49 protein-coding genes and 2 pseudogenes (1 of these 51 cut by a window edge) are annotated in these 57,487 nt (G+C 70.9%); 17 read left to right on the plus strand and 34 right to left on the minus strand.

Going from position 1 to position 57,487, the window contains the following annotated elements:
• Window positions 1-100: 100 nt before the first annotated feature.
• From tyrS to M8C13_RS39045, 6 genes are all read right to left on the minus strand, one after another.
• Complete coding sequence (tyrS, locus tag M8C13_RS39020; RefSeq protein WP_252485851.1) at window positions 101-1,375, minus strand: tyrosine--tRNA ligase; 1,275 nt, start codon at window positions 1,373-1,375, stop codon at window positions 101-103.
• A gap of 22 nt (window positions 1,376-1,397) precedes the next feature.
• Window positions 1,398-2,405 (minus strand): 2OG-Fe(II) oxygenase, encoded by a 1,008-nt coding sequence (locus tag M8C13_RS39025; protein ID WP_252485852.1) that lies wholly within the window; start codon window positions 2,403-2,405, stop codon window positions 1,398-1,400.
• Entirely contained in the window at window positions 2,402-3,028 is a 627-nt protein-coding gene (locus M8C13_RS39030; RefSeq protein ID WP_252485853.1) for an HAD-IA family hydrolase, read from the minus strand. Before M8C13_RS39030 ends, M8C13_RS39025 begins: the two co-directional genes overlap by 4 nt.
• Entirely contained in the window at window positions 3,025-3,999 is a 975-nt protein-coding gene (locus tag M8C13_RS39035) for a class I SAM-dependent methyltransferase (RefSeq protein WP_252485854.1), read from the minus strand. The genes M8C13_RS39030 and M8C13_RS39035 overlap by 4 nt, the downstream gene beginning before the upstream one ends.
• A gap of 130 nt (window positions 4,000-4,129) precedes the next feature.
• Window positions 4,130-5,026 (minus strand): DMT family transporter, encoded by an 897-nt coding sequence (locus M8C13_RS39040; protein WP_252485855.1) that lies wholly within the window; start codon window positions 5,024-5,026, stop codon window positions 4,130-4,132.
• A gap of 323 nt (window positions 5,027-5,349) precedes the next feature.
• The gene (locus tag M8C13_RS39045) at window positions 5,350-5,937 is read right to left on the minus strand and encodes a DNA-3-methyladenine glycosylase (protein ID WP_252485856.1); all 588 of its coding nucleotides are present in this window, start codon (window positions 5,935-5,937) and stop codon (window positions 5,350-5,352) included.
• A 93-nt stretch (window positions 5,938-6,030) separates the two neighbouring features.
• On the opposite strand from M8C13_RS39045, the gene M8C13_RS39050 reads away from it, so the two are divergent.
• Complete coding sequence (locus M8C13_RS39050; RefSeq protein WP_252485857.1) at window positions 6,031-6,795, plus strand: hypothetical protein; 765 nt, start codon at window positions 6,031-6,033, stop codon at window positions 6,793-6,795.
• Between the two features lie 213 nt (window positions 6,796-7,008).
• Here M8C13_RS39050 and argH read toward each other — a convergent pair whose 3' ends face one another.
• The 8 genes from argH to argC are packed head-to-tail and all read right to left on the minus strand — an operon-like array spanning window position 7,009 to window position 15,103.
• The gene (gene argH, locus M8C13_RS39055) at window positions 7,009-8,427 is read right to left on the minus strand and encodes an argininosuccinate lyase (RefSeq protein WP_252485858.1); all 1,419 of its coding nucleotides are present in this window, start codon (window positions 8,425-8,427) and stop codon (window positions 7,009-7,011) included.
• Entirely contained in the window at window positions 8,424-9,299 is an 876-nt protein-coding gene (locus M8C13_RS39060; protein ID WP_252485859.1) for an argininosuccinate synthase domain-containing protein, read from the minus strand. Before M8C13_RS39060 ends, argH begins: the two co-directional genes overlap by 4 nt.
• On the minus strand, window positions 9,296-9,820 hold the full coding sequence (locus M8C13_RS39065; protein ID WP_252485860.1) for an arginine repressor: 525 nt from the start codon (window positions 9,818-9,820) through the stop codon (window positions 9,296-9,298). Before M8C13_RS39065 ends, M8C13_RS39060 begins: the two co-directional genes overlap by 4 nt.
• Window positions 9,821-9,824: 4 nt before the next feature.
• A complete protein-coding gene (gene argF / locus M8C13_RS39070) occupies window positions 9,825-10,754 on the minus strand; it encodes an ornithine carbamoyltransferase (RefSeq protein WP_252485861.1) in 930 nt (309 codons plus the stop codon).
• Window positions 10,751-11,968: an acetylornithine transaminase gene (locus M8C13_RS39075; RefSeq protein ID WP_252485862.1), complete on the minus strand. Its 1,218-nt coding sequence runs from the start codon at window positions 11,966-11,968 to the stop codon at window positions 10,751-10,753. The genes argF and M8C13_RS39075 overlap by 4 nt, the downstream gene beginning before the upstream one ends.
• The gene (argB, locus tag M8C13_RS39080) at window positions 11,965-12,882 is read right to left on the minus strand and encodes an acetylglutamate kinase (RefSeq protein WP_252485863.1); all 918 of its coding nucleotides are present in this window, start codon (window positions 12,880-12,882) and stop codon (window positions 11,965-11,967) included. The genes M8C13_RS39075 and argB overlap by 4 nt, the downstream gene beginning before the upstream one ends.
• Entirely contained in the window at window positions 12,879-14,075 is a 1,197-nt protein-coding gene (gene argJ / locus M8C13_RS39085) for a bifunctional glutamate N-acetyltransferase/amino-acid acetyltransferase ArgJ (protein WP_252485864.1), read from the minus strand. The genes argB and argJ overlap by 4 nt, the downstream gene beginning before the upstream one ends.
• Window positions 14,072-15,103 (minus strand): N-acetyl-gamma-glutamyl-phosphate reductase, encoded by a 1,032-nt coding sequence (gene argC, locus M8C13_RS39090; RefSeq protein ID WP_252485865.1) that lies wholly within the window; start codon window positions 15,101-15,103, stop codon window positions 14,072-14,074. The genes argJ and argC overlap by 4 nt, the downstream gene beginning before the upstream one ends.
• A gap of 86 nt (window positions 15,104-15,189) precedes the next feature.
• Between argC and M8C13_RS39095 the strand changes: the two genes are divergently transcribed.
• Together M8C13_RS39095 and M8C13_RS39100 are read left to right on the plus strand one after the other, a co-directional pair.
• A complete protein-coding gene (locus M8C13_RS39095; RefSeq protein ID WP_252485866.1) occupies window positions 15,190-16,197 on the plus strand; it encodes a phosphotransferase in 1,008 nt (335 codons plus the stop codon).
• Window positions 16,198-16,301: 104 nt separating this feature from the next.
• On the plus strand, window positions 16,302-16,826 hold the full coding sequence (locus M8C13_RS39100; RefSeq protein WP_252485867.1) for a DUF4240 domain-containing protein: 525 nt from the start codon (window positions 16,302-16,304) through the stop codon (window positions 16,824-16,826).
• 45 nt (window positions 16,827-16,871) lie between these two features.
• Here the strand turns inward: M8C13_RS39100 and M8C13_RS39105 are convergent, their stop codons facing one another.
• The 5 genes from M8C13_RS39105 to pheS form a co-directional block, all read right to left on the minus strand.
• Complete coding sequence (locus tag M8C13_RS39105; RefSeq protein ID WP_252485868.1) at window positions 16,872-18,116, minus strand: histidinol-phosphate transaminase; 1,245 nt, start codon at window positions 18,114-18,116, stop codon at window positions 16,872-16,874.
• A 746-nt stretch (window positions 18,117-18,862) separates the two neighbouring features.
• On the minus strand, window positions 18,863-19,525 hold the full coding sequence (locus M8C13_RS39110) for a DUF3558 family protein (protein ID WP_252485869.1): 663 nt from the start codon (window positions 19,523-19,525) through the stop codon (window positions 18,863-18,865).
• Window positions 19,522-20,511: a hypothetical protein gene (locus M8C13_RS39115; RefSeq protein WP_252485870.1), complete on the minus strand. Its 990-nt coding sequence runs from the start codon at window positions 20,509-20,511 to the stop codon at window positions 19,522-19,524. The genes M8C13_RS39110 and M8C13_RS39115 overlap by 4 nt, the downstream gene beginning before the upstream one ends.
• 83 nt (window positions 20,512-20,594) lie before the next feature.
• Entirely contained in the window at window positions 20,595-23,171 is a 2,577-nt protein-coding gene (gene pheT / locus M8C13_RS39120) for a phenylalanine--tRNA ligase subunit beta (RefSeq protein ID WP_252485871.1), read from the minus strand.
• Window positions 23,172-23,175: 4 nt separating this feature from the next.
• Window positions 23,176-24,243: a phenylalanine--tRNA ligase subunit alpha gene (gene pheS / locus M8C13_RS39125; protein WP_252485872.1), complete on the minus strand. Its 1,068-nt coding sequence runs from the start codon at window positions 24,241-24,243 to the stop codon at window positions 23,176-23,178.
• A gap of 173 nt (window positions 24,244-24,416) precedes the next feature.
• Here pheS and M8C13_RS39130 point away from each other — a divergent pair, with 173 nt between their 5' ends.
• The gene (locus M8C13_RS39130) at window positions 24,417-26,210 is read left to right on the plus strand and encodes an HSP90 family protein (RefSeq protein ID WP_252485873.1); all 1,794 of its coding nucleotides are present in this window, start codon (window positions 24,417-24,419) and stop codon (window positions 26,208-26,210) included.
• A gap of 10 nt (window positions 26,211-26,220) precedes the next feature.
• Window positions 26,221-28,956 carry a hypothetical protein gene (locus M8C13_RS39135; RefSeq protein WP_252485874.1) on the plus strand — a complete coding sequence of 912 codons (2,736 nt, stop codon included), beginning with the start codon at window positions 26,221-26,223 and terminating at the stop codon, window positions 28,954-28,956.
• Window position 28,957: 1 nt separating this feature from the next.
• Here the strand turns inward: M8C13_RS39135 and M8C13_RS39140 are convergent, their stop codons facing one another.
• The 5 genes from M8C13_RS39140 to infC all read right to left on the minus strand — a co-directional run bounded on the left by M8C13_RS39140 (window position 28,958) and on the right by infC (window position 31,757).
• Window positions 28,958-29,467: a hypothetical protein gene (locus M8C13_RS39140; RefSeq protein WP_252485875.1), complete on the minus strand. Its 510-nt coding sequence runs from the start codon at window positions 29,465-29,467 to the stop codon at window positions 28,958-28,960.
• 96 nt (window positions 29,468-29,563) lie between these two features.
• Window positions 29,564-30,418, minus strand: coding sequence for an RNA methyltransferase (locus tag M8C13_RS39145; protein WP_252485914.1), 855 nt, complete (start codon window positions 30,416-30,418; stop codon window positions 29,564-29,566).
• A complete protein-coding gene (gene rplT, locus M8C13_RS39150) occupies window positions 30,415-30,795 on the minus strand; it encodes a 50S ribosomal protein L20 (RefSeq protein ID WP_252485876.1) in 381 nt (126 codons plus the stop codon). The genes M8C13_RS39145 and rplT overlap by 4 nt, the downstream gene beginning before the upstream one ends.
• Window positions 30,796-30,867: 72 nt before the next feature.
• Window positions 30,868-31,062, minus strand: coding sequence for a 50S ribosomal protein L35 (rpmI, locus tag M8C13_RS39155; protein ID WP_252485877.1), 195 nt, complete (start codon window positions 31,060-31,062; stop codon window positions 30,868-30,870).
• A 122-nt stretch (window positions 31,063-31,184) separates the two neighbouring features.
• Complete coding sequence (infC, locus tag M8C13_RS39160) at window positions 31,185-31,757, minus strand: translation initiation factor IF-3 (protein ID WP_252485915.1); 573 nt, start codon at window positions 31,755-31,757, stop codon at window positions 31,185-31,187.
• Between the two features lie 278 nt (window positions 31,758-32,035).
• On the opposite strand from infC, the gene M8C13_RS39165 reads away from it, so the two are divergent.
• Window positions 32,036-32,395 (plus strand): DUF1844 domain-containing protein, encoded by a 360-nt coding sequence (locus M8C13_RS39165; protein WP_252485878.1) that lies wholly within the window; start codon window positions 32,036-32,038, stop codon window positions 32,393-32,395.
• Here M8C13_RS39165 and M8C13_RS39170 read toward each other — a convergent pair.
• From M8C13_RS39170 to M8C13_RS39195, 6 genes are all read right to left on the minus strand, one after another.
• The gene (locus M8C13_RS39170) at window positions 32,392-32,979 is read right to left on the minus strand and encodes a Uma2 family endonuclease (protein ID WP_252485879.1); all 588 of its coding nucleotides are present in this window, start codon (window positions 32,977-32,979) and stop codon (window positions 32,392-32,394) included. The two genes, M8C13_RS39165 and M8C13_RS39170, sit on opposite strands and share 4 nt — an antisense overlap.
• A gap of 16 nt (window positions 32,980-32,995) precedes the next feature.
• Window positions 32,996-33,616 carry a hypothetical protein gene (locus tag M8C13_RS39175; RefSeq protein ID WP_252485880.1) on the minus strand — a complete coding sequence of 207 codons (621 nt, stop codon included), beginning with the start codon at window positions 33,614-33,616 and terminating at the stop codon, window positions 32,996-32,998.
• Window positions 33,617-33,656: 40 nt separating this feature from the next.
• A complete protein-coding gene (locus M8C13_RS39180; protein ID WP_252485881.1) occupies window positions 33,657-33,923 on the minus strand; it encodes a hypothetical protein in 267 nt (88 codons plus the stop codon).
• Window positions 33,924-34,086: 163 nt separating this feature from the next.
• Window positions 34,087-34,473, minus strand: coding sequence for a RidA family protein (locus M8C13_RS39185; protein WP_252485882.1), 387 nt, complete (start codon window positions 34,471-34,473; stop codon window positions 34,087-34,089).
• A 35-nt stretch (window positions 34,474-34,508) separates the two neighbouring features.
• A complete protein-coding gene (locus tag M8C13_RS39190; protein ID WP_252485883.1) occupies window positions 34,509-35,261 on the minus strand; it encodes an IclR family transcriptional regulator in 753 nt (250 codons plus the stop codon).
• Window positions 35,258-36,211 carry a sugar kinase gene (locus M8C13_RS39195; protein WP_374213316.1) on the minus strand — a complete coding sequence of 318 codons (954 nt, stop codon included), beginning with the start codon at window positions 36,209-36,211 and terminating at the stop codon, window positions 35,258-35,260. Before M8C13_RS39195 ends, M8C13_RS39190 begins: the two co-directional genes overlap by 4 nt.
• Window positions 36,212-36,366: 155 nt before the next feature.
• Here M8C13_RS39195 and M8C13_RS39200 point away from each other — a divergent pair, with 155 nt between their 5' ends.
• The 6 genes from M8C13_RS39200 (at window position 36,367) to M8C13_RS39225 (ending at window position 44,065) form a co-directional block, all read left to right on the plus strand.
• Window positions 36,367-37,674: an alanine racemase gene (locus M8C13_RS39200; protein ID WP_252485885.1), complete on the plus strand. Its 1,308-nt coding sequence runs from the start codon at window positions 36,367-36,369 to the stop codon at window positions 37,672-37,674.
• 10 nt (window positions 37,675-37,684) lie between these two features.
• A complete protein-coding gene (locus tag M8C13_RS39205; RefSeq protein WP_252485886.1) occupies window positions 37,685-39,289 on the plus strand; it encodes an amidohydrolase family protein in 1,605 nt (534 codons plus the stop codon).
• Window positions 39,290-39,316: 27 nt separating this feature from the next.
• Window positions 39,317-40,717: a GntP family permease gene (locus tag M8C13_RS39210; RefSeq protein WP_252485887.1), complete on the plus strand. Its 1,401-nt coding sequence runs from the start codon at window positions 39,317-39,319 to the stop codon at window positions 40,715-40,717.
• A gap of 53 nt (window positions 40,718-40,770) precedes the next feature.
• Window positions 40,771-41,436, plus strand: coding sequence for a lipoprotein (locus tag M8C13_RS39215; protein ID WP_252485888.1), 666 nt, complete (start codon window positions 40,771-40,773; stop codon window positions 41,434-41,436).
• Between the two features lie 84 nt (window positions 41,437-41,520).
• Window positions 41,521-42,921, plus strand: a complete 1,401-nt coding sequence (locus M8C13_RS39220) for a hypothetical protein (protein ID WP_252485889.1) — start codon at window positions 41,521-41,523, stop codon at window positions 42,919-42,921.
• 133 nt (window positions 42,922-43,054) lie between these two features.
• Window positions 43,055-44,065 (plus strand): alpha/beta hydrolase, encoded by a 1,011-nt coding sequence (locus tag M8C13_RS39225; RefSeq protein WP_252485890.1) that lies wholly within the window; start codon window positions 43,055-43,057, stop codon window positions 44,063-44,065.
• Between the two features lie 365 nt (window positions 44,066-44,430).
• On the opposite strand, the gene uvrA is transcribed toward M8C13_RS39225, so the two are convergent.
• Both uvrA and M8C13_RS39235 read right to left on the minus strand, forming a co-directional pair.
• The gene (gene uvrA, locus M8C13_RS39230) at window positions 44,431-47,433 is read right to left on the minus strand and encodes an excinuclease ABC subunit UvrA (RefSeq protein WP_252485891.1); all 3,003 of its coding nucleotides are present in this window, start codon (window positions 47,431-47,433) and stop codon (window positions 44,431-44,433) included.
• Window positions 47,434-47,534: 101 nt separating this feature from the next.
• Window positions 47,535-48,836, minus strand: a complete 1,302-nt coding sequence (locus M8C13_RS39235) for an MFS transporter (RefSeq protein WP_252485892.1) — start codon at window positions 48,834-48,836, stop codon at window positions 47,535-47,537.
• Window positions 48,837-49,055: 219 nt separating this feature from the next.
• Between M8C13_RS39235 and M8C13_RS39240 the strand changes: the two genes are divergently transcribed.
• Window positions 49,056-49,805, plus strand: a complete 750-nt coding sequence (locus M8C13_RS39240; RefSeq protein ID WP_252485893.1) for a maleylpyruvate isomerase family mycothiol-dependent enzyme — start codon at window positions 49,056-49,058, stop codon at window positions 49,803-49,805.
• 68 nt (window positions 49,806-49,873) lie between these two features.
• Here the strand turns inward: M8C13_RS39240 and M8C13_RS39245 are convergent.
• Window positions 49,874-50,896, minus strand: a pseudogene (locus M8C13_RS39245) (acyltransferase family protein); the annotation flags it as partial.
• A gap of 159 nt (window positions 50,897-51,055) precedes the next feature.
• On the opposite strand from M8C13_RS39245, the gene M8C13_RS39250 reads away from it, so the two are divergent.
• The 4 genes and pseudogenes from M8C13_RS39250 to rnhA all read left to right on the plus strand — a co-directional run.
• Window positions 51,056-51,736 carry an MBL fold metallo-hydrolase gene (locus M8C13_RS39250; protein WP_252485894.1) on the plus strand — a complete coding sequence of 227 codons (681 nt, stop codon included), beginning with the start codon at window positions 51,056-51,058 and terminating at the stop codon, window positions 51,734-51,736.
• Between the two features lie 16 nt (window positions 51,737-51,752).
• Complete coding sequence (locus tag M8C13_RS45670) at window positions 51,753-52,769, plus strand: GIY-YIG nuclease family protein (RefSeq protein ID WP_252485895.1); 1,017 nt, start codon at window positions 51,753-51,755, stop codon at window positions 52,767-52,769.
• Between the two features lie 261 nt (window positions 52,770-53,030).
• A complete protein-coding gene (locus M8C13_RS39260) occupies window positions 53,031-54,128 on the plus strand; it encodes a beta family protein (protein WP_252485896.1) in 1,098 nt (365 codons plus the stop codon).
• A 310-nt stretch (window positions 54,129-54,438) separates the two neighbouring features.
• Window positions 54,439-54,900, plus strand: a pseudogene (gene rnhA, locus M8C13_RS39265) (ribonuclease HI); the annotation flags it as partial.
• 296 nt (window positions 54,901-55,196) lie between these two features.
• Here the strand turns inward: rnhA and metH are convergent.
• A protein-coding gene (gene metH / locus M8C13_RS39270; RefSeq protein ID WP_252485897.1) for a methionine synthase crosses the window boundary here: on the minus strand, window positions 55,197-57,487 show its 3' portion. It continues 1,345 nt past the right edge of the window; the window shows 2,291 of its 3,636 coding nt (coding positions 1,346-3,636); its start codon lies off the right edge, out of view; it ends in the stop codon at window positions 55,197-55,199.

A 57,487-nucleotide genomic window follows, 5' to 3' on the forward strand; every position in this document is an offset into this window, starting at 1 on the left:
CCGGGCGAATGCGAAGTCAAATCGCCTGGTCAGGCCCACGCACACGCGGGCCAAGGCTGCGAAACCGCTGGTCACGGCCTCGCAGCCCTCGCGTCCCACGCTAATGCAGGACGTCCACTCCCGCAGTGTGACGGCGGCCACGTCGAAGCACAAGCCACCGTCCGTGCAGAAGGGTGTCCGCGGACGGCTGCCACGCCTCGTCGGCGACCTTCTCGTTGTTGACGTAGGCCCCGCCCTCGTTGACCGTGCGGCGGGCCTCTCCCCTGCTCTTGGACAGGCCGGCCGCGACCAGCAGGTCGACGATGGTCGGCGCGTCGGCCAGCTTCACCTGCCCGGTGCCCGCCGAGCTCAGCGCCGCGGTCAGCGTCGGCTCGTCCAGCTCGCGCAGCTCACCCCGGCCGAACAGGGCCTGGCTGGCCGCGACCACCATCCGGGTCTGCTCAGCGCCGTGCACCAGGGTGGTGAACTCCTCGGCCAGCCGCTTCTGCGCGGTGCGCAGGTGCGGGGTGTCCGCGGTGACCTGCTCGATCTGCGCCACCTCGTCCTTGTCCAGGAAGGTGAACATGCGCAGGTAGCGGACCGCGTCGGCGTCGGCCACGTTCACGAAGTACTGGTACCAGGCGTACGGCGAGGTCAGCTCCGGATCCAGCCACACGTTCCCGCCACCGGTGGACTTGCCGAACTTGCGTCCCTCGGAGTCGGTGACCAGCGGCAGCGTCAGCGCGTGCACCGCGGCCCGGTCGACCGAGCGGACCAGGCCGACGCCGCCGACGATGTTGCCCCACTGGTCGGCGCCGCCGATCTGCAGCGAGCAGCCGTGCTTGCGGTGCAGCTGCAGGTAGTCGTGCGACTGGAGCAGCAGGTAGCTGAACTCGGTGTAGGACATGCCGTCGCTCTCCAGGCGGCGCTTCACCGTCTCCCGGCCGAGCATGACGTTCACCGAGAAGTGCTTGCCGACGTCCCGCAGGAACGAGATCGCCGACAGGCCCTCCGTCCAGCTCAGGTTGTTCTCCACCAGCGCGCCGGTCGGCGAGTCGTCGAAGTCGACGAACCGCTCCAGCTGCCCTCTGATCCGCTCGGTCCACTCGGCCACGGTGTCCTCGGTGTTGAGGGACCGCTCGCCGTTGTCACGGGGGTCGCCGATCATGCCCGTGGCCCCGCCGGCCAGCACGATGGGCCGGTGCCCGGCCCGCTGGAAGCGGCGCAGGCCGAGCAGCGGGATCAGGTTGCCCGCGTGCAGGCTCGGCGCGGTGGGGTCGAAGCCGCAATAGAGGGTGAGCGGGCCGGCGTCCAGGTCGCGCCGCAGTGCGTCGATATCGGTGGTCTGCGCGATCAGGCCGCGCCAGGACAGCTCGTCGAGGATGTGCTCACTCACCCCTGCATCTTCCCCCACCAGGTCAAATCGGTTCCCGCTGGCCTGTCTGCGCGGCCGCGGCCAGCGGCACCAGGTTCACCCCCTCCCGGCGGCAGTAGCCCAGCGCGTCCTGCTGGGCGCGCAGCAGCCTGGCGAAGCCGCCCACCGAGGGCAGCAGGCCGTCCTCGGCCGCGACGTGCCAGAACTCGTTGCTGTCGGCAGGCAGCACTGGGCAGAAGAAGGACAGCACGGCGCTGATCCGCTTGCCCGCGGTGACCGGGGTGACCGCGTGCCAGATGTCACTGCCCCGGCTGTACACGGTGTCGCCGAGCTGCTCGAACGGCGCGCGGAAGACCTTCGGGTGCTCGGCCGCCTTGGCGATGACCTCGGCGCGCTCGGCCGCGAAGGAGGCCCTGGTGCCCTGGTAGATCAGCAGGTCGCCGCCGGTGAACTCGGCCGAGTCGGCCAGCTGGATGACGAAGACGTAGGTCATGCCGTCGTAGTGCCACTTGGCGACCTGGGGTCTCGCCTTGCCGCCGACCTCGATGCCCCGGTCGTCGAAGTAGTTCAGGCACACCCCCGCGTTGGTCAGCGGGTGCGGCACCAGCGGCACGCCCGCGATGGCGGAGGCCTTGGCCAGGAACGTCTCGTCGTGGGTCATGTCGCGGATGAACCGGGACATGGAGACCGCGTTGCGCACCCGGTGGCTGACGATGTAGTCGTCGTCCGGGGCGCGGTCGGCCAGCGCCTCGCAGACCGCCCGGAAGGCCGCGGCGCCCTCCCTGGTGAGCAGCCGGTGCGGGGCGGAGTAGGCGGGTCTGTCCTGGAACTCGCCGAGGCGGTCCAGGTGCGCCCGGCCGTAGCCGAAGTCGGTGAGGCTGAGCCGGGTGACGCCGGTTTCCGTTGTGGTGTCGACGAACTCGGGTTGCCAGGCCGGTTCGTGTCGCAGCGGCGCGTGGTTCCACTCGGCGCGGCGCAGTGAGCGGCGGACCCGGCTGAACCCGGTGCGCAGCGCGTCCACCGCGGGTTCGGCGGTCTTGGTCGTGGTCATGTCCTTTCCTCTCCGGTTGTGATCGGTTGCAGTTCGGTCAGGTCGGTGACCCGGGCGCGCAGCTCGCCGGGGTAGTCGACCGCGGCGGGGCCGAGGCCGACGCAGTCCATGCCGGCCGCTCGGGCGGCCTCGAACCCGGCGAGGGCGTCCTCGACGACCAGGCACTCCCCCGGTTCGACGCCCAGCTCGCGGGCGGCGCGCAGGTAGCACTCCGGGTTCGGCTTGCTCAGCAGCACGTCCTCGGCACAGACGAGGACTTCCGGGATGGGCAGGCCCGCCGCGGTGAGCTTGGCCAGGGAGACCTGGCGCAGGCCGGAGGTGACCACCGCCCACGGGGTCTGGCCAAGGCGGGCCAGGAACTCGGCCGCGCCGCGGATCGGCCGGACGGCGCGGCACCTGGCCGCCTCCAGCCCGGTGATCGCGGCGACCTCGGCGGCCTCGTCCAGTTCGGGGGTGAGCAGGCGGACCAGGTCCACGGTGCGCCTGCCGTGCGCGAGCCGGTTGGCCAGCTCCGGCGGGAACCCCCGGCTCATCGACCATTCGGTCAGCGCCTGGCGGATGGCGGGCATGGAGTCCACCAGCACGCCGTCCAGGTCGAGCAGCACCGCGGCGGGGCCGGTCATCGGGTGCTGCCGTCGAGGTGCAGCAGGCAGATCAGCGAGTGCCCGGCGCCGAGTCCGCGTTGCGCGCTGAACTCCACGTCGCGCAGCTGCCTGGCCAGCCGGGTGCGGCTGGCCGCGCTGGCCCACCTGGTGGACTCGACCTCGGCGCAGTGCCAGAGCCGCTCGTTCCAGCGGGTGGCGAAGCCGGTGAAGAAGTTGAGCACCTCCGGTGGCGCCTCCCCGCACGGGTCCTCGATGCGCAGGTCCGGCAGCGCGACCGTGACGTCACCGGCGAACAGGCGGTTGACCAGTTCGCGGTAGGGCGGCAGCGCCGGGTTGAACGCGCCGGTGACGGTGTGCCTGCCGACTCCGATGGAGCGGTCGAAGTACTCCACCCGCACCGGTAGCAGGCCGCCGTGCCGGGTGCCGTCGGCGATGACGGTGGCCAGGTCGGACTGGCCGTAGAAGGACATCTTGGCTTCCGGGGCCGGTTCGCCGCCCTGGAAGAAGGTCATCGCGTAGGTCCAGCGGTCGAAGTCCCAGTAGGGCTCCCATTCCATGGAGTACCGGCCGAGCACGTCCAGCACCACGACCGAGCGGGTCCGGTGGCGGCGCACCGTGGCGGTGATGTCGGCCAGCACCGCGGTCAGCTCCTCGCGGGTGAGGTGGGAGTAGGGCACGCCGCTGGCGAGGTAGAGCTGGGTCGGCCGGTCCGGGACGCCGTCGCGGATGTCGGCCATGGCGAACTCGACGCGGGGGCGGTCGCGGTGCAGGTCCCTGGCGACCTCGACCATGTCCGGGTCCAGGTCCAGGCCGAGGTAGTCGATGACCGGTGGGCGGCGGTGGTGGTTGAGCGCGCCCTCCAGCAGGTGCAGCGCGTCGCCGGTGCCGCTGCCGACGTCGACGACGCTGAGCCGGTTGCCGGTGCTGGTCGCTTCGGCGGCGGACCGGAAAAGGGACTTCGAGAAGCGTTCCTCCCATTCCCGTTTCACCGGGTCACGGCGGGACGGGGAGAGGTAATGGGCTTTGGCCGCCGCGTAAGACGGGTTTTTGGACAGGGTCGACTGTTTCCGCTGAGCCTCAGACATGGTTGTCCTTGTCGCCGGAAATAGGTTCGATTTTTTAGTTGCGCGTGACGGCCCGCTCGCTGGATTGGGACCAGTGGGTGAGCCAGACGGAGACGATGCAGATGAGCACGCCGGTGATGGCTAGCGCGGTGACGGTTTCGCCGAACATCAGGAATGCCCAGAGCATGGTTGTCGGCGGGGTGAGGTAGATCAGGCTGGTCATCCGGGCCACGCTGGTGCGGCGCAGGCCGAGCCAGTAGAAGCCGTAGCCGCCGAAGGTGGAGAAGACGATGAACCAGCCGACAGCCAGCCAGAACCCCTCGGCGGCCGGCGGGGCAGCGACGCCGGTGCCCAGGCTGAGCAGGGTGAACAGGGCGGCGCTGACCAGGCATTGCACGGTGAGCGCGTTGGCCAGGCTGGTTTCCGCGCCTGCCTTGCGCTCGACCAGGGTGGCGGCGACCAGTCCGGCCATGCCGAGGAAGGGCAGGCCGTAGGCCCACCAGGGGGTGTTCTCGTTGAGGCCGAGGTCGGCGCCCACGACCAGGGCCACGCCGGCCAGGCCGACCGCGAGGCCGGTCCACTGGCTGGCCACTACCCGTTCGCCCAGCACCGGACCGGCCAGGGCGGCCGAGGCGATGGGTTGCAGGGCGGCGATCAGTGCGACGGTGCCCGCGGCCACGCCCAGTTCGACCGCCTTGACCGTGCCGATCAGGTAGACGCCCTGGCCGAGCAGGCCGACCAGTGCCTGGACGGCGAGCTCGCGCGGGGTCAGGCGGAGTGCGCGCCGGGCCAGCTGGATGGCGAGGAGAATCGCGGCGGCGAGGAGGAACCGCCACATCAGCAAGGTGTAGGTGCCGGATTCCTGGGTACCGAGCTTGGCCCCGATGAATCCGGAACTCCACATCAGCACGAAGCCAATGCTGATCAGGGTGTTGGCACCGGTGAAACGCACAAGAATTCCCCCCAGAGGACCCGCTTCTGCCGCCGTTCTCACGGTAGCGAGCAATCGAAATCCCGGCAAGGGAATGCGTCCCGGTACTCTACCGAGGGTAGTTGGGGAGGCGGTCGCGTTACCCCTGGTCAGCTAGCCAGTTTGGTATCTGTTGCGAGCGTGACCTCTGTTTTGTCACTCTGCGTGTGCGGCGTTACGCCGTCTTCGCGGGCGGGTGGGCTGGTTGTGGGTATTCGTCGCATGACAAATGAATCTTGCGCGGTGAATTGACATCCCATGTTTGGTTTGGTGCGCGATCTGCGGGGTAAAAAGAAGGGTTTGGGTTATCTTTTCTTGCCGCCGCGGCGGTATGCGCTGACGGTGGGATTACCGGCGAGCCAGAACCGCCACGGGAGGTCCATGGCCACCGCGATGCCCACTCGCGGGCCCGCTTCGACCTCGGACTCCGGGACCTCGGTGGCCGGGGTCAGGCGCACCGGGGAGGTCGCGGAGAGCAGGTCGGCGCCGTTGTGCTCGCGGGTGATGCCGAGCGCGGTGCACAGTTTGGCGGGGCCGCGGGCGAGGTCGGCTTCGGTCTTGGCGGCAGGGCGGTTCGCGCGGGCCAGGTCCAGGCCGTCGGTGATCTCGGCGGCGCGCAGCAGGACGGCTCCCGGGTCGCCGTCGGTGAGGCAGACGACGTTGGCGCAGAAGTGCATTCCGTAGACGAAGTAGACGTAGAGGTGGCCGGGCGGGCCGAACATGACCTCGTTGCGCGGAGTCTTGCCGCGGTAGCTGTGCGAGGCCGGATCCTTTGCGCCCCAGTAGGCCTCGACCTCGGTGATGCGGGCGGTGACGCCGTTGGCGGTGAGGTGGCAGCCGAGCAGGCGGCGGGCGGTGAGGATGGGGTCGGCGGAGAGGTCGAGGGTGGTCATCGGGGGTGATGGTAGGGGGTAATAGGGTCGGCGGGACGACGAGCGGGGGGAGCTGTCGTGGGGCGGCTTTGGGTGGATTCGCGGTGGCTTCTGTTGGGGTTCATCGGGATCGTTGTTTTGCTGGCGCAGCAGGTGCGGAGTCCGCTGGAGCGGCCTCGGTTCACGTTGAGTTCGGAGTTCGGGCCTGGGCCGACGCTGCTGGAGAGCGCGTTGGAGGCGGCTGGGGAGCTTCGCGTGCTCATGCCGGTCGGGTTTGGTGATCCGGGGCCGGAGCATCTGCTTTGGCTGGTCGCGGTGCCGGTGGTGTATGCGGTGGTGGCGTACGCGTTGCTGGAGCGGGCGAGTTTGCTGCTGGTTCTCGCGCATTGCGGGGCGTTTGTGGCGGTGGTCGCGGTGTTGAGCGCGGGGGTTCAGCTGTCGGGGTCGTGGGAGCCGGTTGCGCGCTGGGTGGTTCTTGGGGTTGCGGTGGGGCTGGTGGCGGTGGGTGGCTATCGGGTGTGGCGGCGAGGGGGTGGGCTGTCGTGGTGGTGCTATCCGTTGGTGCTCGGGTGTTGTTTGGTGCTGCGGTGGCTGGGGGTTGCCGCTGGGCCGCATGTGGTGGTGTTCGGGGTTGTGGGGGTCGTCGCTTGTGCTACCCGGAGTGGGTGGTTGTGGGCGGTGGGGGTGGTGTTTGTGATTTTTTCTTGGGGGGTGGATCGGGTTTATATGGGGATGGTTGTGGAGGCTTGGCGGCGGCCTGGGGTGGTTGATTTTCAGGGGGTTCGGGATTTTGCGGATCTGTTGGTTTTGCTGGCGCCGGTTTTGGTGGGGGTTGTTTTCTGGCGGTTGGGGCGGCCGCGTGGTCGGTGGATTGTGTGATTTGGTTTGGGGCCCCTAGGCCATCCCGGATTGGGCTGACGGGGCAGGCGGTGAGGCCTGCCCAATCGCTGGGCTAGCTTATGGGATGGCCTCCCCCCAAACAAAATCACACAATCCACCGCTCGCTTAGGTAGTGAAAACGCGGGCGACTTGTTGTCGCCCGCGTTCTCGTTTCGCGTCCGCTTTTGGTGGCGGTTCCGCTTTTGTTGCGGTTTAGAGCTTTGCCCAGTCCCGTGCCTCGGTCAGGGCGCCCAGGAGGCGTTGGTGTTGTTCGGCTACTCGTACGGGGGCGGTGCCGCCGTGGGCGTCGCGGGAGGCGATGGAGCCTTCGACTGTGAGGACCTCGCGGACCTGGGGGGTCAGGGCTGGGTTGATGGCCGCCAGCTCTTCGTCGGTGAGGTCTTCCAGGCCGACGTTGCGGGTTTCGGCGGCTTGGACGCAGGCGCCTGCTGCTTCGTGGGCCACGCGGAAGGGGACTCCCTGGCGGACCAGCCATTCGGCGATGTCGGTGGCCAGGGTGAAGCCTGCGGGGGCCAGGGCGGCCAGGCGGGCGGTGTCGAATGTGAGGGTGGCCATCATGCCGGTCATGGCTGGGAGCAGGAGCTCCAGCTGCGTTACCGAGTCGAAGAGGGGCTCCTTGTCCTCTTGCAGGTCTCGGTTGTAGGCGAGGGGCTGCGCCTTGAGGGTGGCGAGGAGGCCGGAGAGGTTGCCGATGAGGCGGCCGGACTTGCCGCGCATTAGTTCGGCGACGTCCGGGTTTTTCTTTTGCGGCATGATCGAGCTGCCGGTGGCCCAGGCGTCGTTGAGCTTGGCGTAGCCGAACTCGGCGGTGGTCCAGATGATGACCTCTTCGGCGATGCGGGAGAGGTTGACGCCGAGCATGGCCACCACGAAGGCGAACTCGGCGGCGAAGTCCCGGCTGGCTACGCCGTCGATGGAGTTCTCGACTGGCGCGTCGAAGCCGAGGTCCGCCGCGACCGCCGCTGGGTCCAGGCCCAGGGAGGAGCCTGCCAGGGCGCCGGAGCCGTAGGGGGAGATCGCGGTGCGCTTGTCCCAGTCGCGGAGGCGGGAGACGTCGCGGAGCAGGGACTGGGCGTGCGCCAGCAGGTGGTGGGCCAGCAGGACCGGTTGGGCGTGCTGGAGGTGGGTGCGGCCGGGCATGACGGCGGTGGGGTGCTGAGCCGCCTGGTTGGCCAGGGCCTCGACCACGTCCAGGGTGCCCGCGGCCACCCGGCGGGCGGCGTCGCGCAGCCACATGCGGAACAGGGTGGCGATCTGGTCGTTGCGGGAGCGGCCGGCGCGGAGCTTGCCGCCCAGGTCGGTGCCCGCGCGGTCCAGCAGGCCGCGTTCCAGTGCGGTGTGCACGTCCTCGTCGGAGGGGGCCGGGGTGAACGCGCCGGAGACCACGTCGGCCTCCAGGGTGTCCAGGGCGGCCAGCATCGCGGGTAGCTCGGTGTCGCTGAGCAGGCCCGCGCGGTGCAGCACCCTGGCGTGAGCCCTGGAGCCGGCGATGTCGTAGCGGGCCAGCTGCCAGTCGAAGTGCGTGGAGACACTCAGCGCGGCCATCGCCTCGGCCGGTCCGGAGGCGAACCGGCCACCCCACAGCGGGGTGGCTTCCTTCATCTCGCTCATACTCCCTGCTTCTCGAAGTCCCACAACTGGGCTTGGTCGATCACCGCGCGGCCGCCGTGCAGCACCAGCCGGACCTCGCCGCTGACCTGTTCCTGGGTGCCCAGCACAAAATCGTCCAGGGCGTCCTTGAGCGGGGAGGACCAGCGGCCGTCCTGCACCAGCTCGGTCCAGCGCCGCTCCACCTCCCGCTTGAACTCGGCCAGGTCGGGCTCCAGCACCGCGTGCTCCAGCGCCTGGTGCGCGGTGATCAGAGTGGTCGCGCCGGGGGCCTGGTGGATCCGGCCGACGCCGTGCGCGCCCGCCCGGCGGTTGAGCTCCTGGATGGCCTGCAGCACGGTGACGGTCTCGCCGTCGATGGCCACCGGCACACCCTGGTCGAAGGTGAGGGTCAGTTCGTCGGGGTCCCTCGGCCCGGTCTGGCTGGGGATGCGGGCCGGGCGGCGGTGCCAGATGCTCTGCTCGGCCTGGGTTGTGGGGTGCTCGGGCCAGGTGATGACCTCGAGGTCCGGGGCGAGGGCGGCGATCTCGGTGGTGAAGGCCGGGTCCGCGCGGTGGAGCGCGATGGTGCTCGCGTTGTGCTGCCGGGCCGCGGTCACCAGGTGCCTGGCCAGCAGCGGGCGGGACAGGACAGGGGTGAGCGCGTTGGCCAGCAGCGCGGGCAGGCAGTAGTGCTGGGCCAGCTCCTCGCGCGCGTCGATAGCCACCGCGGCCACCGCGCCCGCGGCCAGCGCCTGCTCCCTGGTGGCGGCCAGGTGCACGCCGCCCTGGCCCAGGTCGACGGCGACCGCGACCACCTCGGACCCGGTGAGCCCGTTGATGACCGCCGGGAGGTCCAGCTCCGGCGCGCAGGCCAGCACCACCCGCCTGGTCATGGGACTTCCCCCTGGTAGTGGGCGTGCGCGGTGCCGCCTGCCATCTCGGTGAAGCGGGCGGCCAGCTGCGCGCCGGTGAGCGGCTCCCTGGCCACGATCAGCAGGGTGTCGTCACCGGCGATGGTGCCGACCACGTCGTTGAGCGCGGCCCGGTCGATCGCGCTGGCCAGGAACTGGGCGGCGCCGGGCGGGGTGCGCAGCACGGCGAGGTTGCCGGAGGCGTCGGTGGAGACCAGCAGTTCGCCGAGCACCTTGACCAGCCGGGAGGTGCCGCCCTCGACGCCGCGCACCGGGCTGCCGTCCTCGGGGATGACGTACACCGGCGCGCCACCGTCCGCGCCGCGCAGCTTGACCGCGCCCAGCTCGTCCAGGTCCCTGGACAGCGTGGCCTGGGTGGCCTCGATGCCCTCGACCGCGAGGAGCTTGACCAGCTCGGTCTGACTGCGGATGGCGCGCTCGCGCACGAGCTCGGCGATCCTGGCCTGTCGGGCGACCCTGGTGGCCGCGGTGCTCTGCGTCATGTGTTCAGCCCGTCTGCTCCAGCAACCAGACCAGCAGCGCCTTCTGCGCGTGCAGGCGGTTCTCCGCCTCGTCCCACACCGCGCTGGCCGGTCCGTCGATGACCTCGTCGGTGACCTCCCAGCCGCGGTGCGCCGGCAGGCAGTGCAGCACGATGCTGTCCACCCCGGTGCGCGCCAGCAGGGAGTCGTTGACCTGGTAGGGCCGGAACGGGCCGACCCGGTCCTTGCCGTCGTTCTCCTGGCCCATCGAGGTCCAGGTGTCGGTGACCAGCACCTCCGCGCCGTCCACGGCCGCGTCCACCTCGGAGACCAGCGACACCGAGCCGCCGGTCTCGGCGGCCCGCTGCTTGGCCGAGTCCAGGATCCAGGGCAGCGGGTGGAACCGGTTCGGCGAGGCGATCCGCACGTGCATGCCCGCGGTGGCGCCGCCGACCAGCAGCGAGTGCGCCATGTTGTTCGCGCCGTCGCCGAGGTAGGTCAGGGTCAGCCCGGCCAGCCTGCCGAAGCGCTCCCGGATGGTCTGCAGGTCGGCCAGCACCTGGCAGGGGTGGAACTCGTCGGTGAGCGCGTTGATCACCGGCACGCTCGCCGAGGAGGCCATCGCCTCGATCCGGGCGTGCGCGAAGGTCCGCCACACCACCACGTCCACGTAGCGGGAGAGCACCCGGGAGGTGTCCTCGATGGTCTCCTCGCGGCCCAGCTGCATGGTGCGGCCGTCCACCACCACCGCGTGCCCGCCGAGCTGGGCGATGCCCACCTCGAAGGAGAGCCTGGTGCGGGTGGAGTTCTTCTCGAAGATCACCGCGGCGGTCTTCGGGCCGGCCATCGCCTTGTTGGACAACGGATCGGCCTTGAGCGCGTCGGCCAGGTCGAGCAGGTGCCGCTGCTCGTCGGGGGTCAGGTCGTCATCACGCAGGAAGTGGCGCAGGGTCATCTGGTCTCCTCCACAGCGGCGTCCAGCAGGGCGGGCAGGGCGGTGACGAACTCGTGCGCGTCGGCCTCGGTCAGCACCAGCGGCGGGGCCAGCCGGATCGCGTCCGGCTGCACGTTGTTGACCAGGAACCCGGCGTCGCGGGCGGCCGTGGCCACCGCGGCCGACACCGGCTGGTTGAGCAGGATCGCCTGCAACAAGCCAGCGCCGCGGACGCCGCGGACCAGCGGGTGGTGCAGGTCCTCGATGCCGGTGGCCAGCTCCTTGCCGAGCGCGCCCGCGTGCTCGACCAGGCCCTCGGCGGCGATGGTGCGCAGCACGGCCAAGCCGGCCGCGCAGCAGACCGGGTTGCCGCCGAAGGTGGTGCCGTGCAGGCCGGGCTTGAGCAGGCCGGCCGCCTCGCCGAAGGCCAGGCAGGCGCCCAGCGGCAGGCCGCCGCCGAGGCCCTTGGCCAGGGTGACCACGTCCGGGGTGATGCCTGCCTGCTGGAAGGCGAACCAGCTGCCGGTGCGGCCGAGGCCGGTCTGCACCTCGTCCAGCACCAGCAGCGCGCCGTGCCTGCTGGTGATCTCCCGCGCGGCCTGGAGGTAGCCCTCCGGCGGCACCCGCACGCCCTGCTCGCCCTGGATCGGCTCCAGGAACACCGCGGCGGTCTGGTCGTCCACAGTGGACTCCAGCGCGGCGGTGTCGCCGTAGGGCACGTGCACCACGCCGGGCGGCATGGGCGCGAACGGCTCCCGCTTGGCCGGCTGGCCGGTGAGCGCGAGCGCGCCCATGGTGCGGCCGTGGAAGCCGCCCTCGGTGGCGACCACCTTGGTGCGCCCGGTCAACCGGCTGATCTTGAACGCGGCCTCGTTGGCCTCGGCGCCGGAGTTGCAGAACAGCACCCGGCCCTGCTCGGCGATGCCGGTCAGGTTGAGCAGCAGCTCGGCCAGCTCCAGGGTGGGCTCGGCCAGGTAGAAGTTGGAGACGTGGCCGAGGGTGGCGACCTGGGTGCTGACCGCTTCCACGATGGCCGGGTGGGCGTGGCCGAGCGCGTTGACCGCGATCCCGCTGAGCAGGTCGAGGTAGCGGTTGCCGTCGGCGTCCCAGACGTGCGTGCCCTCGCCGCGGACCAGGGCCAGCGCCGGGGTGCCGTAGTTGTCCATGAAGCTGGCCTGCCACCGGCGCTGACCGTCCACATTGGACGCGAGGTGGCTGGTGCGGTTGTCGGTCATGGCTGTGCTTCCCCCGGGATCACCATGGTGCCGATGCCGGAGGAGGTGAAGACCTCCAGCAGCACGGAATGGGCCAGTCGGCCGTCGATCACGTGTGCCGCCGGGACACCGCCGCGCACCGCGCGCAGGCAGGCCTCCATCTTGGGCACCATGCCGCTGGCCAGCTCGGGCAGCATGCCCTCCAGCTGGTCCGCGCCGATCTGCGCGATCAGCGAGGAGCGGTCCGGCCAGCGGGCGTAGAGGCCCTCCACGTCGGTGAGCACGACCAGCTTGGCCGCCTCCAGCGCGACCGCCAGCGCGGCGGCCGCGGTGTCGGCGTTGACGTTGTGCGTCACGCCGTCGGTGTCCGGGGCGACCGTGGAGACCACCGGGATCCGGCCGGCGGCCACGATGTCGAGCACCGCGTCCGGGTTGACCGAGACCACGTCGCCGACCAGGCCGAGGTCCACGTGCTCGCCGTCGATGACGGTGCCCCGGCGCTCGGCGGTGAACAGCTGGGCGTCCTCGCCGGAGATGCCGACCGCGTACGGGCCGTGCGCGTTGATCAGGCCGACCAGCTCGCGGCTGACCTGGCCGGTGAGCACCATGCGCACCACGTCCATGGTCTCCGGGCTGGTCACCCGCAGGCCGCCGCGGAACTCGCCCTCGATGCCGAGCCGGTTGAGCATGGCCGAGATCTGCGGGCCGCCGCCGTGCACCACGACCGGGCGCAGGCCGCACAGCCGCAGGAACACCATGTCCTCGGCGAAGGCCTTCTTCAGCTGCTCGTCGATCATGGCGTTGCCGCCGTACTTGATCACGACCAGCGCGCCGTGGAAGCGCTGCAGCCAGGGCAGCGCCTCGACGAGGACTTCGGCCTTCTCCGCGGCGGCCGCGCTGCGGTCCTGGGCCAGGGAGGTGGGGATCGTGGTCATGAGGAGTACGCCGAGTTCTCTTCGACGTAGGCGTGCGAGAGGTCCGTGGTGTACACGGTGGCCTTGCCCGCGCCGGCGCCGAGCTTGATCCGCACGTCGATGTCGGTGCCGGAGAGGTCGGCCAGCGACCGGTCGTCCCCGCGCATCCCGTTGCGGCACACGGTGATCCCGTTCACCGTGATGTCCAGTTCGGACTGGTCCATGGTGACCCCGCTGCGGCCGACCGCCATCGCGATCCGGCCCCAGTTGGGGTCGGAGCCGAACAGCGCGGTCTTGACCAGGTTGTCCTCGGCGACCACCCGCGCGGTCTGCTTGGCCTGCCCGTCGTCGACCGCGCCGGTCACGGTGACCTCGACGAACTTGGTCGCGCCCTCGGCGTCGCGCTGGAGCTGGCGGGTGAGGCTGCGGGCCACCTCGGTGAGCACCGCGGTGAACTCGGCCAGGTCGGGCGCGTGCCCGGAGGCGCCGGAGGACAGCAGCAGCAGGGTGTCGTTGGTGGAGGTGCCGCCGTCGACGTCCAGGCTGTTGAAGGTGACGTCCACGGCCGCGCGCAGCGCCTTGTCCAGCGCGTCGGCCTCGACCACCGCGTCGGTGGTGATGACCGCGAGCATGGTGGCCATGTCGGGCGCGCACATGCCCGCGCCCTTGGCGAAGCCGCCGACGCTCCACCCGTCGGGGTGGGTCAGCGCGGCCTGCTTGGGCTTGGAGTCGGTGGTCATCACCGCGGTGGCGGCGGCCAGGCTGGCCTCGGGTCCCCGGCCGAGCGCGGCGTGCACCGCGTCCACGCCCGGGATGATCTTGTCCATGGGCAGGCGCTCGCCGATCAGGCCGGTGGAGCAGACACCGACCTCGACCGCGCCGACGCCGAGCACCTCGGCCACCTTCTCCGCGGTGGCGTGGCTGTCCTGGAAGCCCTCGGGGCCGGTGCACGCGTTCGCGCCACCGGAGTTCAGCACGACCGCGCGCAGCCGGCGCTGCTTGAGCACCTCCTGCGACCAGAGCACGGGCGCTGCCTTGACCTGGTTGGTGGTGAACACGCCCGCGGCGACATCAGCGGGGCCGTCGTTCACCACCAGGGTCAGGTCCGGGTTGCCGTTGGTCTTCACGCCAACGTGCAGTCCGGCGGCTCGGAACCCAGCGGGTGTGGTCACACCCGCGGAGATATCCGGGACAAGATCCTCGGAAGAGGTCACGGTGCTACTCCCACGGTTGACAGGCCGGTGGTTTCCGGCAGGCCCAGAGCGAGGTTCATGCACTGCACCGCGGCGCCCGCGGTGCCCTTGGTCAGGTTGTCCACGGCGGCCACCGCGACCAGCCGCTGGGTGTCGGCGTCCACGGTGACCTGCAGGTGCACCGCGTTCGCGCCGAGGGTGGCCGCGGTGACCGGCCACTGGCCCTCGGGCAGCAGGTGGATGAAGGGTTCGGCGTCGTAGGCCTTGGCGTAGGTCTCGCGGACCTGCTCGGCGGTGACGCCCTCGGCCAGCGGGGCGGTGCAGGTGGCCAGGATGCCGCGGGCCATCGGGACCAGCACCGGGGTGAAGGAGACCGCGACCGGCTCCCCCGCGATGGCGGCGAGGTTCTGGCTGATCTCCGGGGTGTGCCGGTGCGCGCCGCCGACGCCGTAGGCGCTGGCCGAGCCCATCACCTCGGAGCCGAGCAGGTGCGCCTTGGGCGCCTTGCCCGCGCCGGAGGTGCCGGAGGCGGCGACCACCACGACGTCCGGTTTGGCCAGCCCGGCGGCGAAGGCCGGGGCCAGCGCGACCGAGGCCGCCGTCGGATAACAACCCGGAACCGCGATGCGGGTGGCGCCGCGCAGGCGCTCCCGGTGGCCCGGCAGCTCGGGCAGGCCATAGGGCCAAGTCCCGGCAAACTCGGTTCCGTACCACCGTCGCCAAGCGGTCGAATCGGTGAGACGAAAGTCCGCGCCGCAGTCGATGACCACGGTCTGCCGTTCGTCGACTCCATTGGCCACCTCCGCCGAATGACCGTGCGGTAGAGCCAAAAACAGCACGTCATGGCCCCGCAACTGGTCTAGCGTGGTGTCGGCCAGAACACGATCGGCCAGTGGCACCAGGTGGGGATGATGAATCCCCAAACGGGTACCCGCACTACTGCTGGCAGTAAGTGCACCGATCTCGACCTGGGGGTGTGCGAGCAACAGACGGAGGATTTCTCCGCCCGCGTAGCCGCTGGCACCAGCGACAGCTACCCGAACCGTCATGCGAATAAGTATGCACTGCTCCGCAAGGTCATGCTAGTTGAGATAGGGCACGTTGAAGGAGGTTGTCTTTGCGCGGGCTGGAGGCTATGGCGGTCGCCGCCGTGTTCGACCTCGGTCGGCCACTGGGGCCGCTGACACCCGTTGCCGGTGGTCACAGCCACCGGATGTGGCGGCTGGACACCGAACTGGGGTCCTATGCCGTCAAGGAGATGAACCGACTCGACGCGCCCGAGTGGCTGCCGTGGCTGCGCGCCGCGTGGCGGTTCGAGCGGGCCGCGTGGGCGGCAGGCGTGCGGATGCCGGAGCCGGTCATCGCACCAGGTGGCGATGTGGTCACCGAGGTGCCGGTAGCGGACGGACCTGCGGCGACGGTGCGGGTGCACCGCTGGGTGGTGGCCGAGCCGACCTCCCAGCCGGTGCTGCCCGAGGTGGGCCGCTGGGCCGGGGAGACCATGGCCGAGCTGCACCGCCTGGCCATGCCGCCGCAGCCGCGCTGGGCCTTCCCCACCGGTTCCGGCGGACAGGCAGAACTGTGGCCATTACTGGTGGAACAGGCCAAGGTGGCGCACGCGCCGTGGACCGAGGACCTGGCCGGGCTCAGCGCCACGGTCAAGGAGATCTACCGGCTGGTCACGGTGGAGGCCCCGCGCGGGCTGCCCGAGGTGATCGGGCACGCGGACCTGCGCGCGAAGAACATCCTGGTCGCCGCGGACGGACCGGTGCTGGTGGACTGGGACGTGGCCTGCGCCAGGGTGCCGCGCGAGGAGCTGGCGGGCTGCGCGCTGTCCCTGGCCGGGTGGAACCGGCCGCAGGGGATGGTGGAGGCCACCGCGCGGGCGGTGATCGACGGCTACCGGCGCAACCACGGCGACTTCGACGAGCCGCTGACCGCGGTGGACGCGGCCGGGGACCTGGGCGTGGAGGTGGACTGGGTGGCCTCGGTGGCCAGGCGCGCGCTGGGCGACGGCGCGCACGGCCCCGATGACGTGGCCCGATGCCGGGAGATCCTGCCCGGACTGATCGCCGCGCTGCCGAACAAGCTGGCCTCGGCCCAGCAACTGGCCCGGCTGAGCACGCAAAGACTCTGCTGGTAGCGCAAATTTGCGCCTCCGGGAGCAAATTTGTAGCGCGTTGCTGCATGTTGCTGCCGATGCGTGCGCGGACCGCGTTACCGCACGTACCGTGCATTGGGAGGCGGGTGCGGAAGGGCGGGCACGTGCTGGAGTTCTGGACGGTGGTCGCTTCGGCGGCGGCCACAGTGGACGCTCGGCTGGCCGAGCTGCGAGCACGACTCGCGGCCCGCGGCGCCGAGGAGCTGGCGGCGTTCCACCGGGAGCTGGTGGCGACGCACCGGCGGGCCTATAGGTGGGAGCTGTGGGCCGCTTTTGACCTGGTCCGCGGTGGACTGTCCGATCAGGAGTTCACCGCGGCCCGCAACTGGCTGATCCTGCAGGGCCGGGCCGCCTTCGACCGCGCGGTCGCCGACCCGGACACCCTGGCCGAGCTGTTCCCGGACGACCCGGATGACCTGTGCGCCGCGGGTGAGCTGAGCACGCTGGCGGTGGAGTTGCTGATCGAGCGCGGTGCGGGCGGGCTGGCCGAGTCGCTGGAGTCGCCGGAGCTGTTCGAGGACCCGGCCGGCGACCAGGTGACCGGGGGCCTCGAACAGCTCCGGACCCACTTTCCGCGCATCGCCAAACGCTATGAGGGCAGCGCGATCTAGGCTGCCCGGAGCTCGCGACCAGGGCCGCCGAGCGCGACCGGCCGGTCAAGCCGAGCGCGGCCTGCCCAGCGGCGGCCGGGACACACCCACCGTGGGGGCGTCCAGGTCCACCACCACCTCCCCCGTCGGCCGGGTGCGGGGCTCGGGCGGGACGGGCGCCGGGATCCGGGGCTCGGAGGGCAGCTCGCCGGTGCGGCTGCGGGCGTACCCGCGCAGTCCCTCCACCAGTCTGTCCACATCGGACTCCGGCCGGACCACCAGGCGGAGGAAGTCGCTGGTCATGCCGAGCTTGTTGCCGCACTCCCGGACGAACACCCCGTGCTTGGCCAGCAGGTAGTCCCGCAGCTCCGCGCCGTGCACCCCGCTGGGCAGCTTGACCAGCAGGAAGTTGGCCTGCGAGGAGAAGATGGTCAGCTCGGGAAACCGGCCGAGCGAAGCGGTCATCAGGAACCGGTCCCGCGCCAGCAGCCGCAGGCTGTCCCGGTACTCCTCCTGGTGCTCGGCCAGCATGAAGATCACCGCCTCGGCGAGCGAGTTGAGGTTCCACATCGGCAGCGCGCCGCCGATCCGCTTGACCAGCGCGGGATTGGCCACCAGGTAGCCGAACCGGATGCCGTGCAGGCCGAAGTTCTTGCCCAGGCTCTTCAGCACCACCACGTTGGGCCGGATCATCGCCTCCCTGGCCACCGAGGCGTCCTTCTCCACCTCCACGAAGTCGATGAAGGACTCGTCCACCACCACCAGGTCCAGGTGCGCCAGCTCATCCAGGAACCGGACCACCTCCCGCCGGGGCAGGTAGCCGCCGTCGGGATTGTTCGGGTTGCAGAGCACCGCGACCCGGGAACCACGGGCGGCGATGAAGCGGAGATAAGCGTCCACGTCCAAGGCAAATTTGTCCGCCTCGTGCAACAGGAACATGTCCACCCGCTTGCCGGTCTCCAACGGCTGGTCCGTCCACCGCCCGAAGGTCGGGATCGGCACCGCCAGACTTTCCGTGACCAGCAACCGGTCGATCCAGGTGATCAGCTCGGTGGACCCGTTGGCCATGGTCATGGTCGCCGGGTTCAACCCGAGCACCCTGGACAGCTGAGCGGTGATCGTGGCGGCGTCACTGGGATAGAACCGCAGGATCCGCTCCAGGTTGTCCGCCAGCTCGTCGAACATGCGCGGAGTCGGGAAGTACGGGTTGCACGGAATGCAGAAGTCAACCAGCTCGCGCGCGCCCATGCTCCGCTGCAACGCGAAGTACGACGGGCTGTGCGCGCCCTGTCTCAACAGTCCCGTGTCCATGCCATGCCGCACATCAAGCTCCCTTCGCCGTCACGGATAACACGTGCGGACGGCAACCGGGGTTCACCACTCCAGCCCAGCTGAACCACAGTGGAGCGGCGGCCGTTAGCAGTCGGGCTTTAGACCCAAGAGGTCCTCTCGTCTTCTCCGTACGGCCTGGAGACTGCTGACCGCGCCTCCCCGCCCGGCCCCTGCAACCTGCCGCCGCCCTAGCTTCGCAACGTGACGGGGGCCGGGTGGGGAGGTGTGGTTTGCTGTCGGAAGGTCGTGCGGAGAAGACGAGAGGGACTCGAACACGCTGGGTCTTGAGTCGGCAACACAAACCCCGCCCCGCAACCTGCTCAACCGGGTGTTGATCTGCCCCACCCCTCCGGGGGTCTGCCCGTCCGGCGAGGACATTCTTTTGGTTTTTTAAAAGCGAAAAGAGTGTCCTCGCCGGACGGGCAGACCATCAAAGCAGGGGGGGAGGATCAAAGGCGGCGAGATGAGTTGCAGACCAGTGCCAGTTTGTGTTGGCGCGCTTTCAGCAGCGTGGGTGGTTCCGCGGGGTCTGGGTGGTTCTGCTTCGACGGCCTTCCAAAACCAAACCAGCCCTGTCAAGCGCCCCGGTGCCAGCCTCCGGTGCGGTTGGCGGGGTTGGTGGGGCGCTTGACAGGGCTGGTGTGTTTTTTCCAGGCCGTCGAAGCAGAACCACCCAGACCGGCCGCTCCGTTTGCGATCAAAAGCGAAGAGCCGCAAGCCTTTCGCTACGGGACCTTCGCGGCCAGTTTCTCTGCCAGGGCCTTCGCGATGGGGCAGGGGTCCAACCCGGGGAACCGTCCATTGCGGACGTCCACTCCCCCGCCGCCCTTGGCGAACTTCATCGCTACCAGGCAGATCGGGTCCTTGAGGGAGCCGATGGTGTCCGGGACGACCGCGGCGGGTTTGCCGCCCAGGGTGGTTTTCTCGCCGCCGAACTTGGCTGGGTCGATGGTGGCGCCCCAGACCACACTGACCCGGAAGTACGGGCTCTTGGTGATGGGGGCGGCCGTGGTGGGCGCGCCGGGGCTGGGGATGACCACGCTGATGGTCTCGTCGTTGTAGAACATGCAGCCGGTCTCGATGGCGTCGTCCTTCTTCAGCACCATCAGCTTCGGCGGGCGGGCCTTCGGGTCGCGCTGGGGTTCGGGGATGTCGTTCCAGCCCAGGACGGTGCACGGGTCGAAGGGGGCGCCGGCGGCCTGCCAGTCCTTGGGCGGGTCTTGCAGGCCCAGGCGGATCGGCTGGCGTTTGACCTTCTCGCCGGAGGGTGGGGTGACGCCCGCGTCGGCGGCGCTGGGGCCTCCGGCGGGGGTGGGGGTGCCGGGGATGGACTGGGTGCAGGCGGTCAGCACGGCCAGGGCGGCGAGCAGGGGCAGGAGCTTCTTCATGACAGGGCCGCCTTGGTGACGAGTTTGGCCGCGGTCTCGGTCTGCTGGCAGTCGGGGCCGGTCACCCGGATCACCGGGACCTCCTCGTTGAGGCCGGGGATGGAGAGCTCCTCGGCCTGCACGTTGATCTGGCACTCGTCCTTCTTCTGCTGCACGCTGCCCGGCCTGCCCTCGACCTGGATCGGCTTGTACTGCCCCGGCGTGCGCTGGACCGCGGCCACCGGGTCGTCGGCGAGCAGGAAGCGGACGTCGAAGCCGCCGCTGCCGGTCTTGGTGCGCACCGGCAACCGCACCACGCAGGAGTACGGGTTGGCCGCCTGGAGCTGGGGCTTCTCGCCGCCCTGGGGAAGGAGCTTGGCCAGCTCCTCGTGGGTGGCGCAGGGGTCCTTGGCCGCCAGGGCGATCGCCGGTTCGGTGGCGCCTTCGCCGCGCAGGGGCGGGTTCGACCAGATCGGCGCGAGGGTGGCCAGGTAGTCCTTGCCGAGCTCGCAGGCCGGCTTCGGCGGCTGCTTGTTCTGCGTGCCGCCGTGGAAGGAGATGCGCAGGGTGATCGCGGACTGCTTGCTGGTCGGGTAGTACCAGCTACACACGCTCGCGTCCCTGGAGTCGCTGAGGAAGGTCTTGCCGCCGATCTCGGTCTTCGGCTCGTCCTGCGGGAAGAACGACGCGCCCACGAAGGTGGTCACCGAGAAGGTGCCCAGGTCAGGGAGCTTCACCCGGGCCACGCACTGGTCGAAGGTCTCCGGTTCCAGCAGCTCGAACTCGCCGCCGAAGACCTTCTTGACCGCCTCCGGATCGTGCAGGGCACAGGTGTCCCAGGTGCGGTACACCGTGTTCTCCGCCAGCCGCTGCCGCATGCTCTGGTCCATGGAGACCGGACCGGTCTGCGCGGGGGTGGTGGGTTTGGTCGCCGTTGGCGTGGGGCTGGGCCCGGTGCAACCGGAGACCAAGAGCCCCACCAGGATCAGGCCGATAACGCTGCGCACGGGGAGAAACTAGTCCACATCGGACAGCGCCGTGCGGTGAACCGCCCGGGTGGGCCGCCGCGGCAGCCCACCCGGGGTCCGGCTCAGGCGCGCAGCGTCGCGCCGTGGCGCTCGGTGGCGACCGCGATCGCCGCGTCGCGGGCCGCGGTGGCCTCCTCGACGGTCAGCGTGCGGTCCGCGGCGCGCAGGCGCAGCGAGAAGGCCAGCGAACGCTTGCCCTCGCCGAGCTGCTCGCCGGTGTAGACGTCGAACAGGCGGACGTCCTCCAGCAGGTCGCCGCCGCCGTCGCGGACCGCGTCGGTGACCTTGGCCGCGGGCACCGACTCGTCCACCACCAGCGCCAGGTCCAGCAGGACCGGCGGGTAGGGCGAGATCACCGGCGCGGGGCGGGAGCTGACCACCGGCAGGGCGTCCAGGTCCAGCTCCAGCGCACAGGCGCGCTTGGGCAGGCCCAGGGCCTCCACGACCTTGGGGTGCAGCTCGCCCGCGTGGCCGACCGGGATGCCGCCGACGCGGAACTCGGCGCAGCGGCCGGGGTGCCACGGCGGCTGGCTGCCCGCCACGACCTCCAGCTCGACCCCGGCGGCGTGGCCGATGGCGCGCACGGCCTCCACCGCGTCCGCCCAGCTCGCCTCGCGGCCCTTGCCCCACCAGCCCGCGCGCTCGCGGGAGCCGGTGAGCACCGCGGCCACGTGCACCGGCTGGTTCGGGATCGCCGCGTTCAGCCGGGCCAGGTCCTCATCGGACGGACGGCCCGCGACGCCGACCTCCGGCATCGGGACCTGCTCGGCGCGCGGCAGCACCACCTGGCCGATGCCGTAGACCGCGAGCTCCTTGACACCGCGGGAGATGTTGCGCTGCACCGCTTCCAGCACACCCGCCAGCAGCGTGGTGGCCAGCTCCGGCTTGTCCGCCTCCAGCGGGTTGAGCAGCTTGACCGAGCGGCGGCGCACATCGTCCTCGGCCAGCCCCAGCGCGTCCCACATGGCGGGGCCGGTGAACGGGCTCGGGATGATCTCCACGAACCCGGCCGCGGCCAGCGCGCGGGAGACCGTGCGGCGGCGGCGCTGCGCCTGGGTCAGGCCGCGACCGGCAGGCACGGCGGGCAGCGTGGTGGGGATGGTGTGGTACCCCTCCAGCCGCAGCACCTCCTCCACCAGGTCGGCCTGCTGGTTGAGGTCGTTGCGCCAGGTCGGCGGGTAGGCCACCACCACGGCGGTGCCGTCGTCGGCCGAGCCGATCTCGATCCGGCAGCCGATCTGGGTGAGCCGGTGCGCGGTGACCCCGCGCGCGTAGTTCACCCCGGCCACCCGGTCCGGCAGCGCCAGCGGCATGGTGATCGGCTCGGGCAGCACCGGGCTGCCCACGTCGGTGCGGCCGCGGTGGATCTGGGCGTCGCCGTAGCGGGCCAGCAGCTGGGCGGCGCGCTCGGCGGCCACCGCGGGCAGCGCCGGGTCCACGAACCGCTCGAACCGCTTGGAGGCCTCACTCGGCAGCTTGTGCCGCCGGACGCCGCGGGCGATGGAGGCGGGCTCGAAGTTGGCCGCCTCGATCACCACGTCGGAGGTGCTGTCCCTGACTTCGGTGCTGGCCCCGCCCATCACCCCGGCCAGGCCGATCGGCCCGGACTCGTCGGTGATCAGCAGGTCGTCGGTGCTCAGCGTGCGCTCGACGTCGTCGAGGGTGGTGAGCTTCTCCCCCTCGTTGGCCCGCCGCACCGTGATGCCGCCCTTGAGCGCGGCGGCGTCGTAGGCGTGCAGCGGCTGGCCCATCTCCAGCATCACGTAGTTGGTGACGTCCACCGCGAGCGAGATCGGCCGGATGCCGCACAGCATCAGCGTGCGGCGCATCCACCACGGGGTCGGCGCGGTCGGGTCCAGGCCGGTGACCCGGCGGGCGACGAAGCGGCGGCAGCCGGCGCGGTCCTCGATGTGCACCGGCCAGCACTCGCCGTCGGCCTCCGGCGGCTCGTTGCCGGCCGGGTCGCCGTAGGGCACGTCGAAGGCGTTGGCGATCTCGCGGGCCAGGCCGCGCACGGACAGCGCGTAGCCGCGGTCCGGGGTGACCGCCAGCTCGATCACCGCGTCGTGCAAGCCGAGCACGGTGACCGCGTCGTCGCCGGGGCTGGCCGAACCGGGCGGCAGCACCAGGATGCCCGCGTGGTCCTCGCCGATGCCCAGCTCCTTGACCGAGCAGATCATGCCGTTGCTGACCCGGCCGTAGGTCTTGCGCGCGGCGATCTTGAAGTCGCCGGGCAGCACCGCGCCGGGCAGCGCGACCACCACGAGGTCGCCCTCGCGGAAGTTGCTGGCCCCGCAGACGATGCCGGTCGGCTCGCTCAGCGCGGCGGCCACCGCGGCCTGCTCGGCCGCTTCCTCGGCCACCTCGGCCGGGGCCTCCTCGGCCGCGGCGGTGGCGGCCGCGCCGACCACGCCGGGGCCGGTGATCTCGACCTTGCAGTAGCGGATCGGCTTCTTGAACTCGGTCAGTTCCTCGATCTCGGCCACGCGGCCGATGACCAGCGGTCCGGTCACGGTGGCGAGGGGGTGGACGTCCTCCACCTCCAGCCCGACCCGGACGAACGCGTCGGCCAGCTGCTGCGGCGTGGTCCCCTCTGGCAGTTCGAGGTGCTGGGACAGCCAGGACACCGGGATACGCACGGGCTCAGGACTCCGTTCCGAAGGGCAGGGTGAAGCGGACATCGCCGTCGGCCATGTCCCGCAGGTCGGAGATGCCGTTGCGGAACTGGAGCGTGCGCTCGAGGCCCATACCGAAGGCGAAGCCGGAGTAGACGTCGGGGTCGATGCCTGCCGCGCGCAGCACGTTCGGGTTGACCATGCCGCAGCCGCCCCACTCGACCCAGCCGGGCCCGCCCTTCTTCTGCGGGAACCAGACGTCGACCTCGGCGCCGGGCTCGACGAACGGGAAGTAGGAGGGCCGCAGCCGCACCGTGGACTCCTCGCCGATGATGGCGCGGGCGAAGGCGTCCAGGGTGCCCTTGAGGTGGCCCATGGTGATGCCCTTGTCCACCACCAGGCCCTCGACCTGGTGGAAGGCGGCCAGGTGGGTCGCGTCCGGCTCGTCGGTGCGGTACACCCGGCCGGGGCTGATCACGTACACCGGCAGCTCACGGTCGAGCAGCGTGCGCAGCTGCACCGGGGAGGTGTGCGTGCGCAGCACCAGCCCGGAGTCGGCGGGCCCGACGTAGAAGGTGTCCTGCATGGTGCGGGCCGGGTGGTCCTTGAGGAAGTTCAGCGCGTCGAAGTTGAACCACTCGGACTCGACCTCGGGGCCCTCGGCGAGCTCGTAGCCCATGGCCACGAACACGTCGGCCACGTACTCGGCCAGCGTGGTGATCGGGTGCCGGGCGCCGGGCGCGACCCGGTCCCACGGCAGCGTGACGTCGACGGTCTCCTCCCGCAGCACCCGCTCGTCGCGCTCGCGCAGCAGCTGCTCGCGGCGCTCGTCGAAGGCGGTCTGGATCGAGGTGCGGGCCTCGTTGACCCGCTTGCCTGCCTCGGCCTTGGCGGCGGGGGGCAGCGCGCCGATCTCGCGGCGCGCGGTCAGCAACGGGGAGCGCTCACCTAGGTGCGCAGGCTTCGCCGCCGCCAGTGCCTCCAGGTCGCCGGCCTCGGCAAAAGCCTTCTCGGCCTGCACGACGGCAGCGGCGAGGGTCTCCGGCGCGAGGGCGGCGACCCCCTTCGGGTCATAGGGGTCGTTGGCTGCGGACATGGGTGAAGAACAGCTCCTAGAGTCTGTACTGGTTAGCAGGGCGATCCTAGGCGATGGCCGGATACGGGGCGCACTCATATCGCGCAACGCGTAACATCCGAGGGCCTTGACGCGCTGATTCGAGTGCGAGAGCCAGACTGACCTCGCTCCAGCCGATCTCCCTGAGGGCCATCTTGACGCACACCTTCGGTGTCGACCTGCGCGGCGTCATCGACCTGCTGAGCCACCACCTCTACCGCAGTCCCCGCGTCTACCTGCGGGAACTGTTGCAGAACTCGGTGGACGCGACCACCGCCCGCGCCGAGCTCGGCCACGCCTTCACCCCGTCGGTGCACGTCGAGCCCGCGGTTGACGGCGGCGTGCTCCGGATCACCGACAACGGCATCGGGCTGACCGCCGAGGAGGTGCACAGCCTGCTGGCCACCCTCGGGCGCACCTCCAAGCGCGATGAGCTGGGCTTTGTCCGCACCGGGCTGCTCGGCCAGTTCGGGGTGGGGCTTTTGTCCTGTTTCATGGTGGCCAGGCGGATCCGGGTGGTCTCCCGCTCGGCCCGCGGCGGCGAGCAGGTGGTGTGGACGGCCGAGGCCAGCGGGGACTACCGGGTGGAGACGGTGGCCGAGCCGACCATCGGCATCGGCACCGTGCTGGAGCTGGAGCCCGCGCCGGATGCCGCGCACTGGCTGGACGGGCACCTGGTCAGGGCGCTGGCCAGGGAGTTCGGCGAGCTGCTGCCGGTGCCGGTGACCGTGGCCGGGGCGCCGGGTGACGGCCGGATCAGCCGGCCGGAGCTGCCCTGGGTGCCGATGCCGGGCGAGACCGCGACCGAGCACCGGGAACGGCTGCTGGATTACTGCGGACAAACTCTGGGATTCACCCCGTTCGATGTACTGCCGCTGGACGTGCCCGCCGCCGGGCTCACCGGCGCGGCCTTCGTGCTGCCCGCGGGCACCCATCCGGGCGTACGGCAAGCCCATCGGGTGTACCTGCGGCGGATGCTGGTCGGTGACGGGGTGGAAGGGCTGCTGCCGGAGTGGGCCTACTTCGTGCGCTGCGTGGTCAACACCACCGCGCTGCGGCCCACCGCCAGCCGGGAGGCGCTCTACGAGGACGAGACGCTGCTGGCGGTGCGCGAGGCGCTGGGCAGGCAGCTGCGGGACTGGGTGATCCGGCTGGGCGCCACCGAGCCCGCGCGGGCCGGCGCGCTGCTCTCGGCGCACCAGCTGGGCATCAAGGCCATGGCGCTCACCGACGACGACCTGCTTCGCTTGGTGGAGCGCTGGTTGCCGTTCGAGACCACCGAGGGGGTGGTGAGCCTGCGCCAGTTCCGCCGCAAGTACGGCACCGTGCTGTTCACCCCGGACGTGGACGAGTTCCGCCAGCTCGCCGCGGTGGCCGAGGCGCAGGGGCTGGGCCTGGTCAACGCGGGCTACGCCTACGACACCGACCTGATGCGCCGCCTGGTGCAGACCGAGGGCAGCGCCGCGGCCCGCCGGGTGCTGCCCAGCGAGCTGCTGGCCAGCCTGGGCGCGCCCGACCCCGAGGTCGAGCAGGAGCTGCTGGCCGCGGTGGAGCGCGCGGACGCGGTGCTGGCCAGGCACGACTGCGAGCCGGTGCTGTGCGACTTCGACCCGATCTCGCTGCCCGCGCTGCTGATCACCGACCCGGAGCTGAGCCGGGAGGCCGACACCGAGCAGCTGCGCGCCGAGGCCGATCCGCTGTGGGCCGACCTGCTGGGCCAGCTCTCCGGCACGGCCTCCGGCGCCACCCACCGGCTGGTGCTCAACTGCCGCAACCCGCTGGTGCGGCGGATCGGCACGGTGGGCCCCGACCTGGCCAGGCTGGCGATCGAGTCGTTGTACGTGCACGCGCTGCTCCAGTCGCGGCGGCCGTTGCGGCCCAAGGACACCGCGGCGCTGAACCGGTCCTTCCTGGACCTGCTGGACCGAGCGGTGCACAGCGACAACTGAGGGGACTGGGGTGACCGAGGAGCAGGCGCCGGCGCGGATGCTGGCCACGGCCGAGCACATGCCGGCCGGGCTGCCGCGCTATGAGGCCCTGGAGCGGGCCGCGCGCGGGGCGGACGCGGCCAGGGACGTCCGGCTGGGGCTGCGGGTGCGGCTGGCCATGATCCGGCTCTGCCACGAGCTGCGCCGCTCCGACCTGATGCTGGCCCCCTTCGCCTGGGCGGTGGCCGCCGAGCGCCGCGATCCGGCCGCCTTCGACCCGGCCGCGCTGCACCAGCTGCGCTGGATGCACAAGTGGGTGGTCAACGGGCTGATCTCCGATCCCCGGTTCAGCCTGGCCCAGGTGGAGGCGGCGCTGGCCGAGCTGGCCGCGCGGTTCCAGCGGGAGGGCGCCTCGCCGCAGCCGGTGCTGGGCTTACGGATCCGGCTGGCCGGGCAGCGCGGGGACGCCTTGGCCGAGGAGCTGTTCCCGGCCTGGCTGGGAAGTGCCGGCGACCAGCTCAGCGACTGCGCGGCCTGCGTGGTCGGCGCGCAGGTGGAGTTCCTGGTCGCGCACGGGCGGCACGCCGAGGCGGTGGCGCACGCCGATCCGGTGCTGCGTCAGGAAAGCGCCTGCTCGATGCAGCCGGCCGGGGTGCTCAGCAGCCTGCTCGGCGCGTTCCTGCGCGGCGGCGAACCGGCCCGCGCCCGGCAGGCGCACCTGATGGCCTACCGGCGGTTGCGCGAGCGGCCGGGCGACGGCGCGGCGCTGGCGGCGAACCTGGAGTTCCTGGCCGTCACCGGCAACGCCGAGCGCGGGGTGGAGCTGCTGGAGCGGCACGCCGAGCTGCTCACCGAACTGCCGAACCCGTTGGCGCGCCTGGTTTTCCTCGGCGCGGTCGCACTGGTGCTGAGCCGGGTGGACCCGGACCGGGTGGTGTGCGCGGGGCCGCGCCGGGTGGCCGCGGGCGTGCTGCGCGCCGAGCTGGTCGCCGAGGCGGGCGGGCTGGCCGAGGCCTTCGACCGGCGCAACGGCGCGGTGTGGCTGATGCGCAGGCTGGCGGAGTTCCTGGAACAGCCGGACGGGCCCAGGGTGACCCTGGCGCTGCCCCCGCCCGAGGTGGCCGAACCCGTTGTGGCACCGGAGGATCCGCGCACGGTGGCGGCGGCCGCGGTGGACGCCTTCGACGCCGGCGACTTCGTCAGCGGGCACCGGCTGCTGGCCTGCCTGCCCCAGGAGGTCGACCTGCCCCCGGTGCTGGCGCTGCGGGTGCGCGCGCGACGGGTGTTCGAGACCAGGCCGCAGCCGCCGGAGGCGCGCAGCGTGCTGGCCGGGGCGGTGGAGGCCTTCGCCGCGCTCGGCGAGCACGAGCTGGCGGTGCGGCACCGGTGCGGGCTGGCCGTGCTGGAGCTGCGCGCGCACGCCGACCACCGGGCGGGCGCGGTGGCCGAGCAGGCGGTGCGGGACGCGGTGCTGCTGGGCGATCCGGAGCTGGAGGTCGGGGCCAGGCTGGTGCTGGCCGAGGTGTGCCAGGAACGCGGCCTCGGCGAACCGGCCGCAGCGCAGCTGGAGGCCGCGCGGGACCTGGTGCTGCTGCGCGCCCGCCGACTGGCCACCCGGCTCGCGGTGCGCGAGGCCGAGCAGTTCGTGCTCACCGGGGACCTGACCGCCGCACTGGCCGCGCTGACCACCGCGCTCACCGTGGACAGCTCGCAGGCCGATCGGTTCAGTGCGCTGGTGGCCCGCGCCCGGCTGTGCAAGGACCTGGGCGAGCCGGCCGAGACCGTGCACGCCTACGACGAGCTGGCCGCCTTCGCCACCGCCGCGGACGGCCCGTGGACCGCGGAGGCGCTGCTGGAGCGGGCCGCGGTGCTGGTCGAGCTGGACCTGGAGGTGGAGCGGCTGCCCGACCTGGTGAACGCGGTCGCCGCCTGCCGCAGGCACCTGGGCGCCACCGCCACCGCGCAGGCCTGCTTCCTGCTCAGCGGCGCCTACCTGGAGCTGGACCGGTACGTGGAGGCGGCGGAGACCCTGGAGGAGGCGCTGCGGCTGGTGGAGGGCCGGGACCAGCGCAGCACCGAACTGCCGGTGCGGCACCGCCTCGGCGCGGTCTGCGGGGTGCTCGGCGAGCACGAGGCGGCCGAGGAGCACCTGCTGGCCGCGCTGGAGCTGGTGCCGCCGGAGAACCGCCTGCACCGCGCCCAGGTGCTGGCCAACCTGGCCGCCGCCTACACCAACCTGGACCGGGTGGAGCCTGCCCGCGCCGCCTACTGGGAGTCCGCGGAGATCCTGTGCACCGCCGAGCGCCCGGACCAGGCGGCCCGGATGTTGTTGCGGCTGGCCAACTCCGTGGGCGCGCAGGACCAGGAGGCCGCGCTGGCCGCGCTGAGCAGGGCGGCCGAGCTGGCCGCCGAGGACGACGAGGAGCTGCACGCCGAGCTCGTCGCGGGCCGGGCCTTCGTGCTGGCCCTGCACGGCCGGTATGCCGAGTCGCTGGCCGACAACGCCGAGGCGGAACGGCTGGCGGTGCGACTCGGCGACGTGCTCTGGCAGGTGTACCTGGTGAACCGCTCGGCCCAGATCCAGCTGTTGCAAGGAGATCCGCGGCGCAGCGAGAGCGAGGCCCGTCGCGCCGCCGCGCTGTTACCCGAGGACGCCCCGCACGCCGATGTGGCCGGGGTGCTCAAGGCGCTCAGCGACGCCCTCACCGAGCAGCACCGCACGGTGGAACGCGATCCCCTGGCACAGCAACTGCTGGCCCGCCTCTGAATCAGTTCGGCGTGGTGGGCACCAGCCCCGGGTTGAACAGCTCGCGGACGTAGATGCGGGCGCCGGAGCGCAGATGGATGAGATAGTCCTTGCCCACACAACGTTCCAGCCCCGACCGGGGTGGCCAGTGCGCGGTGAACCGGCCCAGCGCCTCCCGGCCCGCGCTGAGCCGGTTGCCGGTGAGGTGGCGGCCCAGCGGACGCTGGCCGGGCGGGAGCAGGGCGTCGGCCTCCTGGCGGGGCAGCAGCACCAGGTTGATGCTGACCACCTGGTTGCTGGGGGTGACCAGGCGGCTGTGCCGGTGCACGTAGCCGCCACCGCGCGCGGTGCGCAGTTTTTCGCGTAGTGGCACCGGAACCGAGTTCGCGGTGTGCGTCTCCTGCCGGTCGATCACCGCGGTCAGCGGCGCGCGCAGCAGGGCTTCCAGCAGGGCCGTGGTCGAGCCGTCGGCGGCGAGCAACATCCGGGTGGTGGCGGGCAGGTCGGTCAGGTCGCCGAGTGGCACCGGCATCGGAGCAGCCTCCAGTCGGGGGCAGGGTTTCCCGTTTCATACTCCCGAAAACCCGCCGCGGACAGCGGCCCCGTCGGCAGAACTGCCGGTGGTGGTTCAGCCGCGGCGCTGGGCGCGTGCGCTGGCGTAGAGGCAGACCGCGGCGGCGGTGGCCAGGTTCAGGCTCTCCGCGGCGCCGTGGATGGGCACCTTGAGCGCGATGTCGGCCGCTGCCAACACATCCTGGGGCACGCCGTGCGCCTCGCTGCCGAACAACCAGGCCGTCGGCGCGGCCAGTTCGCCGCGATCATCGGCGGTGTCCAGGTCGGCCTCGGTGTTGCCGTCGGCGGCGACCAGGCGCAGATCCGCCTCCGCGCATGCCTGGAGAACCGAGGCGGTGTCCCGGGAGCGGGCGATCGGCAGGTGGAAGACACTGCCGGTGGAGGCGCGCACGCACTTGCCGTTGTGCACGTCCACGGTGTCCCCGGCGAAGATCACCGCGTCCGCACCCGCCGCGTCGGCGACCCGGACCACGGTGCCCGCGTTGCCGGGGTCGGCGATGCCGACGAGCACCGCGACCAGCCGGGGACTGCCGTGCAGCGCCTCGGCCATGGTGACCTCGACCCGGTCGCAGACGGCGATGACGCCCTGCGGGGTGACCGTCTCGGACAGGCCTTCGGCGGCCCGTTCGGTGATCTCGCTGATCCGGATCCCGGCCGCGTCCGCGGCGTGCAGCAGGTCGGCGTTGCGCCCGGCGGCGACCTCGGTGACGAACAGCTCGTGCACCTGGCCGCGGCCCTCGCCCGCCCAGCTCAGCGCCTCCCGGACCGCCTGCGCGCCCTCGGCGAGGAAGCGGCCCGCGCGGTCCCGGCCCTGGCGGCGGGTCAGCTGGCGAGCAGCAGCGACCCGGGGTGTCCGTTCGGTCAGGACGTCCCCGGGTCGGCTGGTGCTGTTCGCCTGGTGGCGGGTCAGGAGGCCGCCGCGTTCCGGTCGGCGGGCAGGGCCTCGCGCGCGACCTCGACGAGGGCCGCGAAGGCCGCCGAGTCGCTGACGGCCAGCTCGGCCAGGATCTTGCGGTCCACCTCGACGCCGGCGAGGTTCAGGCCCTGGATGAAGCGGTTGTAGGTGATCCCGTTCGCGCGAGCGGCCGCGTTGATACGCGTGATCCACAGCTTGCGGAAGTCACCCTTGCGGGCACGGCGGTCCCGGTAGGCGTAGTTGAGCGAGTGGAGCACCTGCTCCTTCGCCTTGCGGTACATCCGCGAGCGCTGACCGCGGTAGCCGCTGGCCTGCTCCAGAATCGTACGGCGCTTCTTCTGGGCGTTCACTGCCCGCTTGACGCGTGCCACGGGTACATCCTGTCAATCAAGTGGGACCGGAGTGGGGCGGTCCCAGGTGGAAAAGTCGGTCTGGGGTGGCCGTCAGAGGCCGAGCAGGCGCTTGAGGCGGGGAGCGTCGTTCTTGGAGACGACCTCGGTGCCCTCAAGACGGCGGGTCAGCTGGGAGCTCTTGCGCTCCAGCTTGTGACGGCGCCCCGTCTTCTCCCGCATCAGCTTGCCGCTGCCGGTCACCCGGATGCGCTTCGAGGTGCCTTTGTGGGTCTTCTGCTTGGGCATGTCCGTCCTCGTTCGTTTGCTTGCGCCGCCACAGGGGCAGCACGGGGCCAGCCGGTTCCCGCCGGGGGAACCGGCTCGCAACGCGGGCGAGGGTGCCCGCGTTGCTCGCAGTACGCGGGGAGTTACTCCGCCGCCGCGTCCTGCTCGGTCTCCGCGTCCGCCTTGGTGGCGGTGCGCGGCTTCACGTTCTTGTGCGGAGCCAGAACCATGATCATGTTCCGGCCGTCCTGCTTGGGGCTGGACTCAACGACACCCAGATCGGCGACGTCCTCCGCGAGGCGCTGCAGCAGGCGGAAACCCAGCTCGGGCCGGGACTGCTCACGACCACGGAACATGATGGTCACCTTGACCTTGTGTCCCTGACCAAGGAAGCGGACGATGTGCCCCTTCTTGGTCTCGTAGTCGTGCGAGTCGATCTTCGGCCGGAGCTTCTGCTCCTTGATGACCGTCATCTGCTGGTTGCGACGGGACTCGCGGGCCTTCTGCGCGCTCTCGTACTTGAACTTGCCGTAGTCCATGAGCTTGCAGACCGGCGGTCGTGCCTGTGGGGCGACCTCGACGAGGTCGAGGTCCGCTTCCTCGGCAAGTCGCAGCGCGTCCTCTATGCGGACGATGCCGACCTGCTCACCCGCGGGTCCGACCAGACGGACCTCGGGTACCCGGATGCGGTCGTTGATGCGTGTTTCGGAGCTGATGGGGCCTCCTCGGTTTGGCGGTAGCTCGCGCGCACCGCGACAAGAAGAACCCCGACATAACGACGAGGCCCCGGCGCATTGTTCCGCGCACGGGGCCCGCCCATTTCCGATCTCGCGATCACCCGCCGTCGTCGGCGAGGATCGCGCACGGGTAGTCTGACCTGGGTCGACTACCTGACCGGACCCGGACACCTCAAGCGGTGACTCGGGTGGGAGCGGGGCTCCACTTGCCGCCCCCACGTGCGCGGGGGCTGGTCGCTCGTGGAATCGTAGCAGGTGTGAGTACGTCCCACCCAATCGAGGGCTCCGACCCCGACCCCGTGCGCGAGCTGTCCGACGTCCCCAGCATCGAGGTGATCAGCCGCGCCGCGGTCATGCTGATGTCCGCCGCCGCCGAGAAGCTCGGCCTGGCCGACCCCGACCCCGCCGAGAGCGACCGCCTGGACCTGGACGAGGCGCGCAGGCTGATCACCGCGCTGGCCGGGTTGATCACGGCGTCAGTGGAGTACCTGGGGATTCACGCGGCGCCGCTGCGGGACGGGCTGCAGGCGCTGCAGAAGGCGTTCCGGGAGGCCTCGGCGGTGCCGGACGAGCCGGGTCAGGGACCGGGCGAGAAGTACACGGGACCGGTGTACTAGCCGTACAGCTTGCTCAGGTCCAGGGTGATCGGGAATGGCACCGGTCGCTCCAGGGCGCCGCGGAAGATGCCGGCCGGCGCGTATCTACCGGTCGGCTTGTCCAGTTCATACGTCCGCACCAGCGGGGCTTTGCCCTCCTGCTCGACAATCCAGTAATGCGGAATGCCCGCCTCGGCGTATTTGCGGAACTTGACGGTGCGGTCGCGGTGCTCAGATTCCGGCGACACCACCTCGACCGCGAGCAGGACGTCTGCCGGGGAGAACCAGGTTGAGTCGTCATCAACGGGCGCAGTGGTGGCGACGATATCCGGCTCGGGCCGATTGCGTTTGTCCAGTCGAATTGTCATCTCATGGAAAACCTGGACACCATCCGGTGCCTGTTCGGCAAGTCTGGCCCGCAGACCGGAGACCATGCGGGCATGCCATGCCCGCTGTGGTGACATCATGAAGACGAGAGCCCCATCGATCAGTTCGGTGTGCCTCGGCGCCTCAGGCAGGCTGTCGAGGTCGTCCGCATACCAACCCTCTTCACGCGGAGGGTGCATCCAATCGGGCAGTGCGGCCATGCCGTCGACGATATCCATATCCCGCTCCATACCGCTATTGAACATGGCTTTTTGCCAGGCGTAACCCCACCCGGCGCAGTTCTTTGTCCGCCAGTTTTGCCATGGTCTCACGATCCCCCGCCCGCCACGCTCCCACCAGGTCGATTCCCGGTTCGGCAAGAGTGTGCAGCGGCAAATTTGCCAGCGCGCGCAAGGCCAGCAGGTCGACGTGACTTTCACCCAGCCGGGCGAGCCGCCGGGCCGCGGTGGCCTGGCGGACGAACCGGGCCCGCAGCGGCAGCCAGGACACCAGCAGCAGTGACACCGGGACCAGCACCAGCAGCACGCTCAGCCACAGCGCGGTCGAGTCCACCGCGGACATCTGCTTGTTCCCCGCGTCCACCAGCCGGTCCGCCACCGCCGAGCCCCGGCCCAGCGCGGCCGCCAGCTCATCCCCCACCAGCGGCAACCGCCCGGCCTGGGCGGCGGCCGAGGCGGACAGCTCGCGTAGCGAACCGCCCGCCTCGACCAGCTCGACGCCGGGTGCTCGTAGTTTGCTGACCAGGTCGTAGAGGTCCATGGCCAGCCAGACGCTGACGGCGATGATCAACAGGGCACCGAGGTCGGCCACCAGCTGGGCCGTGCGGCGGGCCCCGTGGTCGGCGTAGAGCTTCACCCCCTCCTTGTATCCCGGATCGGGTGGGTTCAGACAGGGGTCACCAGTCGGCGCGGGAGCAGGCCTCGTAGGCGTGCCTGCGGAAGATGCCGTTGTCGTCCAGGAGTTCCACGCAGAGCCGGTAGCGGCCGTCCGCGCCGTACTCGCAGGCGAGGTCGTGGTCGTCGTCGATGCCGTGGTAGAGCCGGTCGAGGTAGCGGTAGCAGTCGTAGCTGTCCGCGCTGGCGGGGGCGGCCAGGGCCACCGATCCGCCGAGGGCGAGGGCAAGGGCGGTCAGGAACCCGGCGACGCGGGATCGCTGTGCCATGACGTGAACCTCCTGAGCTGGTGGAACGCCTGCTCTCCCAACCAAACCCAGTGCCGCCGGGGACTCAATCCCGCGCCACTCCACCAGGGGACGGATCTCACGCGTTGGTAACGGACGCGGTATCCCTTGGAGCAGTGGCGCGAGGTTCAGTCACCGTCGGTGATCAGTCGCCCAGGACGGCCAGCGCGTCGATCTCCACCAGCAGGCCGGCGGGCAGGCCGACGTAGACCGTGGTGCGGCCGGAGAACGGGCCGGAGTTGATCACCTCGTTGTAGACCGCGTTCATCTCGCCGAAGTGGCTGGTGTCGGTGAGGTACACGCGGAACATCACCACGTCGTCGAAGCTGGCGCCGCCGGCCTCCAGCACGGCGGCCACGTTCTTCAGGGTCTGGCGGGTCTGCTCGGCGACGGTCTCACCGACGATCGCGCCGGTGGCCGGGTCGAAGGCGACCTGGCCCGCGACCTGCAGGATGTTGCCCTTGCGGACGCCCTGGGAGAAGTTGGCCACCGGGGTGGGCGCGTTCTCGGTGCGGATCTCGGTCTTGGCCATGGTGCGGGGACTCCTTGTCGGGGTTGCGGGCGGAATCAGGGGGTGTCCGGGCGCCAGCCGCAGGCGGCGCTGGCGGTCCTGGCGGCGGCGCGCAGCTCGGGCAGCAGCGCGAGCAGGCCGTCGTAGTCGAGCAGCATCTTCGGCACCGACATGGACACCGCGGCCAGCACCTCGCCGCGGGCGCCCAGGATCGGCGCGCCGATGCAGTGGATGAAGTCCTCGTGCTCGGACCGGTCCACCGCGTAGCCCTGGGCCCGGACCTTGCGCAGTTCGGCCAGGTAGGCAGCGGGGTCGGTGATGGTGTTGGCGGTCAGCTTGGTGAAGGTGATGCCCTCGACGATCCGGCGCTGCTCGCCTTCGGGCAGCGCGGAGAGCAGCAGTTTGGCCACCGCGGTGCAGTGCAGCGGCGCGCTCTTGCCGACCCTGGAGTACATCCGGACCTGGTGGCGGCTGTCGTACTTGTCGATGTAGATCACCTCGCCGCCCTCGTAGCTGGCCAGGTGCACGGTGTGCCCGGTGCTCGCGTTCAGCTCGCGCAGCGCGGGCTCGACCGTGCGCCGCACATCGCGTTCCTCCAGCGCGCGGTGCGCCAGGTCGAACAGCGTGGTGCCGAGCCGGTAGTGCCGCACGTCCTCGCGCTGCACGAACCGGCGCGCCTCCAGGGTGCGCAGCAGCCGCAGCGCGGTGGACTTGTGCACGTCCAGCACCGCGGCCAGCTCGTCCAGCGTTCGATGGCCGCCGGCCAGTTCGGTGAGGATGGTCAGCGCGCGGTCCAGGCTCTGGCTCATGCCAGCGCTCCCGCGGTGAAGTGGGTGGCCGCCCAGGTCGCCGGGTCCGCGGCCAGCAGCTCCGCCCGCCGCGGCGCCGGGACGGGCTCGCCGACGTCGTCCCTGGTCAGCAGCGAGCCGACCGCGGTGAGGTGGCCTTGGCGGAGGCGGCGCGCGGCGTCCAGGCCGTCCAGGTGCGCGGAGAGGAACCCGGCGGCGAAGGCGTCGCCCGCGCCGACCGGCTCGACCACGTCGACCTTGAGCGCGGGCTCGAAGTGGGTGCCGCCGTTCTCCACCAGGGTGGCGCCCTGCTCGGCCTGCTTGACCACCAGCGTGCGCGGTTCGGGCAGCAGCTCGCGCAGCGCGGCCGGATCGCCGACACCCCACAGCGCCTCGGCCTCGTCCGAGCCGACCAGCACGATGTCGGCCTTGTTGGCCAGCTCGGCCAGCACCGAGGTGTCCCGGCCGCGCCACAGGGCGGGGCGCCAGTTCAGGTCGAAGGAGACCAGCCGGTCGCCGCGCCAGGGGTCCAGGATCGCGGTGAGCAGCGCGAGGCAGCTCTCCGAGAGCGCGGCGGTGATCCCGGAGACGTGGATCAGCGCGGTGCGGTCCAGGTTGAGCCGTTCCAACAGCTCAGGCCCCATGCCGGAGGCGGCCGAGCCGCGGCGGAAGTAGCGCACCGTGCTGCCGCCCGCGTCGGCCTCCTTGACGTAGAGGCCGGTCGGGCGGTGCTCGTCCCGGCCCACGTCCGCGGTGTCCACGCCGAAGGAGCCGATCCGGTCCAGGATGGCCTGGCCGAAGGCGTCCTGGCCGAGCGCGCTGACCCAGCGGCTGTGCCAGCCGAAGCGGGCCAGGTGGCAGGCCACGTTGGACTCCGCGCCGCCGACGGTCCTGGTCCAGGTGGTGACCTCGTGCGTCGGCCCCGGCTCGGCCGGGACGAACAGGGCCATCGACTCACCCAGGCACACCACGTCCGCAACCCCGCGATCAACTGGGGGTTTCAGCTCATCCACTCAGGTTCCCTCCGGCCCGGCCAACGTTGACGACCAGCTCAGCGGAATGCTACACAGCCACGCATCACATAGCGCAATCTCAGTTGCATAATTCGCAACGAAAGGCGGATGCTGTGGAACCGGCTCGTCTGGACCAGGACGCGGTGGCCGCGATCGCCACCGAGCGGATCGACTGGCGCTTCAAGGGCCTGCCGGACGCGCTCGCGGGTCAGACCATCGCCGAGGCCGCCGCGGCCCGCCCGAACCTGTTCCGGGACGGCTTCCTACCCCCGCTGGTGGTCATCGACGACGAGGCCCTGGAGCACAACCTGCGCACCATGGCCGACTGGGTCGCGGGCCAGGGCCTGCTGCTCGCCCCACACGGCAAAACCCCGATGGCGCCCCAGTTCTACCAGCGGCAACTCGCCGCGGGGGCGTGGGCGATCACCGCGGCCAACGCCAGCCAGCTGCGCGTCTACCGGGCCTTCGGGGTGAGCCGGATCCTGCTGGCCAACCAGCTGGCCGACGCCGCCGCGCTGGCCTGGCTGACCGAGCAGGTCAACGCCGACCCGGACTTCGAGTTCCTGTGCTGGGCCGACTCGGTGCGCGGGGTCGAGCTGATGACGCAGGGCCTGGCCGGGCTGTCCCGGCCGATCGAGGTGCTGGTGGAGCTGGGCGCGCCCGGCGGCCGCACCGGGGCGCGGGACCGGGCCACCGCCCGCGCGGTGGCCGAGGCGGTCAGCGCCAGCCCGGTGCTGCGGCTGGCCGGGGCCGGTGGCTACGAGGGCGCGGTGGCGCACGGCGATGTGGACACCGCCTCGGCGACCGTGCGCGGCTACCTGCGTGAGATGTGCGCGCTGCTGGCCGAGCTGCACGCCGATGGCCTGTTCGCCGGGGCGGAGCGGGTCGTGCTGACCGCGGGCGGCAGCGCCTGGCCGGACCTGGTGGCCGAGGCCTTCACCGAGTTCGCGCCCGGCTGGACCGGCGCCGAGCTGCTGCCGGTGCTGCGCAGCGGCGCCTACCTCACCCACGACGACGGCTTCTACCGCGGCATCACCCCGTTCGGCCCGGACGCCCGGCTGGCCGGGACCACCGCGCTCAAGCCCGCGCTGCACGGCTGGGCGCAGGTCACCTCCAAGCCCGAGCCCAGGCTGGCCCTGCTCACCGCGGGCAAGCGGGACTTCTCCTTCGACGAGGGCCTGCCCGAACCGCAGCTGCGCCGCCGCGGTGACGAGACCACCGAGCTGACCGGCTGCGCGGTCACCAAGCTGAACGACCAGCACGCGTTCCTCGAACTGTCCACTGTGGACCAGGTCGAGGTCGGCGACTGGGTGCGGCTCGGCTTGTCCCACCCGTGCACGGTCTTCGACAAGTGGCAGCTGCTGCCCGTGGTGGCGGCCGACGGCGAGACCGTGGTCGACTTCGTGCGCACCTACTTCTGAGGGGACGGCCATGGCTGAGCTCGTCTTTCGCGGCGCCCTGCTGGTGGACGGCACGGGCGCGGAACCCCGGCTCGCGGACGTGTCGGTGGACCAGGGGCGGATCGCCGAGATCGGTGCGCCCGGAAGCCTAAGTGGGACAAGGGTTGTCGAGGCCGACGGTCTCGCGCTGACCCCCGGTTTCATCGACATGCACTCGCACTCCGACCTCCAGGTGCTGGCCAAACCGGACCACGAGGCCAAGGTCTGCCAGGGCGTGACCCTGGAGGTGCTCGGCCAGGACGGGCTGTCCTACGCGCCCGTCGACGACTCGGTGCTGGCCCAGCTCCGCCAGCAGCTCGCCGGGTGGAACGACGACCCGGCCGGGTTCGACTGGAACTGGCGCAGCGTCGGGGAGTACCTGGACCGCCTGGACACCGGGATCGCGGTCAACGCCGCCTACCTGGTGCCGCAGGGCACGCTGCGGATGCTGTGCGTGGGCTGGGACGACCGGCCGGCGACCGAGTCCGAGATGGACCGGATGAAGATCGTGCTGGCCGAGGGCCTGGCCCAGGGCGCGGTCGGCATGTCCTCCGGCCTGACCTACACCCCCGGCATGTACGCCAGCACCGCCGAGCTGACCGAGCTGTGCGAGGTGGTGGGCCGCAACCGCGGCTTCTACAGCCCGCACCACCGCAGCTACGGGGCGGGCGCGGTGGAGGCCTACGCGGAGATGATCGACGTCTCGGTCCGCTCCGGCTGCCCGCTGCACCTGGCGCACGCCACGATGAACTTCCCGGTGAACAAGGGCCGCGCGGGCGAGCTGCTGTCCATGGTGGACAGTGCCATCGACGACGGCTGCGACATCACCCTGGACACCTACCCCTACCTGCCCGGCGCCACCTACCTCTCCGCGCTGCTGCCCAGCTGGGCGACCGCGGGCGGACTGGACGCGGCACTGGCACGATTGTCCGATGCGGACACCCGGGAGCGGATCAGGGTCGAGCTGGAGGAGATCGGCTCCGACGGCTGCCACGGCGTGCCGGTGGACTGGTCCACGATCGAGATCAACGGGGTGCGCAAGCCCGAGCTGCACGGCCACCTGGTCGGCTCCTCGGTGCTGGACAGCGCGGCCCGGCAAGGGGTTCCGCCCTCGCAGCTGTACTTCGACACCCTCGTCGCCGAGTCGCTGGGCACCTCCTGCCTGATGCACGTGGGCCACGAGGAGAACGTGCGCGCGATCATGCGGCACCCGGCGCACACCGTGGGCAGCGACGGCCTGCTGGTCGGCGACCGCCCGCACCCGCGCGCCTGGGGCACCTTCCCGCGCTACCTGGCGCACTACGTCCGCGAGCTCGGCGTACTGGGGCTCGCCGACTGCGTGGCGCACATGACCGGCCGCGCCGCCCGGCGGTTGCGGCTGACCGACCGCGGCCTGGTCCGCGAGGGCTTCGCGGCGGACCTGGTGCTGTTCGACCCGGCGGCGGTGCGCGACACCGCCACCTTCGAGGCGCCCCGCACCCGCCCAGAGGGCATTCCGTATGTCGTGGTCAACGGGGTCCCGGTGATCGACGACGGCAGGCACACCGGCGCGCTGGCCGGTCGTTCCGTGCGCAACACTCCAACCGGTACCCGCTAGTCCCTTCCGCCACTGGGGAGACCTCTCTTGCTCACCTGGCTGCAAACGTCGACACCAGGACTGCTGCTGCTGTCCGCGGTCGGCATCGCCGTGCTGCTCACCATGATCATCAAGTTCAAGGTGGAGCCGTTCATCGCCCTGCTGATCGCGGGCGTGCTGGTCGCGCTCGCGGCCGGGCTGCCGATCGACAAGCTCGTGGGCTCGGCGCAGAGCGCCAAGGAGTCACTGATCGAGACCGGGTTCGGCGGCGTGCTCGGGCACGTGGCCGCGATCATCGGTCTCGGCACGCTGCTCGGCGCGATCCTGGAGGCCTCCGGCGGCGCCGAGGTGCTCACCCGCAGGCTGCTCGCGCTCTTCGGCGAGAACCGCGCGCCGCTGGCCATGGGCCTGGCCGGGTTGATCTTCGGCATCCCGGTGTTCTTCGACATCGGCATCTTCGTGCTCGCCCCGCTGGTCTACGTGGCGGCCAAGCGCAGCGGCCGGTCCATCGTGCTCTACGCGATGCCGCTGCTGGCCGGGCTATCCGTGATGCACGCCTTCCTGCCGCCGCACCCCGGCCCGGTCGCGCTGGCCGGGCTGCTCAAGGTGGACCTGGGCTGGCTGATCATCATGGGCCTGGCCTGCGCCATCCCCGCCTGGCTGATCGGTGGCGTGTTCTTCTCCTCCTGGATCGGCAAGCGGATCAACATCCCGGTGGCCGAGGAGCTGGTGGCCGCGGGCGAGGCGTTCGCGGAGAAGAACAAGGACCGCACGGTGCCCTCGCTGGGCCTGGTGGCCTTCATCATCGGCCTGCCGCTGGCGCTGATCCTGGGCGCCACCTTCGGCAGCGTGCTGCTGCCCAAGGGCAACGAGGTGCTGAAGGTGCTGACCTTCTTCGGCAACCCGGCGATCGCGCTGACCATCGCGCTGCTGCTGGCGCTGTGGCTGCTGGGCACCCGGCGCGGCATGACCGGCAAGGAGATCGGCGAGATGACCGGGGCCGCGCTGCGCCCGGTCGGCATGATCCTGCTGGTGATCGGCGCCGGTGGCTTCTTCGGCGCGGTGCTCTCCGCCACCGGTGTCGGCAAGGCGCTGGCCGGCACGCTTTCCGACGCGGGCCTGCCGTTCATCGTGCTGGCCTACGTGATCTCCTGCGGCCTGCGCATCGCCCAGGGCTCGGCCACGGTGGCCATCGTGACCACCGCGGGCATCGTGGCCCCGCTGCTGGCCGACGCCGGGTACTCCCAGCCGCAGCTGGCGCTGATCGGCGCGTCCATCGCGGCCGGTTCCATCATCGCCTCGCACGTCAACGACGGCGGTTTCTGGATCGTGTCGAAGTACTTCGGCATCCCGACCAAGGAGACCCTGCAGACCTGGACCGTGCTGGAGACGATCCTGTCCGTGGTCGGCTTCGGGGTGGCCGCGATTCTCAGTGTGGTCATCGGCTGAGGCCGGTATAGGGTCGCCCCCGCAAGCCATACTTTCCGTGGGGGATAACGATCATGAACTCGCGTCTGCGCGCGCCGCTGTCGGCTGCCCTGCTCGCCCTGCTGCTCACCGGCTGCGGCGGTGCGGGCGGCGGCAGCGGCACGCCCGCCACCTCCGGTCCGACCTCGGCCAGTGCCGCGCCCGGCCCGACTTCCGCCGTCGCCAAACCGGGTGAACCCTGGTTCGACGATCTGAAGGTGGCCACCGCGGAGGGCAAGCTCTCCGCGGCCTGCCCGCTGCCGGTGGAGTTCGACGTGGCGAAGCTGTGGGTGGCCAAGGCGGTGTCCAAGGAGGGCGCGGGCCTGCTGGGCAAGCAGGGCGTCTTCCAGGTCGCCTGCGAGATCGACGCCAAGCCGGCGGGCAACCTCGGCTTCCTGCGGGTCTGGAGCACCGACTCGGCGCTGGGCGCCAAGCAGGCGCTGGAGAGCTTCATGACCGGGGAGAAGAAGGCCGCCAAGTCCGAGATCCGCGAGACCGCGGCGGGTTCGCTGGCCGCGGCCGAGGCGACCTACGTGGTGCCGGACACCATCAACGGCGGCGACCGCCGCCAGCGCGCGCTCGCGGTGACCCTGCCCAAGGGCGCGGTGGTGCTGCAGCTCGGCGGCCTGGACACCGACGAGCACAAGCAGATGCTCCCGGCGTACGTGCTGGCCAGGTCCACCATGGCGGCCAGGGGCTGATCGTCGGGTCAAAGGTCAGGGCACCCCAAAGTTTCCGATCTCGCTCTTCCGGAGGCCGCTGGGGGTGCCGCTAGCGTGCTGCGCATGACCTCCGGGGCCGCCACCCTCGCCTTCGCCGAGCGGCGGCGGGCGCCCAAGCAGCTGGGCACCCGGTCGATCGTGCTGGTGGTGCTGGCCAGCGTGGCCGGGCTGATCGGCCTGGTCGGGCCGGAGGGCAGGCGGCTGACCGACCTGTCCACCCGGCCGGTGATCGAGCTGAACTTCGGCCAACTGGTCACCGTCGGCGCCGGGATGATCGGCATCGCGGCCGGGCTGTGCCTGATCCGCCGCTGGCCCTGGCTGCTGCTGGCCGGCGCGATGGCCGGGGTGCCCGCGGCGGTGGTGCGGATCTGGCCGACGCTGCTGCACGAGACGACCTGGCCGGAGAAGTACACCACCGGCCAGGACGGCATCCTGGACACGCTCACCGCGGGCGGCACCATGGGCGGCTCGCTGCTGATCGCGGGCATCCTGGGCGCGGCACAACAGCTGGCGCGCGCCGGTTCCCGCGCCGCGGCCGCCGCGGTGGTCGCGGCCATGATCGGCGCGGAGCTGTTCAGCCGGATCCTGTTCGGACGGCCCGTTCCGGTGCCCGGCCCGCCGCCGCCGGACACCGCGGTGGCGCTGCTGACCGTGGTCGGCCTGACCGGCGCGGTGCTCGCGGTGCTGGCCGCGGCCACCGGCAGGCTGACCGAACCAGCCGAGTACCCGCCGGACCGCCGGATGCTCCAGCTCGGCCTGTGCGCCAGCGCGATCCCGTTGCTGCCCAAGGTGATCAGTGCGTTCTTCCCAGGCGGTCCGCAGTCCGCGGCCGAGGTGGGCGTGTCCGCGGCGACCGCGCTGGCGGCCACCGTCGCGGTGGCGGTGATCGCCGGGGCCGGGGTGCTGGGCGCGGTGGTGGTGGTCACCGCGGCCGCGCTGGCGGCCAGCGCACCGCTGTTCGCGGCCTACTACGCGATGACCGTGGCCGCCACGCCGATCCTGCCGGTCGCGGCCACCGGACTCGCGCTGGGCGTGCTCGCCGCGACCATACGGCACCGGCTGCTGGCCGCGGCCGGGGTCTGCCTCGGGCTGGCCGCGGTGGCGCTGACCGCGCCCGAACTACCCGGCCGCGGCCTGCGCGCACTGCTGGAGCACAACGACCACCTGCCTGCCGAGCTGGTCATGGTGCTGGTGATCGTGGCGGTGATCCTGGCCGCGGGCGCGGTGGCGCCGGGCCTGGCCGACCGCGGCGCGCTGCCGATGGCGCTGGGCCCGCTGTTCACCGGGCTGGCGCTGGCCGGGCAGGAGCTCATGTACTTCAGCGGAAAGGTCAGCGCGGACACCACCGTGCTCGGCAGGCTCTACGGCCCGCAGCCCATCGCACTGGCAGGCGGCATGCTCGCCCTGGCCGGATTCCTGTTGCTGTACAAGGGAATTCTTTACCGCCGCCGCACCGAGAGCTGATCTTCGGACGCGAATCGATCACAGCGTGGTGTCAGATCGGGTCAGCACCCGTTCGGCCGAGTCCACGCCCGCGGTCAAGCCTCCACCATGGCTGCGCTGGAACCGATTCCGCTTGTCGAGACCCGGAGGTCCCATGCGCCGACGGTCGGTCATCACCCGTCTACCCGGTCTGATCATCCCCGTCCTGCTGGCCCAGCTCCTCGTCCCCGCGACCGCATCCGCAACCGAACCGGTCTGTCAGCCCTTCACCCAGAACGTCTCCGTGCTGCTCACCCAGCAGCAGATGCGCGGCACGCTGTGCACCCCGCCCGGCGCCACCAAGGTGCTGGTCATGGTGCCCGGCGGCACCTACAACCAGACCTACTGGAACTTCCCGTACCAGGAGGGCACCTACAACTTCCGCAAGGCGATGAACGCCGCCGGGTACGCCACCGCGGTGGTGGACCGGCTGGGCACCGGCGCGAGCTCGCGTCCACTTGGCACCCTGGTCACCGCGCTGGTGCAGGCCAAGGCGGTGCACAAGGTGATCCAGTCGCTGCGCTCCTCCTTCGCCAAGGTAGTCCTCATTGGACACTCGGTCGGCTCGGCGATCTCGGTGCTGGAGGCGGGCACCCACCGCGATGTGGACGGGGTGGTGCTGACCGGCATGACGCACCACCCGAACCTGCTCAACCTGTCCACCGCGCTCACCGACATCCACCCGGCCATGCTGGACCCGCAACTGCAGGGCGGCGGCTACGACCCGAACTACCTGACCAGCAAACCCGGCAAGCGCGGCCCGCTGTTCCACGAGCCCGGCGCGGTGGATCCCGCGGTGGTGGCGGTGGACGAGCAGACCAAGGACGTGCTGACCGTGCTGGAAACCGGCGACTCGCTGGGCGTCGGGATCATCCCGCCGTACTCGGCGCTGATCAACGCGCCGGTGCTGCTGGCCATCGGCGGCTCGGACAAGCTGTTCTGCGGCACCGGCGCCACCAACTGTTCGAGCGCGAACACCGTGCTGGCAACGGAAAGCGCTTACTACCCGCACGCGCCACACGTCTCGGCCTACGTCGCGCCGGGGGTGGGGCACGATCTCAACCTGCATCCGAGCGCACCGCAGTACCAGCAGGCGGTGCTGAACTGGCTGAGCACGCACATCTAGCCCGGTAACAGCCCTGAGCACGGCGGCCCGCGGCCACACCGGCGCGGGCCGCCGCTCCAGGTCCGTCGACAGGGCAACGGTTTTCCGCCGTAACGGTTCTGCCGCGGTCAGCCGGTGTCCCGCCCGGCCAGCAGCGCCAGGAGGAACCTGGTGCAGCAACGGGGGTGGGTGGCCGGGCGGCGGGTTCGCGGTCACCGCCTGGTGCTGCTCTGACCGGCCCCGTGGCGCGGCCAACGCCGAGATCGTCGCCACCCTGTTCAGCCGTATCCCGGCCAAGCTGGGCCTACGAGCACCGCCTCATCCGCCCCGGCAGCTGAGCCGGCCTATCCCGCGCGGTGCGGGATCGGCCGGCTCGGCGGGTGGGGTCAGCGGGCGGAGACCTTGGCCTTGGGCTTGGTGCCGTTCTTGGTGGTCTTGGTCGTGGTCGTCTTGGTGGCCGCCTTGCCGTTGGCGGGCTTGGCGCCGTTGGTCTTGGCCTTGGCGCGGGGTTCGGCGCGGACCGCGCCCGCTTCCTTGGCCAGCAGCGGGGCGAGGAACTGGCCGGTGTAGCTCTCGGGCACGTCCACCACGTCCTCCGGCGTGCCGGTGGCGACCACCATGCCGCCGCCCGAACCGCCCTCGGGGCCCATGTCGATCAGCCAGTCCGAGGTCTTGATCACGTCGAGGTTGTGCTCGATCACGATCACCGTGTTGCCCTTGTCCACCAAGCCGTTGATCACGCCCAGCAGCTTGCGGATGTCCTCGAAGTGCAGGCCGGTGGTCGGCTCGTCCAGGATGTAGACCGTCTTGCCGGTCGACCGCTTCTGCAGCTCGCTGGCCAGCTTCACCCGCTGCGCCTCACCACCGGAGAGCGTCGGCGCGGGCTGTCCCAGCCGGACGTACCCCAGGCCGACGTCGACCAGCGTGCGCAGGTGCCGGTGGATGGCGTTGACCGGCTCGAAGAAGGCCGCGGCCTCCTCGATCGGCATGTCCAGCACCTCGGCGATGGTCTTGCCCTTGTAGTGCACCTCCAGGGTCTCCCGGTTGTACCGGGCGCCCTTGCACACCTCGCACGGGACGTAGACGTCCGGCAGGAAGTTCATCTCGATCTTGATGGTGCCGTCGCCCGCGCAGGCCTCGCAGCGGCCGCCCTTGACGTTGAAGGAGAACCGGCCCGGCTGGTAGCCGCGCACCTTCGCCTCGGTGGTGGCCGCGAACAGCTTGCGGATGTGGTCGAACACCCCGGTGTAGGTGGCCGCGTTCGAGCGCGGGGTCCGGCCGATCGGCGACTGGTCGACCTGCACCAGCTTGTCCACCTGGTCCAGCCCGGTGACCCTGGTGTGCCGCCCCGGCACCTGCCGCGCGCCGTTGAGCTTGTTCGCCAGCACGGTGGCCAGGATGTCGTTGACCAGCGTCGACTTGCCCGAACCGGACACACCGGTGACCGCGACCAGGCAGCCCAGCGGGAACTCCACGTCGATGCCGCGCAGGTTGTGCTCGCGCGCGCCGACCACGGTCAGCTGCCGCTTGCGGTCCACCGGCCGCCGCAGCGCGGGCATCGGGATCTCCCTGACCCCGGCCAGGTACTGCCCGGTGACCGACTTCGCGTTGGTCAGCAGCTCCTCGTACGGCCCGCTGTGCACCACCTGGCCGCCGTGCTCACCGGCGCCGGGGCCGATGTCGACCACCCAGTCCGAGGTGCGGATGGTGTCCTCGTCGTGCTCCACCACGATCAGCGTGTTGCCCAGGTCGCGCAGCCGGGACAGCGTCTCGATCAGCCGGTGGTTGTCCCGCTGGTGCAGGCCGATGGACGGCTCGTCCAGCACGTACAGCACGCCGACCAGCCCGGAGCCGATCTGGGTGGCCAGCCGGATGCGCTGGGCCTCGCCGCCGGAGAGCGTGCCGGAGGCCCGGTCCAGCGACAGGTAGTCCAGGCCGACGTCGAGCAGGAAGCCGAGCCGGGCCTGCACCTCCTTGAGCACCGCGGCGGCGATCATCTTCTGCCGCCGGTCCAGCTGCAGCCCGTTGAGGAACTCGGCGCAGTCGCGCACGCTCATCGCGCAGACGTCCGCGATGGACTTCTCGCCCTGGCTGCGGTGGCCGAGGGTGACCGCGAGGATCTCCGGCTTGAGGCGGGTGCCGCGGCAGGCCGGGCACGGCACCTCCCGCATGTAGCCCTCGTACTTCTCCCGCATGTAGTCGGACTCGGTCTGCTCCTGCCGCCGCTCCAGGAACGGGATGACGCCCTCGAAGTTGGCGTAGTAGGAGCGCTCGCGGCCGTACTTGTTGCGGTAGCGGACGTGCACCTGCTTGTCGACGCCGTGCAGCACCGCCTTCTGCGCGGTGGCCGACAGGCGCTTCCACGGCGCGTCGATCCGGAAGCCGATGGTCTCGGCCAGCGACTCCAGCAGCCTGCCGTAGTACTCGGCGGCCTGCCCGCTGGCCCACGGCGCCACCGCGCCCTCGGCCAGCGACAGCTCGTCGTCCGGCACGACCAGCTCCGGGTCGACCTCCTTGCGCACGCCGATGCCGGTGCAGTCCGGGCAGGCGCCGTAGGGCGAGTTGAACGAGAACGAACGCGGCTCCAGGTCGTCCACCGCCAGCGGGTGCGCGTTCGGGCAGGCCAGGTGCTCGGAGAAGCGGCGCTCGCGGTGCGGGTCGTCCTCCGGCTTGTCCACGAACTCCAGCACGACCAGGCCGTCGGCCAGCCGCAGCGCGGTCTCCACCGAGTCGGTGAGCCGCTGCTTGGCGCCGGCCTTCACCGCGAGCCGGTCGATGACCACCGCGATGTCGTGCTTCTCCTGCTTCTTCAGCTTCGGCGGGTCGGACAGCGAGTGCACCGCGCCGTCCACCCTGGCCCGCGAGTAGCCCTGGGACTGGAGCTGCTCGAACAGGTCGACGAACTCGCCCTTGCGCCCGCGCACGATCGGGGCCAGCACCTGGAACCGCTCGCCCTCGCCCATGGCCAGCACCTGGTCCACGATCTGCTGCGGGCTCTGCTTGCTGATCAGCTCGCCGCAGACCGGGCAGTGCGGCTTGCCCGCGCGCGCGTAGAGCAGGCGCAGGTAGTCGTAGACCTCGGTGATGGTGCCGACGGTCGAGCGCGGGTTCCGGCTGGTGGACTTCTGGTCGATGGACACCGCGGGCGAGAGGCCCTCGATGAAGTCGACGTCCGGCTTGTCCATCTGGCCGAGGAACTGGCGCGCGTAGGCCGAGAGCGACTCGACGTACCGGCGCTGGCCCTCGGCGAAGATCGTGTCGAAGGCCAGGCTCGACTTGCCCGAGCCGGAGAGCCCGGTGAACACGATCATGCTGTCACGCGGCAGGTCGAGATCGACTCCGCGCAGGTTGTGCTCGCGTGCGCCACGAACGACGAGACGGTCGGCCACTGAGGTGGGGTCCCTTCACAAGGGTCTTGCGGTCTTGGGGCAAGGCAGGAGCCATGCTAAGCCGACCCACCGACATTCGTTCGCGCAGGTGTTCGAACGATCTAGGAATCGGCCTTGGCGCCTGCCAGGCTCACGTGCCTGGTCTCCTTCGATGTGAGGTAGACCACCAGGCTGACCAGGCACAACACTGCGATGTACCAAGGGTACAGGGCTCCGGAACCCGCTGCTGTGAGCTGTTCCACGACGTAGGGCGCGGTGCCGCCGAAGACCGCCACGGTCAGCGAGTACGGCAGTCCGAGGCCCGCCGAGCGCACCTCGGTGGGGAACAGCTCGGCCATCGCCACCGGCGCCACCGCTCCATAACAGGCGAACAGCAGCAGGCCGCCGGACATCACCAGGAAGAGTGACAGCGGCGAACTGGAGATGAGCCCGAACAACGGCACGACCAGCAGCAGGTAGCCCGCGGCGAACACGATCAACAGCGGCTTTCGCCCGATCCGGTCGGAAATCGACCCCAGCAGGGGGAGCACCAGGACCATCAGCAGCTGGGCGGCCACCGAGGCCCACTGCGCGCCGGTGGCGGCCATGCCGTGCGCCTTCTGCGCGTAGGTGGGCAGGTAGACGGCGAAGGTGTAGTACGCGGCGGTCGCGCCCGCGGTGAACCCGACCACGCGCAGCGCGGCGCCGGGGTGGCGGCGCAGCACCTCCAGCGTGGGCCTGGCCACCCTGCGGTCCTTGCCGAGCAGGAACGCCTCGGTCTCCTCCAGGGCGCGCCGCAGGTAGAGGCCGTAGACGCCGAGCAGCGCGCCGACCGCGAACGGGATCCGCCAGGCCCAGTCGGCCAGCGCCTCGCGGCCCAGGGTGGCGGTGAGCAGGGTGAGCACCAGGGTCGCGGCGATGGTGCCGAGCACGTTGCTGACGTAGATGAAGCTGCTGTAGAAGCCGCGCCTGCCGGTCGGCGCCAGCTCGGCCAGGTAGGTCGAGGAGGAGGCGAACTCGCCGCCGGTGGACAGGCCCTGGGCGATCCGGGCGAGCAGCAGCAGGCCGGGCGCGAACAGCCCGATCTGCTCGTAGGTGGGCGCGACCGCGATCAGCAGGCTGCCGCCGGCCATCAGGATCACCGAGAGGCTGAGTCCGGCGCGGCGGCCGTGCCGGTCGGTGAAGGCGGCCAGCAGGGCCCCGCCGAGCGGCCGGAAGAAGAAGCCGACGGCGAAGATCAGCAGGGTGCTCAGGGTGCCCGCGGTGGGGTCGTCCTTGGGGAAGAACTGGGGCGCGAAGAACACCGCGAAGATCGCGTAGGCGTTCCAGTCGAACCACTCCAGGCCGTTGCCGATGGAGGCGGCGACCAGGCCCTTGCGGCGGTCGGCCGGGGTCGGCGCCACCGGGGTGTCTGTTGTGGACACAGGGCCTCCAGCAGGTCGGAACGGTCCGTACGGTGCAGATCAAACCTCTTCGGGGTCTCCGAGGGCCACAATTTCCACGATGTGAGCACCACATTCGGCCGAAGCGGACGAGTAGCCTGGGTCCCTAGGATCAAGGACTTCGTCACAGACACCGGACACGCCTACCAGTCGGGGAGGGGCGCTATGACCGGATTAGCACGCCAGCTGACGGGAGTTTCCGTGCCATCACCGCGCCGCAGTCCCGCCGACGCAGCCGCCAGGGCCAGCACCGCCCTGGACGCGCTGGAACGCGCGGACCAGCGGTTGCTCCACGCCGTCACCGAGCTCGGTGACGCGGGAGTGCGCGGTGCGAGCGGACTGCCGGACTGGACCAGGGGTCACCTGCTGACCCACCTGGCCCGCAACGCCGATGCCTTGCTGAACCTGGTGATCTGGGCGCGCACCGGGGTCGAGCACCCGATGTACGCCAGCCGCGCGGACCGGGACGCCGACATCGAGGAAGGCGCCAACCGCAGGCTCCGGCTGTTACAAGAGGACCTGGTGGCCGCGAGCGAGCGGTTCGCCGCGGCGGCCAGGGCGCTGAGCGAGACGGCCTGGACCGCGGACATCCAGCACACCAGCGGCACCCCGTTCGTGGCGCACGAGATCCCGTGGCTGCGGGTGCGCGAGGTGTGGGTGCACCTGGTGGACCTGGACGTCGGCGTCGGTTTCGAGGACATCGACCCCGCGGTGCTGGGCGAGCTGATCGGCAGTTCGCTCGCGGTGTACGGGGAACGGCCGGGCGCGCCCGCGCTGCAGCTGGAGGTCGAGCTGCCCGAGGGCGGTCAGCGGGTCTGGACGCTCGAGGGCTCGGACGCCCCGGCCGCGGTGGTGCGCGGGGAAGCGCCTGCCATGCTGGCCTGGCTGACCGGGCGCGGGGACGGCACCGCGCTGTCCGGCACCGTGCCCGAGCTGCCCCGCTGGCTCTGACGCCGACGGCGGATCCTGCTGGTGGTGAGGAGCCGGAACAACGGCTTCTCCACCAGCCGGGTGAGCAGCCAGCCGAGCAGCACCAGCGCGCCGAGCACCAGGGCCAGCCGCGCCCAGGAGTCGACGCCGATTCGCTTGAGCCCCAACGAGATCAGCGAGCCGACCTGGTAGTTGACCAGGTACACGCCGAAGGAGATGCCGGCCAGCCAGGCCAGCGGCCTGCCCAGCGAGCGCAGCACCGGCAGGTCCCACACCGGCCGTCGCGCGGCCAGCGCCATCAGCGCCACCATGCCGGCCAGCGCCGCCGCTCCCCCGGGTTCGCCGAGATGCCATTCCTGGGCCGCGGCGGCCGCGGCGAGCAGCAGTCCGAACTGGACCGGGCTGATCCGGCGGCGGGACCACAGCCAGATGGCCAGGCCGACCGCGAACAGGTGGGTGCGGTTGAGCTGGAGCATGCCGAACCACCAGTCGAGTGATCCGGAGTGCTCGCGCAGCCAGCTCAGCGGCAGCGGTGCGAGCACCAGCGCCCAGCACAGGATCCGCAGGTCCCGATAGGACCACTTCCAGCACGCGGCCAGCACCGCGGCCACCACGAACGCGGTCATCTGGAGTTGGAGGGTCCAGTAGCTGATGTCCACGAAGTCGGCGTCCGGGACGCGGGCCTGGAGCAGGGCCAGGTTGGCCAGGTAGTCGTGCAGGTTCAGGCCGCCGGTCCAGTCCGCGGGCGCGATGTTGGTGCGCAGCAGGTAGGTGACGGTGACCGCGAGCCAGTAGGCGGGCAGCAGCCGGGCCACCTTGTGCCAGACAAAACGCCCGGACCGCCCGCGCGCCAAGGTCCGCGCGGTGAAGTAGGCGGAGATCACCAGCAGGCTGTTGGCCCCGACCTGGATGCCGAACCGGAACGGCATGCCGCCCAGCTCGGGATGGTCGTGCGGCCCGAGGTTGGTGGCGTGCTGTAACAACACCGCCGTCACGGCGAGGACGCGGATGAGGTCCCAGCTGACATGACGGGTGGTGGCCACGACCGGCGGCGCGGAGGCCGGCGTCGCTGGTGTCGCGGCTGCGGTGGAGGAGTTCGGCACGTCGCTCACAGAGGGGGCTGGGAGGTGCTGGTGATCGTTTGCAGCCCAACCCTAAGCCCCATTGCTGAGCGTGACCTGAAGAGGGATCCCACCCCCGAATGCCGCAGGAAAACGCAACCCGCCGATAGCGGTCCGCGACCAGAACTACCCAGGTACTACGGTGGTCCCGTGGAGGTCCTCGAGAACTACACCGGCCATGTCGAGCCCGGCGGCCCAGCCGCCCGCCGCACCCTGGCCCACCTGACAATCACCAAACTGTCCGTGGGCGGAGACTGGAACAACAACGCCTACCTCCTGGTGTGCCGCACCACCGGCGACGCCCTCCTGATCGACGCCGCCAACGACGCGGAACGCCTCCTGGACCTCCTGGGCCACGACGCCGACCGCCCCCGCCTGCGCGCCGTCGTCACCACCCACCAACACCCCGACCACTGGCAGGCTCTGGGCGCGGTGGCCGGCGCCACCGGCGCCCAGATCGTGGTCCACCCCCTCGACGCCGACCCCCTGCCCGCCCCGCCGGACGTGCTGGTCGAGCACGGCGACACGGTGACCGTGGGCGAGAGCGAACTCGAGGTGATCCACCTGCGTGGGCACACCCCGGGGTCGATCGCGCTGCTGTACCGGGATCCGGAGAGCACCGGACACCTGTTCACCGGGGACTCGCTGTTCCCGGGCGGGGTGGGGAAGACGACCTCGCCGGAGGACTTCCAGTCGCTGATCGCGGATGTGTCGGAGCGGTTGTTCGACTATCTGCCGGATGACACCTGGTTCTATCCGGGGCATGGGGACGACTCGACTATTGGGGCGGAGCGGCCGAAGCTCAGCGAATGGCGCGAACGCGGCTGGTGAGCGGCAGCCGACATGCGTGAGTTCCGAGGTCAAGCGCGAGCAACGGCTGGCGGTTGACCGGAACGTCGGGAGCGGTTGGTTCAATGGCGCCATGACGCACGCTGGCACGAGTGGCGCCACCATCCGCTTGTTCCTCGTCGACGGCACACCTCAGGGGATACGACTTGTCGACCGCAGCCAGTGGACCGGGGTATGCCTGGCCTTCTCCCGAGCCGATTACGCCCGTGCACGCCTGCGCAACGAGTTCGGGCGAACCGGGGTCTACCTGCTGACCGGCCCGGACCCAGAGGGCAAGGGTCCGGACGTCCTCTACATCGGGGAGGGGGACGCGGTGGCCGCACGGCTCGACTCGCACCAGCGGTCGAAAGATTTCTGGACGAATGCCTACGTGCTGACGACCGCGGACGATTCCCTCAACAAAGCGCACGTCAGGTACCTCGAAGCACGGTTGGTGCAGATCGCCGCGACAGCGAACTCTGTCCGGCTCGACAACGGGAAAACCCCCAATGTGCCGTGGTTGAGCGAGCCCGAGGTCGCCGACATGGAGGCGTACCTGGCGAACATGCTGGTGATCCTGCCCATCGTGGGGGTTCACGCATTCGAGGTTCCGACCGTCACGGGTGAGGTTGGCGGGACCGGCACACCTGACGCGGCCGAAACCCGCACGAGATATTTCCTGAAAACCCAGCTCACAACCGCAGAGGGAATCGAAGACCCCCGCGGTTTCACCGTCTTTGAAGGGGCGCTCGGACGCTTCGAGACGAAGACCATGACAGCCGGCTACCACGCACTGCGAGAGAAACTGCTGACAGAAGGCGTACTGGCAGCGCACGGAGCAGATCAGATCCGCCTGACCAGAACGTACGCGTTCGACAGCCCGTCAAGCGCGGCGAGCGTGCTGTCCGGGGGCAGCAAGAATGGCCGTATCGAGTGGCGAGATGCCCAAGGACGGACACTTCGTGAACACCAGCAAGGCACCGCGGAAACGCCTGCGGACGCGATCTCCCCCGATCAGAGCGGGGAGACCGCCTGACCGGCTGGTCGGCCGGGCCGAGGACTGGTGAGCACCGGGGACGCGCTGTTCCCTGGTGTGACTGGGAAGACACTGACACTGGAGAACTTCCCGTCGCTGACGGGCGACGGGGAGCTCTGGATCTTCGCCGAACCGCCGTTCTCGGCGCGAGAGCGGAGCCGAAGATCACCCGATCGGCAGGCGTCAGCGGACCGGTCGAACTCCCAGGATCGAAGTTGCCCGGCTTGCGGCCACAGGCGCTCTTCGGCAGGGAGTCACGCGATGACCTTCACCCCACTGATCGCGTTGAAGAGCAAAAAGGGCGAACTCGACGCGCTCCGCCACCTTCCGGCGAACTCCGAGCCACGACCGGCGATCCTCGTGGAACTGCTGGACTCCGTCGGAGTATCGGAAAGAGGGCAACTCCTGCCCGCGCTCATCAAAGCCGCAGTGGACGCGGCGGTGCATGACAAACCGCTGTGGATCGACGCGCACCTGCTCAGCGCGACCAGTTCGCTGGCCCGCCAGCCGGGCGGCCCGTTGGAATTCCTCGACAAGCAGATCGAGAACACCCTGCACGACGAGCGCGGACTCCTGGCGCTCGACGTCACCGCGTTGATCCCAGTAGTGGCCGACTCGGCGACGGACGACGAGCTCAGGACGATCTCCTTGCTCCGGCAGCACCGGCCGCGGGACGTCGTGGTGCGGGTGCGCGGGCTCGCCACGCCGCCGGCAGAGATCGTCGACCGGCTGCGGCGCGTCGTCAGCCGGACCGGTATCGAGGCGGAGCATCTGCACGCCGTGATCGACCTCGGCTTCGTCGAGACCCTGCAGCCCGCCCATGTGACACGGGCTGCACGGCTGATCGGCACGATCGTCGACGACATCGGACCGTCGTCGACGACGCTGCTGGCCGGTTCGATCCCGGCCAGCCGAAACAGCTTCGCCACGACTACCTGTCAACGCCCCGAAGTACCGCTGTGGCATGCGGTCGCCGAGCAGGTGGACGGGGCGGTGAACTACGGGGACTACGGCGTGGTTCACCCGGTGCCGCCCAAAGGCGGGGACCCCGGCCCGAGAACCGTCAACCCGTATCTCTACTACACGGCTCCGGGTCGCAGGGTCGCGCTGCGCAGACAACTTGCCAGGGAAGACGGCAAGCCGGTGCAGGGTGCGGCCGTCGAGGCCTTCACCGCCTTGGCGGAGGAGCTGCTGGCGCGGCAGGAGTTCGCGGGCAGGGACTTCTCGTGGGGTGACCGCGAGTTGACCCGTTGCAGGCGAGGGGGCGGGAGAACCGCGGGCACCGTGCCCCGCTGGATAGCCATCGCCACGTCGCACCACATCGAGCACGTGACGCGCCGGGCGCCATCCGACCTCTGATGCCGGCCTGTCGCCCCTCCCGAGAACAGCAAACCGCACCAGCGGACAACAGAATCAGCACTTCGGCGTGGGGCAGTGCGACGATCGTCTGTCTTCCGACCCGACTTGGCCACAGACGTGCCGTGTCGGCTCCGCTAGGGCCACGGCGACGACTCCACCATCAAAAGCAAGCGCTCCGAGCTGTGGGAATGGCGCGCTGGCCGCGACGGTGGGTGCCGTGGGGAGCTTCGTCTCGGCCGTCGCCGCGACGATCTCCGGACCGGAGTTCGCTACGCGGACGGGTGCGCGGGGCGGTCTTACGTTCGGGTCCATGGAGACCGAACAGGTGGTGGAGATCTACACCGATGGCGCGTGCCGGGGGAATCCCGGCCCTGGTGGCTGGGGTGCGGTGTTGCGGTGTGGTGGGCATGAGCGGGAGCTGTACGGCGGTGAGCCGGGGCCGACCACGAGCAACCGGATGGAGTTGATGGCGCCCATCCAGGCGGTGCGGGCGCTGACCCGGCCGTGTGCGGTGCGGGTCTTCAGCGACAGCCGTTACCTGACCGACGGGATGGGGGTCAGCGTGCCGCGGTGGAAGGCCAATGGCTGGCTGGCGAAGGGGAACCGGCCGGTGCCGAACGCGGATCTGTGGCAGTTGCTGGACGATGTCGTCGCGCCGCACCGGGTTGAGTGGCGGTGGGTGAAGGGGCACTCGGGGATTCCGGAGAACGAGCGGGCGGATCGGCTGGCCGGCCGGGGTGTGCGGGAGGTGACCGGGGTCGGCGCGCGGGTGGCGCGGCGGGCGGGCGGGAGGCGTGCGCCGGTGCCGCGGCCGGCGGGGCTGGCTCAGCGGGGGTGTTCGGCGATCACCAAGGCGGGCCGGGCGTGTCCGATCGAGGCTGGGCCGGGTGGGTTGTGCCATGTGCACGATCCGGCGTTGCGGTGCCGGGCGGCGCGGAAGAACGGCAAGCCGTGTGCGGTCGCGACCGGGGGTGGGCGGTGTGCGCGGCATCGGGGCGCGGCGGTGGTGCCCGATCTGTTCTCGGGCTGAGGGTGGGGGCCGCGTGGGTGTGCGGCCCCCACCTGGGGTCAGCGCGAGTCCGGCTCGTAGCCCAGGTTCGGGCGGAGCCAGCGTTCTACTTCGGGCAGGGGCATGTCGCGGCGCTTGGCGTAGTCGTGGACCTGGTCCTTGCCGAGGCGGCCGACGGTGAAGTACTTGGCCTCGGGGTGCTGGAAGATCAGGCCGCTGACCGCGGCGGCTGGGGTCATGGCGAAGGAGGTGGTGAGGGCCAGGCCCAGTTTCTCGGCTTCGAGCAGGTCGAAGAGCTCGCGCTTTTCGCTGTGGTCGGGGCTGGCCGGGTAGCCAAGGGCGGGGCGGATGCCGCGGAAGCGTTCGGCGTGCAGGTCGGCCAGGTCGGGCTGGGTGTCCGGCTCGAACCAGGCTCGGCGGGCCTCCAGGTGCGCCCATTCGGCGAAGGCTTCGGCGAGGCGGTCGGCGAGGGCCTTGACCATGATGGCGCGGTAGTCGTCGTGCTTGGCCTCGTACTCGGCGGCGAGCTCCTCGGCGCCGTGGATGGCCACCGCGAAGCCGCCCAGGTAGTCGCCTTCCGGTGCCACGTAGTCGCTCAGGCAGCGGTTGGGGCGGTTCTCCGGCTTCTTGGTCTGCTGGCGCAGCATCGGCAGCCGCACGCCGCCGGGGGCGCCGTTGTCCACCACGATGTCATCGCCCTCGCTGCGGGCCGGCCAGAAGCCGTAGACGCCCTTCGCCTGGAACCGGCCCTCGGCGATGATCTGGTCCAGCAGCACGTTGGCGTCGTCGAAGAGCTCCTTCGCCACCGGGTTTTCCAGGATCTTCGGGTACTTGCCCTTGAGCTCCCAGGCCAGGAAGAAGAACGTCCAGTCGACCATGCCGCGCAGGGTGGTCAGGTCGGGCGTCACCGTGCGGATGCCGGTGAAGTCCGGGGTGGGCAGGTCCTCGAAGGAGACCAGCTCGTAGTTGGCGCGGGCCGCTTCCACGGTCAGCAGCGGCTTGTGCTCGCGCGCCTCGTGCTGCACGCGCAGGCGGTCCTGGTCGACCCGGGTGCGCTGGGCCAGCTCCTCGGCGCGCTCCGGGTCGAGCAGGTCGGAGACCACGCCCACCACCCGGGAGGCGTCCAGCACGTGCACGGTGGTGCCCTCGTAGGCAGGCGCGATGCGCACCGCGGTGTGCTGCCGGGAGGTGGTCGCGCCGCCGATGAGCAGCGGCAGCTTCAGGCCGCGCCGCTCCATCTCGGCGGCCACGTTGACCATCTCGTCCAGGGACGGGGTGATCAGGCCGGACAGACCGATCGCGTCGGCGCCCTCGGCCACCGCGGTGTCCAGGATCTTGGCCGCGGGCACCATCACGCCCAGGTCGATGACCTCGTAGTTGTTGCAGCCCAGCACCACGCCGACGATGTTCTTGCCGATGTCGTGCACATCGCCCTTGACCGTGGCCATCACGACCTTGCCGTTGCCGCGGCTCTCGGTGACCACCCCGGCCTGGCGGGCCGCCTCCTTCTCCGCCTCCATGAACGGTTCCAGGTAGGCCACCGACCGCTTCATCACGCGGGCGCTCTTGACCACCTGCGGCAGGAACATCTTGCCAGCGCCGAACAGGTCACCGACGATCTTCATGCCGTCCATCAGCGGGCCCTCGATCACCTCAAGTGGCCTGGGCAGCAGCTGGCGGGCCTCCTCGGTGTCCTCCTCGATGAAGTCCACGATGCCGTGCACCAGCGCGTGCGAGAGCCGCTCGCCCACCGGCGCCTCGCGCCAGGACAGGTCGATCACTCGCTTGGTGCCGCGGCCGCTGACCGTCTCGGCGTGCGCGACCAGCCGGTCGGTGGCGTCCGGGCGGCGGTCGAAGAGCACGTCCTCGACCAGTTCCAGCAGGTCAGCCGGGATGTCGGCGTAGACGGCGAGCTGGCCGGCGTTGACGATTCCCATGTCCAGGCCGACCTGGGTGGCGTGGTACAGGAACGAGGAGTGCATGGCCTCGCGGACCACGTCGTTGCCGCGGAAGGAGAAGGACAGGTTGGAGATGCCGCCGCTGATCCGCACGCCCGGACAGCGTTGTTTGATCAGTGGCAGCGCGTCGATGAAGGCCTTGGCGTAGCCGTTGTGCTCGCTGATGCCGGTGGCCACGGCGAGCACGTTCGGGTCGAAGATGATGTCCTCGGCCGGGAAGCCGGCCTGCTGGGTCAGCAGGTCGTAGGCGCGGCCGCAGATGGAGACCTTGCGCTCGGTGGTGTCGGCCTGGCCCTCCTCGTCGAAGGCCATCACCACCACGCCCGCGCCGTAGTCGCGGATCCGCCTGGCCTGGGCGAGGAACTGCTCCTCACCCTCCTTGAGGCTGATCG

This window comes from Crossiella sp. SN42, assembly GCF_023897065.1.
GTDB lineage: Bacteria > Actinomycetota > Actinomycetes > Mycobacteriales > Pseudonocardiaceae > Crossiella.

Bases quoted from the DNA above. Each gene is read 5' to 3' on its own strand.
- M8C13_RS39095 (WP_252485866.1), top strand. From the start codon at position 15,190: ATGGCGGTCGCCGCCGTGTTCGACCTCGGTCGGCCACTGGGGCCGCTG.
- M8C13_RS39215 (WP_252485888.1), top strand. From the start codon at position 40,771: ATGAACTCGCGTCTGCGCGCGCCGCTGTCGGCTGCCCTGCTCGCCCTG.
- M8C13_RS39225 (WP_252485890.1), top strand. From the start codon at position 43,055: ATGCGCCGACGGTCGGTCATCACCCGTCTACCCGGTCTGATCATCCCC.
- pheS (WP_252485872.1), bottom strand. From the start codon at position 24,243: ATGTCCGCAGCCAACGACCCCTATGACCCGAAGGGGGTCGCCGCCCTC.
- M8C13_RS39025 (WP_252485852.1), bottom strand. From the start codon at position 2,405: ATGACCACGACCAAGACCGCCGAACCCGCGGTGGACGCGCTGCGCACC.
- M8C13_RS39220 (WP_252485889.1), top strand. From the start codon at position 41,521: ATGACCTCCGGGGCCGCCACCCTCGCCTTCGCCGAGCGGCGGCGGGCG.
- M8C13_RS39140 (WP_252485875.1), bottom strand. From the start codon at position 29,467: ATGCCGGTGCCACTCGGCGACCTGACCGACCTGCCCGCCACCACCCGG.
- rpmI (WP_252485877.1), bottom strand. From the start codon at position 31,062: ATGCCCAAGCAGAAGACCCACAAAGGCACCTCGAAGCGCATCCGGGTG.
- M8C13_RS39190 (WP_252485883.1), bottom strand. From the start codon at position 35,261: ATGAGCCAGAGCCTGGACCGCGCGCTGACCATCCTCACCGAACTGGCC.
- M8C13_RS39185 (WP_252485882.1), bottom strand. From the start codon at position 34,473: ATGGCCAAGACCGAGATCCGCACCGAGAACGCGCCCACCCCGGTGGCC.
- M8C13_RS39260 (WP_252485896.1), top strand. From the start codon at position 53,031: ATGACCTTCACCCCACTGATCGCGTTGAAGAGCAAAAAGGGCGAACTC.
- M8C13_RS39110 (WP_252485869.1), bottom strand. From the start codon at position 19,525: ATGAAGAAGCTCCTGCCCCTGCTCGCCGCCCTGGCCGTGCTGACCGCC.
- M8C13_RS39075 (WP_252485862.1), bottom strand. From the start codon at position 11,968: ATGACCGACAACCGCACCAGCCACCTCGCGTCCAATGTGGACGGTCAG.
- argC (WP_252485865.1), bottom strand. From the start codon at position 15,103: ATGACGGTTCGGGTAGCTGTCGCTGGTGCCAGCGGCTACGCGGGCGGA.
- M8C13_RS39065 (WP_252485860.1), bottom strand. From the start codon at position 9,820: ATGACGCAGAGCACCGCGGCCACCAGGGTCGCCCGACAGGCCAGGATC.
- argB (WP_252485863.1), bottom strand. From the start codon at position 12,882: ATGACCACGATCCCCACCTCCCTGGCCCAGGACCGCAGCGCGGCCGCC.
- M8C13_RS39045 (WP_252485856.1), bottom strand. From the start codon at position 5,937: ATGACCACCCTCGACCTCTCCGCCGACCCCATCCTCACCGCCCGCCGC.
- M8C13_RS39170 (WP_252485879.1), bottom strand. From the start codon at position 32,979: ATGGATATCGTCGACGGCATGGCCGCACTGCCCGATTGGATGCACCCT.
- M8C13_RS39205 (WP_252485886.1), top strand. From the start codon at position 37,685: ATGGCTGAGCTCGTCTTTCGCGGCGCCCTGCTGGTGGACGGCACGGGC.
- M8C13_RS39060 (WP_252485859.1), bottom strand. From the start codon at position 9,299: ATGACCAGGCGGGTGGTGCTGGCCTGCGCGCCGGAGCTGGACCTCCCG.
- argF (WP_252485861.1), bottom strand. From the start codon at position 10,754: ATGACCCTGCGCCACTTCCTGCGTGATGACGACCTGACCCCCGACGAG.
- M8C13_RS39105 (WP_252485868.1), bottom strand. From the start codon at position 18,116: ATGGACACGGGACTGTTGAGACAGGGCGCGCACAGCCCGTCGTACTTC.
- M8C13_RS39180 (WP_252485881.1), bottom strand. From the start codon at position 33,923: ATGGCACAGCGATCCCGCGTCGCCGGGTTCCTGACCGCCCTTGCCCTC.
- M8C13_RS39030 (WP_252485853.1), bottom strand. From the start codon at position 3,028: ATGACCGGCCCCGCCGCGGTGCTGCTCGACCTGGACGGCGTGCTGGTG.
- argH (WP_252485858.1), bottom strand. From the start codon at position 8,427: ATGAGCGAGATGAAGGAAGCCACCCCGCTGTGGGGTGGCCGGTTCGCC.